The organism is Paenarthrobacter sp. PPS72 (assembly GCF_048537125.1).
Taxonomy (GTDB): Bacteria; Actinomycetota; Actinomycetes; order Actinomycetales; family Micrococcaceae; genus Arthrobacter; species Arthrobacter nitroguajacolicus_E.
Genome location: NZ_JBLYIE010000009.1, coordinates 1 through 56,474 on the forward strand (window position 1 = coordinate 1; position 56,474 = coordinate 56,474).

Below are 56,474 nucleotides of genomic sequence, written 5' to 3' on the forward strand. Positions count from 1 at the left end.
CAATAGGACTTACTCATCTAGAGGCCGTCGTCGTAATTCCAGTGCTCCTGCCAGCGCCAATCGATAGGTTCGCTGACGCGCTGGTAGCGGATGTCGGTGGACAAGCGCATGATGCCGTGGCGATCCGTGTTGTCCAAAGCGGCATGAACCGGGGAACAAAGCGGCCTGTTAGCTTCTTTCACCAACCGGACCCTGAGCAGTCACGGCATCGTGCTGGTAACCGAAGGTTCGGGCTATTTTTCTCTTGACGGTAAGAGTTTCGAGGTCCGCGCTCCCGCGATCATGTGGCTTTTTCCGGGGGTGAGCCATGGATACGGGCCTGGGCCTGCGGGGTGGAAGGAACACTGGCTGCTGTTCATAGGCCCCATGGCCAGGGCCATGGACGAACTTGGATGCTTCAGCCGCAACCGTCCTCTGGTTCAGCTCGATGATGACCAGGAGGTTGATTTGGAGGAAGCACTTGGACTTTTCCCAGCTCTGCGTGCGGCCCTTGGAAGCGGCGGCCCGCAAGGGGATTTGGAGGCCGCCGTGCTCTGCCAACGGGTGCTGGTGGCCGCAGGCAAGCACCGACCGAAGGGCTTCGATGAATCAGAGGGAGGAGCCGAACATCTTCTCTCGGAGCTTCGCGAAACGGCCCACTTGCCTCTCACCATGTCTCAGCTGGCGGCTTCTCTAGAGGTCTCCATCCCCGAACTCCGGGATGCCGTTCAGGCCGCTACCGGAGAGGGCCAAAAGAGCTGGTGATCCAGCATCGGATGTCACGCGCCCAATCACTGTTGTCGGACACTAACCTGCCTGTCCAGCGCATCGCTAAACTCAGCGGCTACGACGACCCCGCATACTTCAGCCGATTGTTCACCAAGAAGACCGGCTTCTCTCCGAGCCAATTCCGGCGGGAGCACCACCGCCCTGAGCTGCCGCGATGATATGACCTGCGCCTGGCTGGCGAAACCAATGCCGGCTTGGAATGTCTGAAAATGTTCGAATCATGGATTTCGCAGTTCTTGGCTGAAACCCTGAGGAAGTGCACGGGACGGATCCGGAACGTCCTCAAAAAGCACCAAAGCCACCCCCACGGGACACTCAATGAGGAGATCTTCCATGTCCACCTTTGCCATCAATCGCCGTCAATTGCTGCAAACCGGGGGCGTTGGCGGGCTCGCCGTAGCGCTGTCAGCAATGACCTCCGGGCCAGCCCACGCCGCCCGCCCGCTCAACACTTCGGCGCCGGTGATTACCGACCTGGGACCCGCCGTCGTCCAGTTTTCCCTGATGAGTTCCTTGCTGGTGGGCGACACCGTGTACATAGGTTCGCGCAATCTGAATCCTGTGCGGGTCATAGGGTTCCATCTGCCTACCGGCAAAGTTTCCTCCCGCACCGATCTCGGTTCCGGTTACAGCATCCAGGCGCTGGCCGCTGACGCCACCGGCCGCTACCTCTATGCGGGAGTGCTGCGCGATGGCGTGGACGGGAAACCGAACCTTTACCGCTGGGATCTGAGCACACCCAACGCCCCGGCAGTGGGAGTGGGCGAAACCGGGGACCGCGATATCAGGGCGTTGGCAGTTGCTCCCGATGGCAAGATCTACGCAGCCGGTGGGGGCCAAACCACCAACGCCCCTTCGCTGTGGGAATACGATCCCGCCACTAACGCCATGACCAGCTGGGGCGTGCCGGATCCCGGAGCAACCATCGCCCAGGCCGTGGCAGCCACTGCCAGCCACGTGTACTTCGGCACCGGCAGCACCTTGGGCGGCGGCAACGGCTCCAGTCCGGCACGCTTGTTTGCTTTCGATCGCACAACCAAAACGTCCACCAGCATCCTTCCCGCCGAGGTAGCCACCGGCGTCTCGGTGACATCGCTCAGCGTCCTGAACGGCCAGCTCGGAGTGGGCGTCAAAGGCCCCGGGAAGTCCGCGCTGATCACCTTGGCAGATCACAGCAAGTACGCGATCATCGCCAAGACCGGCGTGATGTTCCGGCAGTTGGGCAACGAGGTGTTCTTCGTCAAGGAGCCGGGCGTCTGGTCCTACAACATGGTCACCAAGAGGATCACCCAGATCCTCACGGAAGATGTTGGTGCCATGTGGGGGTTGGACGTCTACGGAGGCAAGGCAATCACTGTGTCTTCCTACGACGTCATTGAGGTTGACCCCGTGGCGAAGACCGCTGTCAAGCATGATCTGACAGAAGCTGGAGCGCCGGGCGGACCACAGTCGTGCATGGGCCTGGCAGCAGGGGCGGGGGATGTTTATGTGGGCGGCACCGGGACCATAGCGCGTCACCAGTTGGCCACGAATCAGGTTTCCTACCTCCGGGCTACCGGAGAGGCCAAGGATGCCGTAATCGTGGGCGGAATTCTCTACACGGGCCAGTACAACTCACGGGGAATCTACGCCTACGACCCCAACGCCGGGCAGCTCCCCTATCAAGTGGCTGCGCTCCCGGCCGGACAGAACCGTCCCTTGGATGTCTGCTGGGAAGCCGTCAACGGGCTCGTCATTGCCGGTGCCCAGAACGATACAGGCGGCGGTGGCTGCTTCGCCGCGTACAACCCGGTGACCATGCAGGTGATCTCCAAGGTCAATCCCATCGATAATTTGCAGATGGTCCGGGCTGTGGCCACTAAGGACGGTGTCGCCTACCTCGGCGGTGACAACATCTATGCCACCGGACCGCGAAGCACGGTTGTTGCCTGGGATCCCGTAGCCAACCAGGAGTTGTGGCGCCTGGATCCGGGACAGCCGCAAGGCATCGCCGCGATGGCCATCCACGGCAAGTTCCTCTACGGCATGTCCCGCAAAGCTGCCGGCCTGTTCGTCATCGATCTGGACAACCGCCAGGTGGTTCACCGCGGCGACCTCAGCAACGTGTGCACCGACTTCGGCGCCCTGCAAGTGAGCCGCGGGATCGTGTACGGCGCCTCCGACACCACCGTCTTCCGCATTGACCCCATCACCTTCGCGGTGTCCGTTGTTGTGGCAAACATCAACGGCGGCTGGTACAGCGGACCCCACATCACCGCAGACGAGGACGGCCTCCTCTACACACTGCGGGGACCGAACCTCGTGCGGATTGACGATCAGCAGGCGATGCAGACCATGCGGCGATAAGCCCCCTCTAACCCAAGCAAAGGAAACCCATGGCAGAAGTCATGATCGTCCGCGCTCAAGCCGAGGATGGCAGGAACTCAATGAAGTAGTTTTCCAAGCTGCCACGGGTCCGCAGAGCCCGCTCTTGCAGTTGGCCGGCCCGGCCAACATGATCTACATGCTCATTGCCGTCGTCGCTCTCATCGTGGTGCGGGGTCACGCACAGCGCACCCCTCTCGCGGTGCCCGCGGGTCTCTGGACCAGGCAAAGCAGAAGCGTTCGACGGCGGGTGCGGACCGCCGTCGAACGCTTCTCTTTGTAGCCGCGCAGGTCGTCCCTTAGCAGGGGTTAGTCAAATGCTCCCCCGGTCCGCCTTCCCCATCATTGATGTCAAGTGCCAGGAGTTGACGCAGCAGTCTATGGGATTCCTCAGTTTCCTTGCGAGGTAAGGAGTCGGGAATCCAGCAACCCTGCCGCCAATGCCGGAGCGAGGCCGGGCGCCAACGGAAGCCGCGGAACTACAAGGCAGTGCCACAGGTGATAAATATCAGCCTTGCCGGACCAGACAGTGGACGCGAGGTTGCCGTGTTCATCAAGCTCCTGCTTCCAAGAACCGTGCTCGTAATCAATGAACCAATCCCGGGCGTGGTCCCAAATGCGCTCGTACCACTGCGCATATTGTTCGTCTCCCGTGGCCATGTACAGAGCGGCCGCGCCACCGATTGCTTCCACCGGCACCCAGCGAATGCGCGAGGTCACAACAGGCTTGCCATCCCAATCCACGGAGTACACGAATCCACGGTGGCCATCGGGCTCCCATGCGTCGCGGATAGCGGCGTCGAAAAGGCCCTTCGCGTCTTCCAACAGCCAGTCAGGAACGTCCATGCTCCGAGCCTCCAAGCCAGCGCGGAGGTGCAAAAGGAGCCGGGCCCACTCCACCCAGTGGCCGGGCGTTCCCCCGTAGGCGCGGAACTGGCTGGCACGGTCATCGGTGTTGTACTCCGGGATCGGGTTCCAGTCAGGGTCGAAGTGCTCAAAGACCCGGTAATTGTTGTTGCGTGCAAATTTGTGGATCAGCACTTCTGCAATGTGGAGGGCCCGCTCAATCCAACGGTTTTCGCCGGTCACGTCGGCAACGATGAGGTAGGCCTCAACGGAATGCATGCTGGCATTGCCGCCGCGGTATGCCTCAGTTTCCGTGAATTCCCGGTTCCACGAGTCGAAGCACATGTTGGCTTCGTGGTCCCAAAACTTCGAGTCGGCTACGTGCAATGCCTCGCGCAGCAACTCGTGGGCGCCAGGCCGCTTGGCCGCTACAGCACTTGCGGCCGCCAGGAGCACGAACGAATGCTGGTACCCGGACTTTGTGTCATTCACGGGCCCGTTGTCGTCAACTTCCGCGTACCAGCCACCGAACTCGTCGTCACGGAAGACTCCGTTCAGTGCGGCAATGCCATGGTCCACCATGGACGCAGCCCCCGGGCGCCCCATCAAAGCCGCAACAGCAAAACTATGGACCATGCGGGCCGTGATCCAGAGATGGGTCGGCTTGTCGGCCATGACCTTCCCGTAGTTGTCCAGCCAGCCAAAGCCCGTGGGCACCTTGGAACCGGAGGCGAAATTGATGAGCCGGTCTGTTTCTGTTTCGAGCCAACGTGCGTGAGCGGCGCTGTTCAACCACGTCATGTGCATCTCCTCATTAAGTTTGCGGCCACCAGAGGTAGGGCCTGTTCCTATGCTAATCCTTGGTGAGTGAATTCCACCAGATAAAGTTTGTTTTCAAACACTTGTTTGGTAAAGCGATGCCCCAACCAACGTTTAATGGCATGCAGAGACCGCGGGTGCTGTCAGTGATCAGCGAGCGTCCGGAAGACCGCTCCGCTGCAAACGGGACAGGGTGTCAGTCAGCGACGATCAGACGGACATTGGAAGCCGATAATGCGGCAGCTACTTCACGCGGCGGCGGCGCGTCGGTGACAAGAATGTCCACAGCATCAAAGGACGCCAACCGAGCGAGCGCATACCGGAGCATTTTCTGATGGGTGGCAACCACCACAACTTGCTCCGCCGAGCCCATCAGGGCCAACTTGGTTGCCCTTTCCACATCACGTTCAATGTAGAAGCCTTCGTCATGGATCCCGCTTACCCCAATGAAAGCCGTCTTTGCTCGAAGGCCTTGAACGGCGTTGACAGTCATTGGCCCGTTGAACGCCTGGCTATCCAACAGCAGTTCACCGCCAAGGCAAATGGTCCGCGCAGACGTCAGCTGCAGGCACCGTTGTATGGCAGGAGCGGAATGGGTAATGATGGTGCCCATGAAACCGGCTGGAAGCTCCTGGGCAATCTGGTAGGTAGTGGTTCCGGCATCCAGAATAATGGCATCCCGCTCGGAAACCAGGTCAACGCAAGCCTTCGCAACCCGCTGTTTCGCGTCGGCGTCTTCCCGGACGCGTGCCGCGAAATCAGCATTTTGGCCGTGGCCTTCAATGGCGCTGACCCCGCCATGAACCACCTTTACCAGCCCCAGCTTGGATAATGCACGCGTATCGCGGCGGACCGTCATGTCCGACACGTCAAAAGTGCCTGCAAGGTCTGCGGTGGAAAGGAACCCCCGCCTGCCGAGCTCATCCAGAATGGTCTGCTGACGCGGTGTCAGCGCTGCCTCTTCCCGTGCGATACTCATGGCTTCCCCTTTCCTGACACCCCCTGGCCCATTATCGGCATGGAAAGTGTTGTAATTCCAACACAATCTTACTTACTTCTGCGCAAACACTTGCGTAGCCGCCAACTCAATGGGCCGGCCTTCCACGATGGAGCGCTCCGCAGCCAGACCCATGCGCACTGACTGGAGGCCATCGGCGACAGTTACGTCCACGGGCCCCTCGCCCAGAATGGCCTTCCGGTAGCCCAGGTGCTCGTAGTAGGTGGAACCGTGATGCGCCCCGGCAGCCAAGACGGCCTCATCCACGGGAACCTCGTGCTTCTCTGGACCAAGCGGCGAACGAGAGCTGAACTCCACCGTCGCCTCGGTCTCGTCTCCCTCAATCCAGTGATTAGCTGCCACGGGGATCAGCGTTTCAATCTTTGCCGCGTCTCCCACAATGGAGATTCGTTCCTGGAACTTGGACCCTTCGGCGAACATGGACAGCTCCAGCATGGCGCGTCGGCCACCCGCGAAGTCAACGATCACGTAGGCGTTGTCCACCATGTCCGATACCCGGCCGTCATAGACCTCATCCAAGTGGTTGACATCGTGACCCCCACTGGCGAAGACGCGCGTGGGTTCGTCCTGCAGAATAAGGCGCATCAAATCAAAGAAGTGGCAGCACTTTTCCACCAAGGTCCCGCCTGTGCGCTCAGCAAACCGGTTCCAAGCATCCACCTTGTGAAGGAACGGAAAGCGGTGCTCAACAATGGAAAGCATGCGGATATTGCCCAGCTTGCCGCTATGTGCGGCTTGGATGACTTCCTGAACCGGCGGCATATAGCGGTACTCCATCGCCACCCATACGGGCGCCGGGTAGCCGGCGGCCAGGCGCTCAAGCTCATCGGCCTGCTCTGCGCTGGTACACACCGGCTTTTCCACCAGGACGGGCAAGTTGGTGCCGCTGGCAAAGATGTCCTTAAGGATGCCCAAATGTGTGTCGTTGGGGCTGGCGATCACCAAGGCGTCAACAAGCCCCGAATTCAGCAGATCCTGATGCGAGGAGTAGGTCTGGACTTCGTATCCGATTTCACGTGAGGTCTCTTCAAGAGAGGAAGGAGCGGGGTCAGAGACCGCAGTGATCCGGCTTCCCGGAATGAGCGCGAGGTTCCGGACATGTTCGCGGGCCATGTGGCCGGCACCGATGAGGCCATAGCGAATGGTTTGAACCGTTTCTCCAGAAGGCAATGACATGAACTGCTCCGTTTCTCAGCGTTGAGTGAAGGGGATCGACGTTGCATCCCGAACATCACTATACCGAATGTGTTGTTTTTCACACATAGCGTGTGTATATTTTTTCACTACCAGCCCAACTACAACGAGGTGGAACGTGCTCCAACCGTCATCCGGAACCCTGCTCTTCGTCGGGTGTGCCACTTTGGACTCCATCGCCCTGGTCCAGGATTACCCTGCCGCCGATAGCCGGACCGTAGCAGAGGACTTTGCTACGGCGGGCGGCGGACCTGCAGCCACGGCGGCTGTCGCGGCAGCACGAGCCGGCGCCAAAGTCGCCTTTGCCGGCGTCCTCGGCGTGGACGAGGAGGGCGACCGGATCATCACGGGACTCGAATCCGAAGGCGTGGACACCTCTGCTGTCATCCGTGACCCCCAAGTCAACACAGGTGCGAGCGTCATTGTTGTCAGCAAGGCTACCGAGAGCCGGGCGATTCTTACCCGGCCTGTACCGCCGGTCCACTTTCCTGCAGGCGCCCGCTTCCATGAACTCCTGCGCACTGCCGCCTGGGTCCACGTAGATCACTTGGGTTGGAACGCCATAGCAAATTCAACCGGGCTAAGGATCAGCGTGGACGCCGGAAATCCGATCCCTTCTTTCAGCCCACAAGGCGTTGAGCTGTACGTGCCCACCATCGAACGCCTGCAGGCCGAGTATGGCAATGAACTTACTCCTGAAGACCTCGTGCAAAAAGCGATAGACGACGGCGCTTCCGCCGTGGTTGCCACCGCAGGCTCAGAAGGCGCCTGGGGACTTGAAAAGGGCGGCATCCCCTTCCACATCCCCGCAACGCCTGCCCACATCGTCTCCACGCTCGGCGCCGGTGACGTCTACCACGGCGCCATCCTTGCAGCCGTGGCAGCAGGACTTCCCCTTGCAGAAGCTGCATCGTTCGCCGGCCGCACAGCCTCGGCGTCCTGCGCAGGTTTGGATGGGCGTTCCATGATCCCCCGCAAAACCATTTCCTCTGTACTTACCGCTAATCCCACTCTCTAGCTGAAAGAAGCAGCCAATGAGCACCACCGATCTTTCCTCCCTCCAGCGCCCCTCCGGTGCGTTCGCCATGCTCGCCGTTGACCAACGCGAAGCCATGAGAAACATGTTCGCCGAACACACAGACCAACCCGTCACGGACGAGGACCTCCGAGACTTCAAACTCGCAGCTACCCGCATCCTTACTCCTTATGCATCCGGGGTCCTCATTGATCGCCAGTTCGCTCTGGATGCGGCGATCGAGGCCAAGGTAGTGGCTGACGGCTGCGGACTCATCGCTTCAGCCGACCATTTCGAGTCTGCCCACGGCGAGCTCGTGGGCGAAGTGACCATAGACAAACTAGTTGATCCCAAGAAGTACGCAGCCTTGGGCGTCACGGCCCTCAAGCTGCTGGTTCTGTACCGTCCGGACGAGGCAGCCGAAGGGCGCGTAGCGATGGTCCGCGAATTCGTGGAAAGCTGCAAATCCGCCGGACTCATCAGCATCATCGAGCCTGTTTCCCGCAAGCCGCTGGCAGGAGGGGACTTCGACTGGAACGCCGGAATTCTGGCCGCTGCCAAGGAACTGGGCGATCTTGGAGCTGACCTCTACAAGGCAGAGGTCCCCTTCAAGGGCCAGGCCTCCGAAACAGAGGTCCGCTCTGCTTGCGCCGAACTCACCAAGGCCATCAACGGTCCATGGGTAGTGCTTTCTTCAGGCGTGCCGGAGGAGATCTTCCCGGACGCCGTCCGGTGGGCTTGTTTGGAGGGCGCCAGCGGGTTCCTGTCCGGACGCGCAGTTTGGGCGTCCTGCATCGGCTCCGATGATGTCACTGAATCCCTGTCCACAGACGCCGTCCGCCGTCTGCAGCGGCTCTGCGAAGTGGTGGACGAAGTGGTCGCTGCACAGCGAACCACCGCCTGATCCCTCGGGGCATCATGGGTGCCCCTCCCCGATTACCCCAATAACTAGGCACAGCAACACTCAACGAGGAGATTATTGTGAGTCAGATTTCACGCAGGCAGGCCATGGCTGTTCTCGGAGCTCTGGGTTTTGGCGCAACCGCCGCAGCATGCGCAGGACCGGGTGGTTCCACCGCTCCGGGCGGCGCCACGGGTCCGGCCGCTCCTGCCACCGGCGCTGTCACCGGGAGGGTTTCCTTTGCCCACTGGCGCGGCGAAGACAAGGCAGTGTTCGACGAACTCATCAAACGCTTCGCTGCAATTAACAACGGGGTGGACGTGGTTCAGGACATCTCCACGTCCAACGACTACAACGCCCAGGGCTTGCAAAAGGTCCGAGGCGCCGCCATCGGTGACGCATTTGCCACCTTCCGTGGGGCTCAGTTCAACAATTTCAGTGAAGCCGGGATTTACACGGAGCTGAAGAACAGCAAAGCAGTCGGGCATTACCAGAAGGGTCTGCTGACAGCAGGGCAGTCGGGCGACAGTCAACTGGGACTGCCGTATCAGGTGGTCTTCCCCATGCCCATGGCCAATACGGACCTCTTTGACAAAGCCGGTGCGGAACTGGCTCCAAAGGACTGGGACGCTTTCCTGGGCATGTGCGAGAAACTTGCCTCGTCCGGCGTCGTCCCCATCTCTTGGCCCGGCGGCGACGTGGGAAATGGCGGTCAGCTCTTTAACTGCATGATTGCCAACAATGCTCCCGTAGATGACATGTGCTCGCAGATCGAGCAGGGGAAGCTCAAGTGCACCGATGACTGGTTCATCAAGATGTTGAACCAGTACAAGGACTTGGTCCCCTACCTTCAGCCCAATGCCACCGGCACTGCGGTGGAGCCTGCACAGAACCTGTTCTCACAAGGCAAAGCCGCAATGCTGGCCACAGGGTCCTACCACATCGCGGCCGTCCGCAACCTGGGTGCGGCCTTCCCCATCGAACTGGTATTTCCCAACACCTCCACGGACGGCAACGCCAAGTTTGAGGGCGTCTACAATGCCACGTTCATCCTGGGCGTCAATTCCGCCAGCAAGAACCAGGCAGCCTCGGCAGCATGGATCGATTTCCTGTCCGAACCGGAGAACGCCGGATACTACGCCAATGAGACGGCACAGCATGTGTCCGTCAAGGACGTTGAGTACACCAATGCGGACCTCAAGCGTTTGAGTCCTTGGCTGGACAAGAAAACGGCACTGGCCGCCCGCTTCCAGTTCCAAAACCTGGACGTACGCAACGCCGTCGAAGCCAGCGCGACGGCGGTTATCTCTGGCTCCAGCCCCGAACAAGCAGCTGAAGCAGCCCAGAAGATTGTTGACGAACGGCTATGAGTACCCATACCGGAACGGCAGCCAAGCGAAAGGCGCAGAACAGCACGACTCCGGCCTCCGCGAAAAAGAGGCGTTCCCCTACCCGCGTGAACCCTGCGTTGTACCTGTTCCCGCTGCCGGCCGTTGCCATCATCGCCTTTTTCCTGGTGATGCCCACGCTGCAGGCTTTCCAGTACGCCGTGACGGACTGGAATGGATTCTCCGCAGCTTTCAACTACGTTGGCGTGGACAATTTTGTCCGGGCATTCACCAAGGATTCGTTGTTCACCAATGCCCTGACCAACAACTTGAAGTTCGTCTTGTTGGTAGTTATTGCACAAACCGTATTTTCGCTGCTGCTTGCGCTTCTACTGACAAAGAACTCCCGGGGAAACGTGGTGCTCCGTGCCTTGTTCTTCTTCCCCACCATTCTGTCCTCGGTATCCGTGGCTTTCATCTGGAAGTTCATCTACGATCCCAATTTCGGACTGGCAAACTCCGCACTGGGCGCCGTCGGTTTGGAGGGCCTTCAAGGCTCATACCTCGGCAACAATTCCCAAGCACTGTACTGGGTTGCAGTAACGCAAGTATGGTTCCACGCAGGCCAAATGATGGTGGTTTACATCGCCGGGCTGCAATCCATTCCGCGCGAACTGTATGAAGCTGCCGAGATGGACGGTGCCAACAAATGGCAGCAGTTCAAGTCCATCACCTGGCCGTTCGTTGCCCCTGCCACGTCAATTGTGGTGGCTTACACCACGGTCCAGTCTTTCAAGGCCTTTGACCTGATCCTGGGTATTGCGGGCAACCCGCCAAAGGGGTCACTGGACATTCTCTCCACCCGCATCTACAGCACCTTCGCCAACTCGGAGTTCGGATATGCCGCCGCTCAGTCAATCATCTTCATGGGGATGATCGCCTTGGTCACCTGGCTGCAGCGCCGGTTGCTCCGTCTGACCCCGAAGGGGGAATGACAGCATGCTCGCATCAATCAGCCACCGCGGAATCCTTGCCATCTACGCGGTCATCATCATCGTCCCCATCACCGTTGTCCTGTTCGGCAGCTTCAAGTCAACGCAGGAACTCTTCGAGGGTCCGTTCAGCCTTCCCCAGTCCCTGGCTCCGGATAACTTCGCGGAAGTCATTGGCGGCCAGGACCTTGGCTCGTCCTTCCTGAACAGCGTCATTGTTACCGGGATTTCCGTTCCCATAACTCTCTTCATTGCCAGCTTGGCTGGTTATGCCGTGGCCCGCCTGAGGGGCTTCGCGTCTTGGGCCATTTTCGGTTTCCTTGTCCTGGGAATGGCCATCCCGGCCCAGGCCAACATGGTGCCGCTGTATGTTCTGTTCGGCCGCATTGGCCTGCTGGACAACCTCACCGGACTCATCGTGGCCAACATCGTCTCCACGCTGCCCATTGCCGTGTTCATCCTTGGTGGCTTCATGCGTACGCTTCCCAGAGAACTCTACGAAGCATGTTCCATTGACGGCACCGGGCCATGGCGGACCTACGTTTCCATTGCACTCCCGCTCTCGGCGCCCTCAATTGCTGCTGCTGCCATCTTCCTGTTCGTCATCCACTGGAACGAGCTGCTGTACCCGCTCTTGTTCATCCAGTCCCCCGGAAACCGAACCCTTCCCTTGGCACTGCTGAGCTTCCAGGGTGAGTTCCAAACCAATTACCCGCTCTTGTTCGCCGGCGTCATCCTGGCATCACTGCCGGTTGTGGTGGCGTATGTCTTCCTGCAGCGCTACTTCGTCGCGGGCATTACTGCTGGCGCCAGCAAGGGGTAAGGAACCCTTCCGGCCGCACTGCACCTCTCTTCCAACGAAAGGCAACATAAAGTGAACCTGAAATCAGCGCAACACCTGATTAACGGAACCTGGCACTCTTCAGGAACATTCAAGGATGTGACGGACCCCGGAAACGGAAACACCGTTGGTGAGGTGGCGTGGGGTACCGCGGATGACGCGGGCAAGGCCGCTGATGCTGCGGCCGAAGCGTTCGGCAGTTGGTCCCGGACCACAGCCCGTGCCCGCGCCGACCTCCTCCATAACGCCGCAGAGCTCTTGTCCGCGCGCCGGGACGAACTGGCGCATACCCTGGCGTTGGAAGCCGGCAAAAGGCTGCCAGAAGCACAGGGTGAAGTGGACTTCTCCGTGGAATACTTCCGTTGGTTCGCCGAGGAAGTGCGCCGCGCCACCGGCACCGTCAGCCCTCCCGAATTAAGGGGCCGCAGGCACCTGAGCAGCCGCAAGCCAATCGGAGTTGCACTCAGCCTGACTCCATGGAACTTTCCGGTCTCCATCCAGGCCCGCAAACTCGCCGCCATGCTCGCCGCAGGCTGCACGGTAGTGGGTCGCGTTTCGGAAAAGGCGCCACTAGCGGCGACGGGCCTGTTCGAGGTCCTGCACGATGCCGGGTTCCCCGCCGGCGTCGTAAATCTAGTGCATGGTCCTTCACGGGAAATCACCGGCGCCCTGCTCAAGCACCCCGCAGTCCGCGCCGTGAGCTTCACGGGATCCACTGGAGTGGGTCGCCAGATCATGGCCTCCGCGTCCGAACGTGTAGTGCGGCCGTTGCTGGAACTTGGCGGTAACGCACCGTTCATCGTCTTTGAGGATGCCGATCTTGACGCCGCCGTTGAGGGGGCAGTACTCGGAAGGCTCCGCAACACAGGCCAGTCCTGCGTCGCTGCCAACCGATTCCTGGTCCAAGACAGCATCGCAGAGGAATTCGGCCGGAAACTTGCTGCAAAATTTGATGCCCTGACCATTGGACATGGTGTTCCTGACGGCGACGCCCACGTGCCTGATCTTGGTCCGGTGATTGACGCCGAGCGCGTAGCTGCCGTTCAGGCCCTCATAGACGATGCTCTTGGCCGCGGAGCCCGCCGCCTCACTGAACGCACTCAAGTTCCTGAAAAAGGCTCCTTCATGGCGCCGACGCTTCTTACAGATGTTCCCGACGACGCACCCTTGGTGAGTGAGGAAGTCTTCGGTCCCGCGGCAGGCATAGTGACGTTTTCCACTGAAGAAGAAGCAATCAAGAAAGCAAATGCCACCGAGATGGGACTCGCCGCATACCTCTGGAGCAGCAGCCCCAAGCGTGGCTGGGACATCCCGGAGCAGCTGGAAGCAGGCATCGTTGGGGTCAACGATCCCCTCCCATCCGTGGCCTTCGCGCCCATGGGCGGCGCCAAGCAGTCCGGCCTGGGCCGGGAAGGATCGAGCCTCGGCCTCGAGGAGTTCGAGGAGGTCCAGTACGTGGCTTGGAAGCCCTAAATGCTGACTACCGGGCTCGTTCTGGGCGCAGTGGTCATGGGCGCCGGGATGCAACGCGTTACCGGCATGGGATTCGCGTTGGTGGCAGCCCCGTTCCTGGTGCTTCTCCTTGGCCCCGTAGAAGGGGTGGTGCTGGTCAACGTCTGTGGAGCCGTGACAGCCGGCGCCATCATCTTCCGTGTCAGGCGGGACATTGACTGGAAGAGATACATGGCGCTAGCTGCCTCTGCGCTTTTGGGGATTGTCCCCGCGGCATTCCTTGTCAGGTACCTTCCGCCGTCGGTCCTGGAGATTTCGATCGGCGTGACCCTTGCCGTGGGGCTGACCGTCCTGCTGGTGATGAAGTCAGCCGTCCTGCCCCAGCGTCGTCGCTATCTTTTCACCGCCGGGGGCCTCAGCGGCTTGATGAACACTGCCGCGGGAGTAGGGGGTCCGGCCGTGAGCATTTACTCCATGGCCACCCGCTGGCAGCACAAGTCGTTCGCGGCCACAATGCAGCCTTACTTTTTCACCATCGGCGCTTTCTCCCTTATTTCCAAAGCAATAACCGCGCCAACTTCGTTTCCGGTCCTGCCGATGACGATGTGGCTGGCCGTCGCCGCTGCCTGTTTGGTCGGGCTCGTCCTGGGTGACCTCGCTTCCAAGCGGGTTTCCACCAGGGCCGCGCAGATTCTCCTGATTATCCTGGCCTATCTCGGAGCAGCAGCCACCATCGTTCGCGGTGTGCTGGACGCCGTTGGCTGACCGCCCCTCCAACGCATCTTTAGATCCCACCACCATTGAAAGGACTGCCATGTCCCCCACTTCATCAAAGATCGATTCAGCTGAAGCACGTACCCTGCGGGTTTCTGCAACGAAGGGTGAACCAGTCGCTGTGACGATTGATGCCTCCGATCCAGTGGCCGTTCGGCTTGAAATTGACAACAACTGTGGCTGCGCCGAAAACCCTGTCAGAGTCGGCTCATATACCGATACGGACTTCGGCGGACGCTGAGAGGATTAGCATTCATCCACATGATAGTGTTGCATTTCCAACACAAGCCGTTCGCTTCCAACCATTGAGGCGTGCCCGCAAGGAGAACAATGGATCTTTCCTCATCATTCAAGGCCTATGACGTCCGCGGCTTGGTAGGTGTTTCCCTCACCGATGACGCTGCAGAAGCCATCGGGGCGGCATTCGTGGATGTTCTGGGCCTTGCGGGGAAGACGGTGTTCTGCGGCGGAGACATGCGCCCGTCGTCGAAGGGGTTCGTTTCCGCGTTTTCGCAGGGTGCTGCCGCCCGGGGTGCCAACGTCCATGACCTCGGGCTCATAGCCACCGACGAGCTCTATTTTGCTTGCGGCGCCATGAACGCGGCTGGTGCCATCTTCACAGCCAGCCATAACCCGGCCCAGTACAACGGAATCAAGATGGCCAAGGCCGGCGCCGTCCCCATCTCTTCAGACTCAGGACTTTTCGATATCCGGGACCTTGCCCAGCGGTATCTGGACCACGGGTATCCCAAGGCTGAATCGGCGGGGACCATTGCATCGCTCGACGTCCTTGGCGACTACGCACTCAAGCTGCGTTCGCTTGTGGACCTGTCCGGCGTGCGGCCACTGAAGGTCGTCGTCGATGCTGGAAACGGCATGGCCGGCCTGACAGTTCCCGCAGTGTTGGGCAGCCAGATCCTGGCGGCTTTGCCCCTGACTATCGTCCCGTTGTATTTCGAGCTGGACGGCACCTTCCCCAACCACCCGGCCAACCCCTTGGAGCCGGAGAATCTTCGGGACCTGCAAGCAGCAGTGGTTGCCCACGGCGCTGACCTTGGGTTGGCATTCGACGGCGACGCTGACCGCTGCTTTGTTGTGGACGAAACCGGGCAACCAGTCACACCGTCGGCCATTACCTCCTTGATCGCCGTGCGCGAGATTTCACGGGTCCAAGAAGTCGGCCAGAGCAATCCAGTGGTGATCCACAATTTGATCACGTCCCGGTCAGTGCCCGAGTTCGTTGAAGCTGCAGGCGGCCGGCCAGTCCGTACGCGTGTAGGCCACTCGTTCATCAAGGCCCGAATGGCTGAAGAGGACGCCGTCTTTGGCGGGGAGCATTCGGCCCACTACTACTTCCGCGACTTCTACAACGCGGACACCGGGATGCTGGCGGCCATGCACGTACTTGCTGCCCTGGGCGAGCAATCAGAGAGCCTCTCCACGCTTGTGCGGCAATACGAGCCGTACTCGGCCAGCGGCGAAATCAACTCAACCGTGGCGGATGTTTCCCAAGCCATTTCGGACGTGCGCGGAACCTACCAACAAACGCAGGGTGTCCGCATTGAAGACCTTGACGGGCTGAGCGTGATCGACGAGTCAGGCGAATGGTGGTTCAACCTCAGGGCCTCAAATACGGAGGAACTGCTCAGGCTCAACGTCGAAGCCAAGGATGAGCAACTCATGGGCCGCATGCGGGATGCCGTTCTGGACCTGATCCGGAACTAACTCAAAACAGAAGCGTCCGACGGCGGGTGCGTACCCGCCGTCGAACGCTTCTGTTCTCTACTGGTCCTGCCAGCCGGCTGGCGGCGGGGCGTCCAGGAATGTGGTCACAACATCCAGCACAAGATTGGTCCTTGCCAGGCCGAAGAAGTGTGTGGTGCCAGGGAATACAGCGAGCTGCGAGGCGGGTACGCCCTCAAAATCGCCGTTAACGTCACCGCCGCGCAGCTGGAGGAACCGCACCGCGTGCTCCAGTTTGACCATGTCGGAATCCCCCACCGTGATCAAGGTAGGGGCCTGGATACCGCGGATCTCGTCATCCGACCACCCCTTTGACCCGGTGTCGTAGCCGCCGAGCTTGGTCAGGAGTCCTTGCAGGTGCTCGTAATCCGGGTGCGGCGAGACGGCCATGTACCGCTGCTCCATGGGAGTGCCCACGATCATCTCCACTGTCATTTCGGTGACAGCTTCAGCGTTTCCACCGCGATCGCCGTCGGGGTTGAACGACACCGACGACACGATGAGCTTCCGGATGAGCTGGGGGTGCTTGATCGCCAGATACAGTGCAACGGCCCCGCCGACGCTGAAACCAAAGACATCAACCTCGCCGACGTCCAGGTGCTCCAGAAGGCCAACGACATCCGATGCAAAGTCAGCGGTGTTCAATGGGCGGTCGATGTCGTTGGTTCTGCCGTGGCCCTGGAAGTCCGTGGCGATCACCCGACGCTCCGCTGACAAGGCCGGGATGAGCGCGCCGAACTGCTGCTCAATGTCGAACAGCCCGCCGTGCAGGAGCAGCAAGGGCGTACCACCGGAGCCGTGCACTTCGTAGTACATCTGTAGTCCGTTGACCTCTGCATAACCGGCTTCCGGGTCCGGGGTCTGATAGTTCATTCGTTGCCCTTCCACGTTGTAAGGATCGCTGGCCGTTGCGCGTCATCCTAGTCCCGCGGCGGTGATGGTGGCAGGGTCGCGCGGTGAAGGCAATGCGACTAATTTACAAGCGTCTCCTGGGAGGCGCTCGGCTGTTCCTCGTCAGGATCTGCCCATTCGAGGGCAGCCACAAGGTGGCTTTCGTTGGGTAGGGCTTGCTGTTCGGAGGCCGGGAGCTTGTCGTATGTATAGGCGGCGACTGCCATGGGTGAGGTTGACCGCCCGAGGCTGTACCTGACGCTGCGGTCGTTCTTGGTACCGCAGATCAGGATGCCAATCGTTTCATTGTGATGTTCGCGGCGAAGCATGTCATCCACAAGGGCAACGTAGAAGTTCAGTTTGCCGGCATACTCGGGCTGGAACTTTCCCGTCTTCAGCTCGATAACCACATACCGGTTCTGGTCCATATGGAAGAACAGCATGTCGATGTAGAAGTCGTCGCCGTCGACATCGAAGTGGACCTGACGGCCAACGAACGAGAATCCCGGCCCAAGTTCCCTCAGAGTTTCGGCGATCCGGCTGGTAAGGGCCAGCTCCAGGTCTCGTTCGGCGACTTCCCCCGACAAGCCAAGAAATTCGAAATTGTAAGGGTCCTTGGCGACCTGCTGGGTCAGCTCGGAATCTTGTCCAACAAGCCGTTGGACAAAGTTCGATGGTGCCGCACCTGTCCTTTCCAGCGTCCGGTTCATGATCATGTTCAGGAGGACGTTGCGAGACCAGCCGTGTTCAGCTGCGGCAGCCGCGTACCAATCCCGATCCAACTGGTTGTCCAGTTTGTCTAAGAGCACTGTGATGTGACCCCACGGCAATTGTCCAACAGCTTGTTGGACAATTGGATCCGTCCAGGCCGTTGCGAATCCCCGCATATAAAAGAGGTTCCCTCAGCCAGCCGCCCCGTACATCTGCCTCAGAGCAAACCCCTACTCCTCGTCCTCCCCCGTCACCGTGGACTCGCGGATGATCAGCTTCGGGGCCAGGCTTACGCGCCGCAGTGCTGGAGACACCGTCGAGCCGGTCTTCCCTCCCAGCCGTTCCATACACATGGCGACGGCGGCATGCCCCACATCGCGCTTGGGCGGGGCGATGGAGGTCAGGGGCACCGGGGCGAGGTCCGCAACTTCGTCGTCATAAGCCACGATCGCCAAATCCTCCGGTACGTCCAGGCCCGCTTCCTCGGCGAGGTTGATCAGGGTGATGGCTTCTTCGTCAGGTAGAACCAGGGCCGCGTGCGTTTCTGTGCGCCGGCAGTCTTTCAGGAATTTCGCGAACTCTTTTTGGTTGTTGCCGGCTCCCACCACTGACCGGACGTATTCCATGATGGGCGCGTCTGTTTCGAGGCCGAGCTTGGCCACCATGCGCTCATGGCTTTCACGGAGCCAGGGTGCTGTGGGGCTGGTGGCGATGGCCAGTCCTATCCTGCGGTGGCCCAGGGATGCGAGGTGCTCAATGGCAAGCTCGGCTCCATAGCTGTGATCGGACATCACGGATTCGAACACCCGGCTTGACCGTTCCACCAGCACCACCGGGATCCTCAGCCCGGACAGCAATTCGAAAGTGGGCGAACCAGGTTCAAGGGACCCCGCGGTTGCCAACAGTATTCCGTCCACGGAGTTGGCCACCATGCGTTGGAGCTGCCGGTGCTCATCCTCGGTGGAGTAGTTGCTGACGCCCAGGATCAGCCGCGCGTTCAGTTCCCTGGCAGCTGCTTCCGCGCCCCGGATTACCTCCGGAAAGTAGTAACCCGTGGTGGGGACAATGAGCCCCAGGGTGGCCAGCGGTTGGCGGGATCTTCTGTGGACGGTGTCCCCGGAGCGTTCGGACGGCACTGGGACAGCCCCGCCATGCACGCGGCGCAAAAGCCCTTGGGCAGCAAGCTGTGTCAGGTCCCGCCGGATGGTCATGGTGGACAGACCGGTCTTCTCCGCGAACCCATTGACCGTAAGGGTTCCCCGCATGTCAAGCTCGCGCAGAATCTTCTCGTGGCGTTCGCTGCTAAGCATGCCCACCCCCTCCGCAAGTCCTGATGTTCAAATAAGCATAGGTGACCGTATGCACGTGCGTTGCGAGGCCTGCTTTGCGCGTTAAATACTCGCCAGAGAGCGCAAAGCGGGCCCCGCAACGCCGGGCACCTACCGCCGTGGGTGGTCGTTGATCCGCACTACATTGCGGCCGCGCATGGTGTACAGGTAGCCGTTTTCATCATTGGTGATGTGCGAGCCGCTGTACCAGCCACCGTTGATGTCTGCCACCACCGTGGCAAGCTCGAACGTCTTGGGATCAAAGCGGAAGACGTCCGTGTCCGAGACACCGTATACGGCACCACGGTTGGTGACCAAGGCCGCGAAACCCGTGCAGACAGAGCTGATGTCTGCTTGGTGCACCATCACACGCCGAGACAGGTCAATGACAAACAAGCGCCCGGTCCGGACGATCCCGTAAAGGTACTTTCCTTGCACCGCGAGGGCGGAGATACCTGCGCCCAGACCCGGATCGAGGCGCCACAGTTCCTTGCCCGTCACAGGGTTCATCGCCACAACTGTGCCGGGTCCCTCAGTACCCGGCCGTCCACCGCCAAGGTAAGCGACGCCGTCGTGCGCTGTTACTGCCCGCACCAACTGCACCTTATCCATGGGGTTGAGGAAGAATCCGGACTTGCCCGTGGCGGGGTCATAGGTCCAGAGTGAACCGCCGCCCTCAGTGTCGGCCTGCGCGCACACCAGGACGAGCTTGTTGACCTCGTCCCAGTGGACGTCCAGGGGCCGGTTCTGTTCGGAGGGGAACTTTGCCACCTGGCTGATGGGCTGTCCGCTGCGGGAATCGTAGCTCCAGATGCCCTGGGAGCTGTACTGGCCCGTGTACAAAACCTGGTCCACCACCACAGCGTCCTTCGCTTCGCCCGGGACTGTCATGTTGGTGACCTGCCCATCCTTCAGCGACCGCCGCGAGATGACACCGTTGCCGCCCACGTAAACCAGGCCGCCTCCGGCTGCCAACCCCATGGCTTCCTGCGCGTCCGACGGCGCCCCGGCCTCGCCCAGGTCCGTGGTTTTGCACGTCCCGGAGACGGGATCGATTTCGGCCACGAATCCGAACGCGGAGGTGACCAACAGCTTGCCGTTCAACGCATCAACGCCCCAGATTTCACCAAGGAACGGCCCTTGGTACGGCACTGATGAGACTTTGTTGCCGGTCAGCGAGTACGCCAGGAGCCCGGCCTCGTTGGCGAAATAGACCTTGTCCCCGATCGCCGCAAAGTTCTTGGCGGTCTTCCCAACAGATGCAGCCACGGCATAGGAGGAAGGATTGGCAACGCTCACGGCGGCAATCTTTGAGGTGGAGGTGGAAGCGGCAGAGCTCACTAGGACCTTGTCCCCAACGATCGCCAGATCCCTGATACTCGGGTCCGCAACCATCTCCGCCGGTGTGACGTTGGTGAAGGTCTTGGCTGCATGGTTGTAGGCGTACAGGCACGCCCGGCTGGCACTGCCTCCGCCGCCCAGCGTGCTGCCGGCGCCGAAGAAGATGGTGGAGTCCGTGGCAGCGACGGCGCGGGCCAGGGTGGCCCCGGCGTCCGGAACGCCCAAATTGGAAACCGCCCCCGTGGCGGGGTCGTATTCCCACAATGCCGGCGCTGTCCCGCTGCCGCCGCCCACGGCGTAGAGGCGGCCGTTGGGAGCCACGCTCATGTCGCGAACGTCGCGGTCACCGATCCGGCCCGCCGGTGTGGCCTTGGCGCTCAGGTTGGACAGGTCCCAGCGGAATAGGTTTGGTTTGGGGCCGGTGGCGTTCTGCAGCACGCCCGCGTACAGGTAATGGCCAGAGGCGTCGGCAGCCAACGTCTGAATGGCGTAGCCGTTTTCCAGCTCGGTCACGCCGGTCACTTTGCCGCTGGGAACGTGGAACGCCACCACACGGACGGGATCCAGGTTCCGCGAACCGATGTAAAGCGTCTCACCCACCAGCAGCCCGCTCATGAGGGAGAACTGTACGACGCCGGGGCCCAGATCCAGGACTTCGGTGGCCTTGGGTTTGGTGCCCGGCACAGTAGACGCCGACGCCGGGTGGCCGGCTGCGAGACCGAAGGCGGCTGCCAGTGATGCCGCTCCACCGACCTGAAGGACTGCGCGCCTGCTGATGTTCGATATTCCCATGGGAAGGCCTGCTTTTCAGTAGTGGGGATCGCTTGGTGTCCAAAATTCATAGCAGCGAAGATCCGGAGAGGTCCAGCATTTCTGTTCGTTCAAACACAATTCCTCCTGAATGAAAGCCCTAAAGACGGACGGTGCGGCCGATGAGCCTCGGTTTGATGTTTGAAAATGTTTGAAATCTTGTAGATGTTCGAAGCATCGCGGTTACATGGACCCATCACATGTGGCCCCAACCACACCAACCTTCTTCGCATCGCAAGTCTTCAAAGGAGAACACCATGAAGCGTCGTCACCTCTTCGCCGGAGTAGCTGGCCTGGCCGCCAGCACTCTGTTGCTGGCCGCCTGCGGCACCGGCCCCAACCCCGCAGCAGCACCCACACCCACGGAAGACCCGTCAGGTTCCATCACGTTTTGGTCCTCGCTGGCCGGAATGGACAAGGTGGCTGAAGCGTTCAACGCCAGCCAGGACAAGATCAAGGTCAGCTTCGAAACCATCCCCAACGGCGCCAACGGTGGTTACGCCAAGCTCTCTACCGCCATCACAGCAGGCAACGGCCCGGATGTCGCCACGATCGAATACCCGCAGTTGCCCCAGTTCGTCAGCAACAGCCAGGTCATTCCGCTCGATGGCCTGATCAACAAGGCCGAAACTGTGGACAAGCTGACGGACGAGACCAAGGCATTGGTTCAGTTCGGTGAGAAGACCTACGCACTCCCCTACGACGCAGCCCCCATGCTCATGTGGTACCGCAAAGACATGCTGGCCAAGGCCGGCGTCGAGGTCCCCAAAACCTGGGACGAGTTCGAAGAGGCGGGCAAGAAACTGAAGGCCGCAGCGCCTGACTCCTACCTGGCCAGCTTCAACCCCAATGAGGTAGCGGCGAGCGCCGGGCTGGCCTGGCAGGCGGGTGCCAAGTGGTTCGGCACCGAGGGTGACAGTTGGAAGGTGGGCGTCAATGACGAAGCTACCCAAAAGGTTGCCTCTTACTGGCAGAAGCTGATTGACCAGAAGATCGTCAAGGTCAGCCAGGCCTACAGCGATGAGTGGAGCCTGGACCTGGCCAACAGCAACGTTGTTGGTGTGCTGGGCGCTAACTGGAGTGCCACCGGCATCCAGAAGCGGACGGAAGCCAGCGGCCAGAAGGGCCAGTGGATTGCAGCCGAACTGCCCACGTGGGGTGATGAGTCCGGTGCCTTCTATGGCGGATCCAGCTTCAACGTGACCAAGAGCAGCAAGAACCCGGCCGCTGCGGCCAAGTTCGTAGAGTTCCTGACCACCAGCCAGGAAGCCATCAAGGCCCGCGGCAATACCGGGTCCGCTTTCCTTGCCTTCCCGGGACTGACACCGGTTGCCCAGCAGGCTTATGACGCCAGCTACTTCGGCAACGACATTTACGAGGTCTTCAACAAGGCTTACGGCACCATCACCCCGGGCTGGCAGTGGGGACCCAACTGGGACATCACCAACACAGCTTTGAAGGATGCCTACGGCAAGCTGACCACCGGCGGAACCATCCATGACGCCGTCGATACCGCCCAGGACGCCACGGTGGCCAGCCTGAAGCAGGCCGGCCTGTCCGTCAAAGAGTAGTAGGAGAATCCCATGGCCACCCAGGCCCTCACCACCACAGTGCGCCGCCGAGGCCGCGCCCTGGCGGGAACCGGCGGACGGACTGCCGCGCTGTTCCTGGTCCCCTTCTTCGCGGTGTTCGCGATCGCCATGATCGCACCGGTGATCTACTCCCTGGTGCTGAGTTTCCACTCCCAGCAGAAGTCGGGTCTGGGCTTCGGGGAAGCCAAAACCGTATTCGTTGGGCTTGAGAACTATGTGCAGGTGTTCCAGTCCGAAACGTTCATGGAAGGCATCGCCCGCTTGGGGTTGTACTGCCTGATCTATATTCCCTGCATGGTGGGTGGCGCTGTGGTCTTTGCGCTTCTCTTGGATGCATCGGTGGCCAAGGCACGCAAACTGTTCCAACTCCTGGTGTTCCTGCCGCACGCAGTTCCCGGCGTCATTGCGGCGCTTATCTGGGCCTACTTGTACACACCCGGCATCAGCCCGCTGGTCCAGGCCCTCCAAGGTGGCGGCATCCAGATCAACTTTCTGGATGCCCACATGGTCCTTCCGTCCATTGTGAACATCGGCGTGTGGGAGTGGACCGGCTACAACGTCATTATCCTGTTCACCGCGTTGCAGGCTGTTCCCCGGGAAATCCTGGAAGCCGCCAGAGTGGACGGTGCGGGCGAAATCCGGGCCGCGGTGAGCATCAAGTTCCCCCTGATCCTCCCGGCGCTGAGCGTCATCATGCTCTTCACCATCATCGGGACGCTGCAGCTGTTTACAGAGCCGTCCATTATTTCCAAGGCCACAGCCTCAGTGACCAGTACCTGGGTTCCTAATTTGTGGGCCTATGACGCGGCCTTTATCCGCCACAATCTCAATCAGGCGGCGGCCGCCTCCGTGATCATCGCCGGGCTGGCAGCAGTTCTGTCCCTGACCGTCACCCGCCTCAGCTCCAGGATGAACAAATCATGAGCACCCGCACTCTTTCGAGCTCCCGCAGCAAAGACCCTTCGGAGCAGGCTCCCCGCCGCACCGGATCCCGTCCCAACCGCGGCAACTCCGGCAGCAGTTCAAAACGCAGCAGTTCCAAGCGCAGCGGTTCCAAACGCAGCGGCGGACTGGCCAGCAAGTTCACCGTCAACGGCCTGCTCATCATCGGCTCCGCCTACATGGTGGTCCCGGTCCTGTGGCTGGTCTTCGCTTCCACCAAGAACGCAGCTGACCTTTACGGCACCAGCGCCTACGCGTTGGGCAACTTCTCCTTGTTTGAGAACATCGCAGCGGTGGCCAACCAGGACGGCGGCCTTTTCTTCCGCTGGTTGGGCAACTCCGTGATGTACGCCGGAGTAGGCGCCGTCCTGGGCAGCCTGATTTCGGTAATGGCAGGCTATGCGTTTGATAAGTTCCAGTTCCGCTGGAAGGACTCGCTCTTCGGCTTCGTTTTGGTGGGCGTCCTGATCCCCAACACAGCCACGGTTCTGCCCATGTACCTTTTGGCCTCCCTGGTGGGCATGACCAACACCATTTGGGCCGTCCTCATCCCCGTGCTGTGCAATCCGTTCGGCGTGTACTTGGCCCGTGTCTACTCCGCGAGCTACGTCCCGGCAGAAACACTCGAGGCCGCACGCATGGACGGCGCCGGCCCCATCCGATCCTTCTTCTCCTTGGGCCTGCCCATGATGATGCCCGGCTACATCACCATCGCCCTGTTCCAATTTGTAGGTGTGTGGAACAACTTCATGCTCCCGCTGGTCATGCTGCAGGACCAGCAGCTGCTTCCCGTCAGCGTCGGTATCTCCATCTGGCAGGGGTACTCGGTACCGCAACCCGAGTTCACACCCATGGTCATCACAGGCTCATTGCTCTCCATCCTTCCGCTGCTGGTGGCGTTCATCATGCTGCAGCGCTTCTGGAAGTCCGGCCTCACCGCAGGGAGCGTCAAGTGACCACCACTGAACTGAACGTCGCACTGGCCATGGGTCCCGGCGTCGTGTCCCGGGTCTTTCCCGGTGGCCGCCTGAAAACTCTGTCCCCTGGATTGCGGCTGCTCAGCCCGGAGCCCATGGAAGATTTCACCTCGCCTCGTTCGCTGGAACTTCTCGCCCGGACGGACATCCTCATTACAGGCTGGAGCTGCCCAAGGCTCGACGCCGCCGCACTGGCAGCAGCACCTCGGCTGACCCACGTCCTCCACGCCGGCGGCACGGTGAAGCACCACGTCAGCGAAGAATGCTGGGAAAGGGGCATCGAAATCAGCACGGCCGCGGATGCCAACTCCATCCCCGTGGCCGAATACACGGTGGCCATGATCCTGCTGGCCAACAAACGAGTCCTCCAGATCGCCAGGAAGCTGCATTCGGAGAAAAGCGAAATCGAGCCGGATCAGGTGTTCCCGGACATGGGTAACTTCGGCAAACGCGTGGGGATCATCGGAGCGTCCAGGATCGGAAAGCATGTCATCCGGCTCTTGAAGCCTTACGACGTTCAGGTAGTGGTGGCCGACCCCTTCCTGGACGATGCCGCGGCAGCAGACCTCGGCGTCGAACGTGTTTCCTTGGAGGAGCTCGTCAGCAGTTCCGACGTGGTCAGCCTCCACGCGCCGTCGCTGCCCTCCACCCGCAACCTGATCCACCAAGGACTGGTGGGAGCGTTCAAACCGGGAGCCACGTTCATCAACACCGCACGCGGCGAGCTGGTGGACCAGGACGCGCTGCTCCGGCGGATTGAGCAAGGCGACCTTTACGCTGTCCTGGACGTCACTACCCCCTGGGTACTTCCGCCGGATTCGGGCTTCTACACCCACCCCCACGTGCTGCTCACGCCGCACTTGGCGGGGTCGCTTGGGAGGGAACTGGAGCGCATGGCCGTCAGCACCATCGAGGAAGCACACCGCCTGTCCCGCGGCGAACCGCTCCGCCACAGGCTTCACGCGAAGGACCTCGCCTTTACGGCCTAACTGGCACGCCCCAAGACACCGACGACGGCGACATTACGGCCCGCGGCTGGCATACTCAGTCCCATCCACCCATCCTTGGACGGACCAACAACGGGGGCATGAGTGCCAAACGACAAAGACCATTCCGTGGCAACCGTCCGTTTAGCGGGGTCTTGGGCCCAGGGACTCAGCACAGCCGAGGTAGCCGAGCGAGTGGCTGCCGGGCAAACCAACGCTTTCGTCCAGGACACCAGCCGCAGTGTGTGGAGCATCGTCCGTGCCAATGTGCTCACACTGTTTAACGGCATCATCCTGGCCTGCTTCATTGTTCTGTTCGCGATCGGCCGCTGGCAGGATGCGCTGTTCGGCTTCAGTGCTGTTGCCAATGCGGTGATCGGCAGCGTCCAGGAGTACCGGGCAAAGCGGGCGTTGGATCGCTTGGCCCTTCTGAACGCGCCGCACGCCCGGGTGATGAGGGACGGTTCCGAGGCAGAAATCGCACTGGATGACGTTGTTTTGGACGACACCCTGATCCTGAGGGCCGGCGACCAGGTGCCCGCAGACGGGGTAGTGACCAGCTCGCGGGGACTCCAAGTGGATGAGTCCATGCTGACCGGCGAATCGGATGCCGTGGAAAAGGAAGACGGGGACCGGGTGTTGTCCGGCTCTGTTGTCGTGGCAGGTGAAGGCTCCGCGGTAGTGGACCGGGTGGGTGCGGATTCCTTCGCCAACTCCCTCGCTGCCGAAGCCAAACGATTCTCGCTGGTGGCCTCTAACTCCGCTCCTCGATTGACCGCGTCCTGAAATGGGTGACTTGGTTCGTTGGTCCTGTGGCACTGCTGGTTTTGAACGCACAGATGATTGCCCAGGGCGGGTGGGCCGAAGCCTCGGCGAGTGGAGCGTGGCGTGACGCAGCGACCGCGACCATTGCCGCCGTCGTCGCCATGGTTCCCCTGGGCCTGGTCTTGATGACCAGCATTACGTTCGCCGTCGGTGCAGTGAAGCTGGCCCGGCAACAAGTCCTGGTGCAGGAGCTTCCGGCAGTTGAAGGGCTGGCTCGCGTGGACATCATCTGCTTGGACAAGACCGGAACGCTCACCCAGGGCGACATTGTTTTCGACGCCGCGCACCCCCTCACCTCACGTCCCGGTTGGGAGTCCGTGCTTTCCTGGTACGGGGTGCAGAAGGATGCCAACGCAACAGCCCGCAGCCTCGCCGGGCACTTCAACGAGCCGGCTGGCCTCCCCATTGACCGGGTGCCCTTCTCCTCCGCCCGCAAATGGAGCGCGGTGGTTTTCGACGACGGAATGTGGATCCTGGGCGGACCCGAAATGGTGTTCCCAGCCCGCGAATCCACCGATCCCGTGCAGAAGCAGCTTGCCACCCGGGCCGTCGAGCTTGCAGCCACCGGAAAACGCACGCTGGTCCTTGCCCATGGCACACCCACCCAAGATGAAACTGTTCCAGCGGATGCTGTCCCCGTGGTCCTCCTGACGTTCAAGGAGAACATCCGTCCTGACGCTGCCGAGACACTGACCTATTTCGCAGCACAGGATGTGGATGTTCGGATTATTTCCGGCGACAACCCTCAAACGGTCGCCGCAATAGCCCGCGAAGTTGGGCTGGATGCGCCTCACGGCTTTGATGCCCGCGAATTGCCCACGGATGACCACGAACTCATGGAAGTCATCAACAACAACGTGGTTTTCGGCCGCGTGACACCTGACCAGAAGAAGCGGATCGTCGTGGCGTTGAAGGCTGCGGGCCGCACAGTGGCCATGACCGGCGACGGCGTGAACGATGCCTTGGCCATCAAGGAAGCGGACATCGGCGTGGCCATGAATTCAGGTGCTGCCGCTACCAAAGCCGTAGCCCGCCTGGTGCTCCTGGACGGCAAGTTCTCCCACTTGCCCAGCGTGGTTGCCGAGGGGCGTCAGGTCATAGCCAACATCGAGCGCGTGTCCATGTTGTTCCTCACCAAGACGGCCTACGCCACCTTCCTTGCCATAGCGTTCGGCATCCTCCTGCTGCCTTTCCCGTTCCTTCCCCGGCAGCTCTCGGTGACTGACGGTTTGACCATCGGCATTCCCGCGTTCTTCCTGGCCTTGCTGCCGAACGCCCAACGCTACGTCCCCGGTTTCCTGCGACGTTCACTAACGTTTGCCGTGCCGGCCGGTGTCTCCGTGACGTTGGGGCTGGCCACTTACGCCCGCCTTGCCGCAAACCTGCAGATCCCGGAAGCCGAAATCCGGACCGGATCCACCCTCATCCTGACGATCATCGGCATCTGGATCCTGGTGGTGCTTTCGCGTCCGGTCACCCGGTTCAAGGGCCTTGTCATCGGGGCGATGATGATCGGGCTCATCCTTGTCTATTCAGTACCGATTGCCCGTGACTTCCTCCAGTTCACCGACCCTACGCTGCCCACGGCACTACTGGTCCTGGGGACCTCCGCGGCCTGCATTGCCCTGATCGAGATCGTCCGCTTCGTTCACCGCCGCGTGGCCTACAGGGACGCCCAAGAGGCGCTGCGTCACCGCGTCTCGAAATAGCGGCGGCCACGTCCAATCCACAACGGGACCAGCACCGCCACCGTTGCGACGGACTGGGAAATCACAGCCGACCAATCATTGTCTCCGGCAATGATGAGGTCCAGCACGGCAAAGGCCAAGCCCAGCAGCATCACCGCCGTTGCACCGCGACGGGCCGCCTCACTTCCCCGTGCCACGCCGGAGGCCAGTCCAATGACCAGCAGGCCGAACAGAATCATGCCCGCGCCGAGCAACGTGATGGGCAGGGCAATGCCACCGGACTGGGCCTCCGGTGTGTACCGAAGGAAAATCGTCAGGATCCCGAGAAGGATCTGGGCGATGCCGCCGATGTACATCAGCACCACCGAAAATGTCACCACTCCGGGCCGCTTACGGCTCTCCCCCGTCGTCATGAACTGAGCATAGACGAGCCCTCATCGGGGCAGGCACCGCCCCGGGAAGAAGTAACACCACTTGTCACACAATTAACCACTCATTCACACCACCCTTGAATGCAGTCAACCCGTGTTCCCTAATGTCAGGTGAATGGAAAACATCTCCCGCAGGACCCTCATCTCAGCCGGCCTCGGGGCCGGTCTCGTCGCCGCCGTGGCCGCTCCCGGCGCCGGTCCCGCGGCCGCGGTTTCAACAGCGGACGACGCCGGTCTCCGCACCGATCCGTTCACCCTCGGCATCGCGTCCGGCGAACCTTGGCCGGACGGCTTCGTTATCTGGACCAGGCTGGCTGTAAATCCCGTGGCCGAGGACGGCTTGGGCAGCATGCCCTCACGCAACGTCGCCGTCGCTTGGGAAGTCGCAGAAGACCCTGCAATGCGCCGGGTGGTAGCCCGCGGCGTCGAACATGCACGGATCGAAACCGCCCACTCGGTGCACGTCGAACTCAAGGGTCTCCGGCCGGGCCGGGAGTACTTCTACCGTTTCCGTACCGGGAAGCACCTGAGCGAAGTGGGACGAACACTGACCAGCCCGGCGCCCGGTGAAATCCCCGCTGCGCTGGCCATGGCCTTCGCCAGCTGCGCCCAGTACGAGCACGGCTACTTCACTGCCTACAAGCGCCTCGCCGAGGACCACCCGGACCTGGTGCTCCACTTGGGCGACTACCTCTACGAATACAAAAAGGACAGCTACGTGATCGGCGGCGGCAACCCGCGCGATCACGAGGGTCCCGAGACCGTGAGCCTCGCGGGCTACCGCCAACGGCACGCCCAGTACAAGTCCGACGCCGATCTCCAGGCCGCGCACGCAATCGCACCTTGGCTGGTGGTGTGGGATGACCACGAGGTGGACAACAACTGGGCGGACGAAATCCCCGAGAACAGCGATGCAGCCCAGTTCAATGACACCACCGGGCGTTTCCGCCAGCGCCGCTCGGCAGCGTTCCAGGCTTACTACGAGAACATGCCGCTGCGGGCGTCCTCGGTCCCTGCCGGTTTCGACATGAAGATCTACCGCACCATCCAGTGGGGCCAGCTGGCCAACTTCCACATGATGGACACGCGCCAATACAGGGACGATCAGCTCGCGGGTGACGGCTGGCGGAAGAACGTGGCCGGGCGCCTGGACGAAAACCGCACCATCACCGGCGCCGAGCAGGAGAAATGGCTGCTGGACGGCTTCAGGAACTCCACCCAGCGGTGGGACATTCTGGGCCAGCAGGTCTTCTTCGCCGAACGGGACCGGGACAAGGCACCGGACATCGACGACGTCTCCATGGATGGCTGGGATGGCTACGCCGCCTCCCGCCGTCGCATCACCCAAGGCTGGGTGGACGCCAAGGTGCGCAACGCCGTCGTACTTACCGGCGACGTTCACCGCCACTGGGCCACCGAGCTCAAGGTGGACTACAAGGATCCGGCGGCAGCGGTGGTCGGCTCGGAACTGGTGTGCTCGTCCATTACGTCCACGGGCAACGGCACCGGATCCACTACCGATCCCACCATGGCCTGGAACCCGCACCTGAAGTTCTACAACGACAGCCGCGGCTACGTGAACACCCGCATCACGAAGGATGCCATGACCGCGGACTTCCGCGTGTTGGACTACGTCACTACGCCCGGTGCTCCGGTCAGTACCAAGAAGTCCTTCACCATCACCGACGGCGTCCCCGGCCTCGCCTGAGTTTTTGTACAGATAATGCCCTTCTGAGGCCGCCTTACGGGCATTATCTGTACAAAAACCCGATCGTGCGCCGTGCGCTACAGGCATCTGCGGGAGTAGCCTAGTTCCAGTTGATGTAGTGGATCTCTGTCCGGCTGGGGTTCTGCCGTGGGCCAAGTGCGTTCGTCGCTGTCCGACCTTCTGGGGGTACTTTCCGCCGCCGTCGCCCCTCAGCATGTCAGGTTCGACGACGGGTCCCCCACTGCCGTCGTCCCTCCACCCGACGCTCCGGTCACTGTCCGGGCCGTCACGCTCAACCGCATGGGAAGGTCACGCGGAGACGGACCAGTCCTGGACCTCGAACTGAGGGTCGCGGTGGAATGCCACGGCCCCGAGCAACTGGACAACATGGAGCAACTGCTGTTGGCCGTGGAACTGCACAGCCAGTATTCAGTAGTGTCCAAAGGCGAATTCCGGCCGGAGGAATACTCCGGGGCCATCCAGCAAGGATTGGGTTTCCTGGTCCGCATCCCCGTGTCCCTCCGCTTCGAGGAACCCTCCGATCTTCCATCCCAACCTGTCGCCGGCAATCCAGGTGCCGGGCGCCGGGTCCGGGGACGTGTGGTGGATGCACACAACAAAGGCATTCCTGACGCGTATATCCATGCCCATTCATCGGCTACGGCTGCCGTGAGTGACGCGACCGGACACTTCGAGGTCCTGGCATCGGCTGACGAACTTCAACACTTCGCCGTTGCGGTGGACGGCACTGAGCGGGAAGTGTCCGCCAGCACCAAGAGGCTTCCCTTGGTCATTCGCTGGGTCTGATTGCGGAACCATTTGCCCGCCGGGGCCGGTGCCATGAAAAGATCAACCATGCGTCCGATGCAGCACTCCAGCAAACTTCAGAATGTCCGCTACGAACTCCGTGGGCCAATCCTCCAGGCGGCCAAGGCCATGGAGGCCGAGGGGCACCGCATCCTCAAGATGAACCTTGGGGACACGGCACCGTTTGGGCTGGAGGCACCCGAGTCTGTTGTGGTGGACATGATCCATCACCTTCGCGGCGCGCAGGGCTACAGCGATTCCAAGGGCATCTTCTCCGCCCGCACTGCCATCTCGCAGTACTACCAAACGCGCGGGCTGATGAGCATCGGCGTCGAGGACGTCTTCATTGGCAACGGCGTCAGCGAGCTCATTTCCATGACCCTTCAGGCTTTCATGGAGAACGGCGACGAAATCCTGATCCCGGCACCGGACTACCCCTTGTGGACCGCAGCCGTGACGCTAACCGGCGGCAACCCCGTTCATTACCTCTGCGATGAGGACGAGAACTGGTGGCCGGACATGTCCGACGTCGAAGCCAAGATCACCCCACGCACCAAGGGCATCGTGATCATCAACCCGAACAACCCCACCGGTGCCGTCTACCCCCGGCACATCCTGGAACAGTTCGCAGCCCTTGCCAGGAAGCATGACCTCGTCCTGTTCTCGGATGAGATCTACGAGAAGATCCGCTATGTCGATGCCCCTCACATCCACACAGCCTCGGTGGCCGAGGACGTGTGTGTCCTGACATTCAGCGGCTTGTCCAAGGCTTACCGCATGCCCGGATACCGGGCGGGCTGGGTTGCCGTCACGGGACCCCGGACCGTAACCGCCGCCTACCGGGAGTCGTTGGAACTGCTGGCCTCCTTGCGGTTGTGCGCCAATGTGCCCGCGCAACATGCAATTCAGACCTGCCTGGGCGGGTACCAAAGTATCGAAGCCCTCATACGTCCAGGCGGCCGGCTCCGCGACCAGCGGGATCTGGCGTGGAAACTCCTCACCGCGATTCCGGGCGTAAGCTGCGTTCCCGCGGCCGGCGCCATGTACCTTTTCCCCAAGTTGGATCCGGAGATCTACCCGATTGAGAGCGACGAGAAGTTCGTCCTCCAACTCCTGCAGGAGCAGAAGATCCTGGTCTCCCACGGAACGGCATTCAATTGGCCCACGCCGGATCACTTCCGGTTCGTAATCCTGCCGGCCGTGGAGGACATTGAGGAAGCAGTGCGCCGCATCGGCCATTTCCTGGCCGCGTACCGGAACCGCCCCGTGGACGCCCCCAACTAGGCGCAGTTTGGAGCTCTTACAGTGCCCTGAACCCGGACAAACTGACGCGGGTCTCGCTGGAGGATTAGCTCAGGCGGTCCTTCCAGCCCATCTTTGGCTGAGCTGGAAGGCCATTACCCTTGGCTTCCGGGCTTCCCTTGTTCAAAGTTGGGCCATTTCGATCCCCGGCCGACGCCGAAGACGAGCCACCAGCGTCGCAGCGAGTAACGCCGTCGTGATTTCCAGTCCGATCACCAGCAAGAGCCCGGCGGACGAAGCAACAGCGTTCGACGCCGGTCCCCCGCCATGCGCGTGTCCGGAACCGCCCGCTCCCAACAGCAAGACGGCGTGAAGCCCCACCATGGCCAGGGCAGAAAACATTACTTGGTGGAGTGCACCCACGCGGCTGTGGCGCCAGATATGGACTGTGCAAGGGACGCACACTGCTGCCAAGCCAATCATGAGGACACCTAGCCAAAGCTGGTGGTGTCCGAAGGCTGCAAGCCACAGCTGGACCAGGCAGGAGACAGCCGTGAGAGCCGCGCAAATCCGGGGGTGCAGGACAGGCCCTGAGGCCCGGACCTGTCCTGCCGTTGTTGTCATGGTGAGTATCCCGGACGGGGCTAGTGGCAGTGCCCGGCAGGCTCGCCGTGTTCGTCGCCTTGGACGGACGAGGCAGGGCTGTGGCAGCTGGAACCCGACGCACTGGCCGGGACGTCCAACACCGGGCTCCGGTCGAAGAAGCCCTCCGGGCGGAGCTTGAAGCCAACGGTGTCCACCGGCATGATGGGCCAGTCCTCAACACGCGGGAAGTGCGTGAGGCCGAAGGTGTGCCACACCACGATGTCCTGCCCATCGATGTCGCGGTCCTGGGCGATGTATGCCGGCAACCCGGCGCCGCCGGAGTGCTGGTTTACGAAGTCGCCCGTGGGGTAGCGTTCCTCCTCCGAGTACCGGGTGACCCAGACATCCTTGGTGGCGAAGGCCGCGCGTTTGGCGATGGACGAGCCGGGGTCGGCCAGCAACGTGGGCTGGTTTTCGGCGTGAAGTTTATAGCCGACCGGCTCACCCAGACGGTTGAGTGACTCAGGGTTGGAAATGATCCACGTCCTGCCGGCGCGGGCGTCGGCCTCCCGAACGGCCTCGGACTCTTTCCCCAGGACAGTGCGCTTGCGGGAGAACGCGTTGCCACGTTCATTGCCCTCGCCCATGGCCTGGCGGACCACGTCTTCTTCCTCCATGCGGTTGGTGAAACCGTCGATCGCCATGTCCAGCCGGGCGCTGAAGAGGTGCTGGTGGAAGGGGGCGCCAAGCCCGGGAGCGAGCTGGGAGATGTTGTCCGAGCCGCCCTCAGGGAAGGCACTGGTGAACACGATGCCGGTGGCTTTGGCCTCGAACTCGATGGTGCCGTCAAGGTAGAGGTACCAGTAGAAGCCGTAGTCGTAGTTGCCGATGGTGGTGAAGAAGGAGATCACCAGGCGGCGGTTGCGGCGGGTGTAGTTGATACCGGTCCAGAGGTCGGAGTGCTTGGAGAGGATGCCCCAGTCTTCCTCGTGCATGCAGATGCCGTTGCGGATCTCCCGGGGGTTGCCAAAGGCATCGCTGATGACGGGGCTGAGGTAGGTGATGTCGCCCAGGCAGTCGCAGCCAAGTTCAAGGGAATTGGCGTACTGGCCTACGAGGTATTCGCCAGTGTCGAAGTAGTTCTGCCAGGACCGGATGGGCGAGGGGTCGCCGTAGGGAACCACCATTTCGGCGATGGAGGCGCGGTTGATGATGGGGCGCTTCTTGTCGCCGTCGTTGAAGGACAGGTTGTGGAGGACAACTCCTTCGCGGACATCGAAGCCCACGTCCACGCTCCATTTTTCCCACTCCACGTGGTTGCCACCTGTGACGGTGAAGCTTGGTCCTTCAGGCTGGGTGATGCTGATGGGCTTTTGGGTTTCGCGGAGCGGACCGGTGAGTTCAGGGTCCGTGTAGTTTCCGTGCTCTGCCGGGATGGGCATCACGCCGAGGTCGATCACCTGGGTAACTTCCTTGTTGACCACATCCACGTAGGCCACCAAACCGTCCACGGGGTGCGCCCACGCGCTGTCTTCCGGGAAGTCCTGGACGAACGCAAGGCCGCGCAGGATGCGGCGACCCTTCTCGTCGTCGTATTCGAAGACCCCGGCGGACAGTGGGGCTACGCGGACCTTTTCCACGTCCAGATCCCTGGCTGCGAGCGCCGCGAGCCAACGTTCATCGGTTGCAAGGAGCGTCTCGACTACCTCAAATTCTTCTTCCAGCACAGGGAGTTCGCCGGAGACCTTGGTATCCAGCTCGATGGCTGTGAGGATCTCGCCGCTGGTCACGGAGACGAGGACATCGCGGGGAGCTCCGCCGGAGATGTCGTGGATGAAGACGCGGAATCGGCGGTCCTGCTGTGATTGGCCGCGGGAGGGATCCACCAACCCCAGGTAAGCGATGCGCTTCTGGGCGCCAAGGTGGCCGGCGGCCTGCAGGATCTCCTGCACCTGGGAGATCTCGCCACTTGTTGCCAAGGCGTACTGTGCTTCCTTGGTTGATGTCTCAGTTGCTGTGGGCGTCATGGCTGCCTCTTGTCCGGGACCTGTGATCGGTCGCGATTTATTTTCTATAGGTGTAGAGAATAACCAAAACGTAAGATGGGTCACAAGACCTGTCCGCCATTTATTTTTTCGGGAGCCCCTTCAGTGCCAAAGATTGTTGACCACGATCAACGACGCCTCGAACTGGTGGACGCAACCTGGCGCATCATCGCGCGTTTAGGCATGGAAGGCGCCACCATGCGGGAAATCGCTGAGGAAGCAGGCTTCGCCAACGGCGCCCTGAAACCTTACTTCCCCACGAAGGACCTGCTTTTGACGTCAGCGTTCGGGCACGTCTTCAACCGGACGAACCAGCGCATCGCCACGATGACGGAGGGGCTATCCGGCGTCGCGGCCCTCCGCGCATTCTGCGCCGAAGTCCTGCCACTGGATGAGGAGCGCGTCAACGAAGCCCGGATTGTCATCCCGTTCTGGCAAAAGGCCCTGAACGACGCCCACATGGCGGCCCTCCACAGTGAGTCCATGAACCAGTGGCACACCACCATCACGGCGCACACGGCAGCAGCCCGGGCGGCAGGCGAGATCAAAGCGCCCATTGGGGACGCCGCCGTCGCCGACCACCTGCTCAACATGATGCTCGGTGCGCAGGTCGTTGTGGCGTTGTCCCCCGCCGAGCATTTCTCGCAGGACCTCGCCGGGCAGTTGGATAACTACCTGACACTGCTGGTGCCCTAGATGTGATTTCACATTAGTAGCGTTTTCGATATGATTATGAAATTCCAACGCCGATTACATATTCCTAGTGGCTTCGATATGATTATGTAATGTCAATGAGTATCCCCGAGCTGGCGAAGCGACTCAGCGTCAACGAGAGTCGAGTACGGCAGCTCGTCCATTCCGGACGTATTCGCGGCCAACGGATCGGTGGACGCTGGATCGTTGAGGAAGCTGACGCCGCCCAGTACCAGCCTGGTAGGCCCGCTGGCAGGCCGCTGTCCGAACGCAGCGCCTGGCAGCTAATGTCCTGCTTCTGGGAAGACGGCAGGGGTCATTCGCTCCTCGAGGACTTCGAACCCTCTCCGGTCGAGAAACATCGCCTGAACGAGCGCATCAGTTTGCTGCAAAAGTCCCAGGACCTGCTAAAACTCCTCGCATGGCTGCCCAATCGCGCCGAAAAATTCGAGTTCTCGTGCAGCCCGGCCGACATCGCCGAGCTTCGGGAGGACAAACGAATCCACCTCTCCGGAGTCTCTCACCCGCGCTCCGGGCTTTTAGCCAATTCAGAGATCGAAGCTTACGTGCGACGCGCTGAACTCCGGAATGTTGTCAAAGACTGGTTCCTGGTTGATCCGCTGCCCGGCAGGAGGCCGAATGTAATCCTCCGTGCCGCGGAGAAAGTGCCCGACATACTTCCCCCTCTAGCGGTGGCGGCCGACTTGGCCGAACGGCCCGGTGTCCGTGAACAACAAGCCGCACGCGACATCCTCAGGAGCGTCCATGCCCATTGAACTCCCCGCAATGCTCACTGAACAGCAGGAAGCATGGGAGGCTGTCTTCGAAATCCACAGAGCAATGCCTCAGGGGTGGGTCCTGGTCGGCGGCCAAGCAGTCTTCCTGCACGCCGTAGAACGTGGTGCCCCACACGTGCGGCCCACCAAAGACGCCGACGTGGCGCTGGACATCCGAGCAAACCCAACCAGGCTTCACGATTTCACTGAACTCCTCGTGAAGCTGGGTTTTAATTCCGCTGGAGAATCCCCGGAGGGTTACCAGCATCGATGGCGGCGCGGCGAGGCTCTGATAGACGTCCTCATTCCGCGCCATCTGGGAGAACGCGCCGAAAAGCGACGCGGCGTTACCGGCGGGACAACAATTGCGGCCCCCGCCAGCCAACAAGCTCTCGACCGGTATGAGGCCGTCCAAGTTCAAGCAGGATCAGCGTCCGGCAGCGTCAACCGCCCCACGATCCTCGGCAGTCTTATTGGCAAAGCGGGAGCGCTGACCATCATCAACGACCCCCTTCGGCAGCGACACATTGATGATTTCCTCACCTTGGCCTCCGTCGTCCGCGCCTCCGACCTTCGTAACGTCACCTACAAGCGCGCTGAACGGGATCACTTGGCAAACATGCTTGGTCGCCTCGCCAATGAACCGAAACTCATGGAACAAGTGCCCGAAGGGGCCGAGGGTGTCGAACGCCTTCGAATCTCGTTGAACTAACGCGCTAGCTGGTGGCGCCGGACGCCACCACGCCAACACCCAGCCCGGCGATCACACCGCTGCTGACACGCTCGACGACGGTGCTCACCTTGGGTCGCTTGAGCCACCGCATCGCCTTGAATGCGACGACGGCGATCATCGAGAGATACGCGAAAGCGATGACAGCCACAACCACGCCCAGGATCAGGGACGTACCCATGGTGTCACCGCCGTGGGGGATGAACTGGGGGACCACGGCAAGGTAGAACAAGCCGACCTTGGGGTTAAGCAGCGTGGACAGCGCACCGGCCCCCAGCGCAGAGAGTCGGCTGTACGGGAGTGGCGCGTTCTCTGCCGCTCCGGCTCCGGCTGCTGCGGCGGCCTTGGCCGCTTTCCGGGACTTGATAAACGAGGAGACCCCCAAGTAAAGCAAGTACAGGCCGCCCGCGATCTTGACCCACCGGAACAGCTCCGCGGACTGCTCCAAAATGGCAGCCAAACCCACGCCCACCAGCGCCGCCCACAAGATCGCACCTGCCGCTGAGCCAGCCGCCGCAGCGATACCCGCACTGGGACGGTTCAGGGCGATGCGCAGGACCAGGAAAGTATCCGGGCCGGGCGTTACGGAGAGGACCAGGCAGAGGCCGGCGAAGGCTGCGAGGGAAGCAAGAGTCACAAGCTCGATTATCAGGCACGGGCCCCTGAACTGAAAGCGTTCGCTTCCCGTCAAGGGCTGTTCGTGCATAGACAAGGCCCTTCTGCGTGACGCCGACCACACTGGAAACATCGCCGCGCGCCTTACCGGCCGCCAAGACTTACAACCCGAGCGGAGTACCAATGGAGACTTACGACGCCCTGCTGGCCTCAATCACCCCGGCCCCCGGCCAGGACAGCCGCACCATCTCTGACCCGGCAACGGCCCAAGCTGTAGGCGAAGCCCCTGTGCACACTGTGGAGGACCTCGAGGCCGCCATTGCTGGTGCCACTGCAGCCCAGCCGTCATGGGCTGCCTTGGGTCACGACGCCAGGTCCGCTGCGCTCATGAAAGCCGCCGACGCCGTCGAACGCTCCGCTGAAGAGCTGGCCCAACTCCTCTCCCGCGAGCAGGGCAAACCGTTGAACGGCCCGAACGCGCGCTTCGAAGTTGGCGCGTGCGCCGCCTGGCTCCGGGCCACGGCTGCCACGGCGCTAGATCCGGAAACCGTTGTGGACGACGGCGAAACCCGCGCCGAACTCCACTACCGGCCCATCGGCGTCGTGGGTGCCATTGGACCTTGGAACTGGCCCATGATGATCACCGTGTGGCAGATCGCACCGGCCCTGCGCATGGGTAACGCCGTAGTGGTCAAGCCCTCCGAATTCACGCCGCTTTCCGTGCTGGCGCTGGTTTCGATCATCAACCAGGAACTGCCCGAAGGCCTGCTTTCCGTAGTCTCGGGCGGCCGCGACGTGGGCGCCCGGCTTGCTGAGCACCCTGCCATTGGCAAGGTCATGTTCACCGGCTCCACCGCTACGGGCAAAGCGATCATCCGCTCGTCGGCCGATACCGTCAAACGGCTCACCCTTGAACTCGGCGGCAACGACGCCGGCATTGTCCTGCCCGACTCCGATCCCAAGGCGATTGCTGAGGGATTGTTCTGGGGCGCGTTCATCAACACCGGCCAGACCTGCGCCGCCCTGAAGCGCCTGTACGTGCACGAGTCGCAGTACGAGGCTGTTTGTGCTGAGCTCACTGCTGTTGCTGCGGCCATGCCGATGGGAAACGGCCTTGATGAAAACAACGTGCTGGGTCCGCTGCAGAACCGGCAGCAATACGACATCGTTGCCGGACTTGTGGAGGCTGCGAAGGCTTCGGGTGGCCGCGTGCTGCTCGGCGGCAACCCCGATGCCTCCGCGCCCGGCAACTTCTACCCCACCACTTTGGTTGCCGACGTCGATAACGAGAACCCCTTGGTCGCAGAGGAACAGTTCGGACCAGCCCTGCCGATCATCAAGTACAGCACCGTTGACGAGGCCGTCGCCAAGGCGAACGCGCTCGACGTCGGCTTGGGCGCCTCAGTCTGGTCCTCCGACCTGGGTGCCGCACGCGAAGTCGCATCCCGCATCCAGGCAGGCACCGTGTGGATCAACAAGCACGGCGCCGTAGACCCCCGTGTTCCGTTCGGTGGTGCCAAGCAGTCGGGCTACGGCTTGGAGTTCGGCGCCGAGGGCCTCAAAGCCCTGGGCGTCCCGCAGGTCATCAACGGCTAACCCTCCCGGGGCCGTGCTTACCCAACTAAGTCGCAGCAAAGCGCGTTTTGAGCCTTCATAACGGCATGCGCTGCGACTCAGTTGGGTTTCCTGGGCGTACCGCTAGTGCTGTCGCGAGGATGATCACGCCGGACACGGCAATGACGACGACGGCCAGGGAGTGCTCATATCTGGCGACGACGGCTGCACCTACGGCCAATACTCCCGTCCCGGCAAGGAAGGGACGCCGGGCGCTGGCCGCCCAAGCGATGAGGGCGATCCCGAAGAACGGGCTGTACTGGAAGCCCATGGCGACGTCTGCGAAGAAGAAGCCGACCGCCGCGAAACAGAGCAGCCCGGCCGCGCTGGTCCGGTGAGCCATACGCCGGCAATGGAAGTAGACAGCGAGCGCGGACAATAGGCTTAATCCCTGTGATGCAACCGGCAAGGGCGCGGCGTCATACTTGCCGAAAGCACCTCCCAGCAGAACGGCCCATACGAGGGTGAACAGTCCAATGACTGTCCCTGCGAGCCTTACAACCCGCTGCTCGTTGACCTGCTGTGCGTTGTTCCGTTGGAACGCTGTTGCAGTCGCCATCGGCTGCCCCCAATCCTTACTGCGAACCTAGGGCCGGGGACATCTCTTTGTCCAGTAACAAGGTGGACGCGGTTGGGAGGCCGGCCGCTCTGCGTGTAACCATGAGCATCATGGCCCAGAAGATTGCGTACCAAGGTGAGCCCGGAGCCAATTCGGATCTCGCGTGCAAGGAAATGTTCCCCGAACTCGAAAGCGTTCCGTGTGCGAGCTTCGAGGATGCTTTTGAGCGGGTGTCCACCGGGGAAGTCGAGCTGGCCATGATCCCGATTGAGAACTCCATTGCCGGACGCGTAGCCGACATCCACGTGCTTCTCCCCCAGTCCAAACTCCAGATCGTCGGTGAGTTCTTCCTCCCGATTCACTTTGACCTCTTGGGCATTCCGGGCAGCACAATTGAAGGCGCTACCGAGGTCCACAGCCACATCCACGCTCTGGGACAGTGCCGCAGGATCATTCGTGAAGCCGGCCTCAAGCCCGTGGTTGCCGGTGACACTGCCGGGTCGGCGCGGGAGGTCCGGGACTGGAATGATCCCCGCAAGCTATCCCTTGCCCCGCCGCTCGCAGCCGGGCTGTACGGCCTCGACGTCCTGGCCTCGGGTGTCGAGGATGACCCCACCAACACGACTCGTTTTGTGGTCCTTGCCCGGGAGAGGGAACTTCCCACGAAGGAAGAGCTGCCCGGCTCCGCGATTACCAGTTTCGTGTTCCGTGTCCGCAACGTTCCCTCGGCGCTTTACAAGGCACTGGGCGGGTTTGCGACCAACGGCCTCAACATGACGCGGCTGGAGAGCTACATGGTGGGTGACGAGTTCGCGGCCACCATGTTCCTTTCCGACGTCGAAGGGCATCCTGAGGATGCCCGTCTCCGCCGGGCCTTGGAGGAACTGGAGTTCTTCACTACTGAGGTACGGGTCCTCGGAGTTTACGCCGCGGACGGTTACCGCGAACGGAATACGGTCAGAGCCTAAGCACGCTGTCGCCACCGCCACAGAGGTACCGCGGATGGCCCGGAAGATCCTCGGGCTGGGCTAGGCGGCAAGGCCATCGATGCTGGTGCGGTTCTTGGTGACCACGCGCCCTGTCCCGTGGAGCCGGACGATATTCGGGCGCCCGTCAAAAGCGCAGAACATCACCGTAATGCCGCCGTTCTCCCGCAAATGGGCTATCGTTTCGCTCCCGCTGCCGGTGACACTAAGCCAGGCAAAGGTATACGGTGAGCCAAGCGAAGGTGGCAAGCCGGCTTACATTGATGACCGTCAATATGAGGGCATAATAGGAACATGACCGCACCATCCACACTCGAGCCTGCCACGGGGCAGGACTGCTGTGCCCCTACAGGCCCGACAACCCTCGGTGCCGAGGACGCCAAGCGGAAGGCCGTGGTCTTCAAGGCCCTGGGCGACCCCAACCGGCTGCGGCTTCTTTCCATGGTCAAGGCCGAAGCTTCGGGCGAAGCCTGCGTCTGCGACCTCACTGAGCCACTGGGCCTCGGCCAGCCGACGGTTTCGCACCATTTGAAGATCCTGGTGGATGCAGGCTTGCTTCATCGGCAGAAGCGCGGCACGTGGGCTTACTACTCCCTCGTTCCGGGCGCGTTGGATGACGTTTCCGGCATCCTGGCCACGCTGTGACGGCCACGCTGTGACGGCAACCCTGAGGGCAATGGAGCCTGGCGACTGGCCCTCCGTCAGGGAGATTTTTCAGGAAGGCATCGACACCGGCTTCGCCACGTTCGAGTCGTCCGCGCCCGACTGGGACTCTTTCAATAACTCCAAATTGGCTGAGCACCGATTCGTGGCAGTCGACAGCCGGGGCGTAATCCTCGGCTGGACCGCAGTATCACCTGTCTCCAGTCGCGCCGCCTATGCGGGTGTAGTCGAGCATTCCATTTATGTGGCGGGCCCCGCCCGCGGCCAAGGCGTTGGGAAACTGCTTCTGCAGGCACTCGCAACTTCCACGGAGGCGCAGGGTATCTGGACTATCCAGTCCAGCATCTTCCCCGAGAACGAGGCCAGTCTTCGCCTCCATCAGGCTCATGGATTCGCCATTGTCGGGCGACGGGAACGTATCGCTCGCGTGAGCACCGGACCCGCCGCCGGACAATGGCGCGACACCCTGCTGCTGGAGCGCCGCTCGCCGGTCATTGACTGACGATTATCTGCCCACCGACGCCTCTTCGCGGCGCCCTGCCGAGGTTGTGGAAGGCTCATGCGCCAGCTTCCCCGGCCACCAGATCTTGCTGCCGATGTCGTAGGCCAGCGCGGGAACCAACAGCGAGCGGACCAGCACCGTATCCAGCAGCACACCAAAAGCCACGATGAACGCCAACTGGACCAGGAACATGATGGGGATGACCCCAAGGGCCGCGAAGGTAGCCGCCAGCACAACACCTGCAGAGGTGATGACGCCGCCGGTAACAGCCAATCCCCGGAGGATTCCCGGACGCGTCCCGTGCTTCAAGGACTCTTCCCTTACTCGACTCATCAGGAAGATGTTGTAATCCACGCCGAGGGCCACCAGGAACACGAAACCGAACAAAGGCACGGTGGCGTCAGCCCCGGAGAATCCGAAGACTCCATTGAAGACCCACGCCGAGACACCCATCGCGGCACCGTAGGAAAGCACCACGGACAGCACCAGCAACACCGGGGCCACCACGGATCGCAGCAGCAGCATCAGGATAAACAGGATCACCACCAGCACGATCGGAATGATGACTACCAAGTCGCGCTGGGCCGTGGTGTTTGTATCCAGCGCGGTGGCTGTAACGCCACCCACCAACGCCGCGGCATCGACCTCCTTGACGGCAACCCGCAAAGACTTCACCGCTTCTTCAGCTTCGATCGAATCGGCCGCAGAGTTCAGCGTGGCGTTGATCAGGACCCTGCCCTCGCGGACAGCCGGGTCAGCGGGAGAGCCGGGAGCACCGGTAATAGGTACGTTTCCATCAGCCAACAGGTAGGCGTCGCCCACACCGTCGGCTGTTTTGACCTTCTCCAGGACCTGCTGCGCGGCACCTTCTGAAGCGACCACGACGGCGGGGCTGCCGCTGCCTGCGTCGAAATGGCGCGCCAGCGCTTCCTGACCGTCCACGGCGTCGGAGGCAGAAAGAATGACGTCCGTTTGCGGCACGCCGTTGGCCTTCAACTGCATCAAACCAGTTGAAGCCGCAAGGAGCAGGAGCCCGGAAGCAACCCACACAACCCGCGGCCGCTTGGACACCAGTCGGCCTGTAGCGCGCCACAGACCCTTTTGCCCCTCAAGTCCGGTGACGATCTCAGGTTCGCGTTCGTCGTCGGGCAGCAGCTTGGGACGGAAGGGCCAGAAGGCAGCGCGGCCGAGCAACGCCATCAGCGCGGGCAGGAGCGTCAGTGCGGCGAACAGGGAGCAGAGGATGCCTGCTGCTGCCACAGGTCCCAGCGCCTTGTTGGAGTTCAGATCGGAGAACAGAAGGCAGAGAAGGGCGATGATGACGGTGGCACCGGAAGCGATGATCGGTTCGAAGGACGCCTTCCATGCCGTAATGACTGCCTGCGTGCGGTTGGTGGTGTGAGTCAGGGCTTCACGGAACCTCGCCACGTACAGCAGTGCGTAGTCGGTGGCCGCGCCGATCACCAAAATAGAGAGGATGCCTTGGCTCTGGCCGTTCAACTGGATCCAGCCGAGCTTGGCCATGCCGAACACCAGCAGGATCGCGGCGCACAAGGCGAAGACCGAAGTGAACAGCACCGCCAGCGGCAGCACCACCGAGCGGTAGACCAGTAGCAGGATCACGAAAACTGCACCGAGGGCAACCAACAGCAGAATGCCGTCGATCCCGCCGAACGCGTTGACGAGGTCGGCAGTCAAGCCGGCGGGACCCGTAACGAAGGCCTGCATCCCGTCCGGAGCGCCGGGCTGCACCACGTCCCGCAGCTCCTGAACTTTCTCGCGCAGCTCATCTGAGGACGCCATGGGAACAATGAACTGGACTGCCTTGCCGTCTTCGGACGGGATGGGTCCAACGACGGCGCTCCCCAGCTTGAGTGCCTCAATTTCGGCTTTCAACTGAGCTGCTTCGCCTAGCTGAGCAGGGGTAAACGCGGCGTCGTTCTCCACGACCACCACGGCAGGAATCTCTTCGGAGTCCCTGAACTTGGCTTGCCAGTCGCCGGCTTCCGTCGCTTCGGCGCCCGCCGGAAGGAATGAGGCCTGGTCATTGGAGGAGACCTCCTCCAACCGCCCGAAGGTGGGGCCGCCGATTCCTGCAATGCCCAGCCAAGTGATGACCAGCACCACGGGCACCAGCCAGCGCAGCCAGAACGGTACTTTCTGCGAGTTCATGAGTCCTTCTTTTCCATGGGTGCTTTCAAGGTCTTTATTCCACCATAGATTATCTCTATGATGGAACTATTCCAAGACCGCGGTACAGAAAATGCCAAAATCCCGGACCGCTCGGAGTAATATCCGGAGGGCAGTAATTACCAGACAACGCTGGCAGGAGGGCGGACATGTCGGACACAGCAGCCACGCGCCCCGAGGCGAGCCGCCCCGAAAGCGCAGCCCCCCAAGAACTCGTCAGGCTCCTCCAGGACTTCACCCTTGAAGCCAACCACTACGTGGATGCAGCGGGTGGCCGGAACGACATGCACCGCACGGACCTGAACGCGCTCGCCGTCATCATGCGCCACACCGCTGCGGGCAAAGTGGTCACCCCGGGCGTCCTCCGCTCCGAGTTGCGCCTCAGCTCCCCCGCCACCACCGCGCTGGTGGATCGCCTGTACGCGAGCGGACACGTGGTGCGCGAGCGCCTTGGCACGGACCGCCGGCAGGTCCAGTTGCAGATGACGCCCAAGGCGTACCGGGATGGGAGTGCCATGTTCATGCCGCTCGCCATACGCATGGGCAAGGCCATGGCCGCTTACAGCCCAGCGGAATTGGAGCTTGTCACCCGCTTCATGACGGACATGGTGGAAGCCACCTTGGCTGCCCGCGAAGAAGCTGCCCAACCCGACGCCACGCGTTCCGGCTAAATTCACCTTCCAAGTTGTAGCGTTTCCCTATGAACGCGCAGCAGCCTGAAGATGTCTATACCCACGGGCACCACGAATCGGTTGTCCGGGCCCACGCCTCACGGACGGTCGAGAATTCGGCCGCGTTTGTCATCCCCCATCTCACCCCCGGAACGTCAGTGCTCGACGTCGGATGCGGACCAGGCAGTATCACCTGCGACTTCGCGGGGCTGGTGGCGCCCGCTCAAGTAATCGGCTTGGACAGGTCAGCGGACATCGTTGCGCAAGCCACTGAACTGGCTACCGAGCGTGGCGTGGACAACGTGACGTTCCAGACGGGCAACATCTACGACCTGGACTTTGAGGACGAATCTTTCGACCTCGTCCATGCGCACCAGGTCCTCCAACACCTGACCGACCCCGTCGCCGCCCTTCGCGAGATGCGCCGGGTGGCCAAACCAGGCGCAATCGTTGCAGTGCGCGACGCCGACTTCCACGGCATGAGCTGGTACCCCGAAGTCCCTGAACTGGACGACTGGATGGAGCTCTATCAAAAGATCGCGCGCCGCAACGGAGCAGAGCCCGACGCCGGCCGCCGCCTGGTTTCCTGGGCCCAACAAGCAGGTTTTACCCAGGTGGCACCCACCAGCAGCAACTGGCTCTATGCCACAGCCCAGCAGCGCGCCTGGCAATCACGGGTCTGGAGCGAACGCGTGCTGCACTCCGCCTTCGCCGAACAAGCCCTGGAGTACGGTTTCGCCAACGAGGCCGACCTCGCCAGGATCGCTGCCGGCTGGCATCGCTGGGGAGCTACCGAGGACGGGTTCTTCCTCATCCCCAACGGAGAAGTGATCGCCCGGGCGTAGTCTTCAAAAAAAAGTTTGCCCAACCATGTAGAAATACCCGCCGCAGTTCCGACCCATCAGTGAAAGCATCCACAAAGGGTGCTCCTCACAAGGAGTTTGAGATGAAATACATGATCATGATGTTCGGATCGGCCGAGGGCATGATGGAGACCGCCGACCCCGCCTGGATCCAGGAAATGATCGGGTTCATGATCCAGATCGATAAGGATCTGGCTGAGTCCGGTGAGATGGTGTTCAACGCCGGGCTTGCCGACGGCAGCACCGCCAAGCTCGTCAAGCAGACCCCGGACGGCGTCATCACGACCGACGGCCCGTACGCCGAGTCGAAGGAGTCGCTGGTGGGCTATTGGGTTGTTGATGTGGCCAGCGAGGAACGTGCCGTGGAAATTTGTTCAAGCATCGTAAAGTACGCCCAGGTGGTTGAGCTTCGCGAAGTTCAACAAGCTCCGCCACAGGAAGCCCTGCCGGAGGTCTAACTGGGTTCCCCACGGGATACGCGAATAGAGGACCTGCTGCGCATCTTGGCGCCGCAGGTACTCGGCGTGCTGGCACGGACGCATGGGCAATTCGATGCCTGCGAGGATGCCGTCCAGGAAGCACTCCTTGAGGCGTCACTTCAGTGGCCCTCCGGGATTCCCGACAACCCACGGGCGTGGCTGATGGCCGTTGCATCGCGTCGGCTCGTGGATATGTGGCGCAGCGAAAGCGCCCGGCGTGGCCGCGAGGAACGAGTCGCTGCCATGGATTTCCAGGCAGGTTCGGTCCCGGAAGCGGACGACGCCCTCACCTTGATGTTCCTCTGCTGCCACCCGGCGCTCTCGGCCCCATCACAACTGGCCTTGACGCTCCGGGCCGTCGGAGGACTCACGACGGCGGAAATCGCCTCGGCTTTCCTGGTCCCCGAAGCCACTATGGGACAGCGCATCAGCCGTGCAAAACAGGGGATCCAGAAGGCGGGAGCCACGTTCAGCATGCCGCCGGCTTCCGAGCGCAAGGCAAGGCTCGGCGTCGTACTTCACGTCCTGTACCTGATCTTCAACGAAGGCTACGCGGCAAGCTCGGGTGCGTCGCTGCAGCGCGAGGAGCTCACCACCGAAGCCATCCGGGTGACTCGCCTGCTGGTGGCAGTTGCACCGCGGGAACTGGAGGCCGCAGGCCTGCTGGCGTTGATGCTGCTGACCGATTCCAGACGCGCGGCACGCACATTGCCGGACGGAACACCGGTGCCGCTGGCAGAGCAGGACCGAAGTATTTGGAATCGGGACCAGATAAAAGAGGGCATCGCACTGCTGTCCTCGGTGCTCGGGCGCGGAGCCCCTGGGCCGTATCAACTTCAGGCGGCCATTGCTGCCGTTCACGCCGAAGCGGCCTCTGACGAAGAGACCGATTGGCCGCAGATTCTTGCCCTCTACACAGTCCTTGAAGCCGTGGCACCCAGTCCCGTGGTCACGCTTAATCGCGCGGTAGCTGTGGCCATGGTTCACGGGCCGGCCGCTGGACTTGAGCTGCTGGTCGGACTTGAGGCGGCGCTTGGCCGGACCCACCGATTGGACGCCGTTCGGGGCCATTTATTGGAGATGTCAGGCTCCTACGCAGAGGCCCGCGCAGCGTACCTCTCGGCCGCAAAAAAGACCGGAAGCCTGCCCGAACGAAAGTACTTAATGGGAAAAGTAGCGAGGATGGACGAGCATTAAGCCCATATAGTCGAATCCATGGAACAACGCATACTTGGCAAGACCGGCCGGTCCGTCTCCACCATCGGACTGGGAACCTGGCAACTCGGAGCCGACTGGGGTTCAGTCACTGAAGAGGACGCCTTTGCCGTCCTGGAAGCCTCGGTGGAAGGCGGCGTCAATTTCTTCGATACCGCAGATGTCTACGGAGATGGCCGCAGCGAGCAGTTCATAGGACGCTTCCTCCGCTCCCGTCCCGACCTGGACATCACGGTGGCCACCAAAATGGGTCGCCGAGTGGATCAAGTCCACGAAAATTACACGCTGGAGAACTTCCGGGCCTGGACCGACCGTTCACGGCGCAACCTGCAGCAGGACACACTGGACCTCGTCCAACTGCACTGCCCTCCCACGTCCGTTTACAGCAGCGACGAAGTCTATGACGCCTTGGACACTCTGGTCAGCGAGGGCGCCATCCGCAACTATGGCGTCAGCGTCGAGCGCACGGATGAAGCCCTTGAAGCCATCAAACGCGGGAACACCGCCTCCGTGCAGATCATCCTCAACGCCTTCCGCTTGAAGCCCCTCGACGACGTGCTGCCCGCAGCCAAGGAAGCCGGCGTTGGCATCATTGCCAGGGTGCCGCTGGCCTCCGGTCTGCTGTCCGGTAAGTACACGCCGGACACCGAGTTCCCTGAAAACGACCACCGGAACTACAACCGCGACGGGTCCTCCTTCGATGTCGGCGAGACCTTCTCCGGCGTCGACTTCGCAACCGGCATCAAAGCCGCGCAGGAGTTCAGCGGATTAGTGCCCGACGGCGTTAGCACCGCCCAAGCGGCCCTCGCCTGGGTCATCGCTCAGGACGGTGTCAGCTCGGTCATTCCCGGTGCACGCTCGGCAGCCCAGGCAGCGGCCAATGCCGAGGCCGGAGGGATGCAGGATCTTGGTACCGGCCTCGCTGAAGGTGTCCGGGACATCTACGACCGCTACTTCCGCGAAGCGATCCACCCGCGCTGGTAGCCGGCAGGGCGCCGTCGGGCTTAAGGGCCCGACGGCGTTACCAACCGCTGCGCGTGGGCGTATGTCCCTTGCGGGCTTCCTCGGGCATGGACATCTCAGCCCGCAAGCCGAGGAGCCGAATGGGCCGCTCCGGCTCCATTTTCGCTGTCAGGTCCAAAGCCTGTTCGAGGACGGCTTCCCGATCGAAAGTCTCCGGAATCTTCCTCGCGTAGGTCTTGGTGAAGAACGGGGCGTAGCGGACTTTGAGGGTCAGCCCGATCACTGGACGTCCTTCTGCGGCGACGTCTTCCAGCACCCTGGCGGTCAACTCCTTGATGGCGTCGCTGACCTGATCGGGCTCGGTCAGGTCCTGCTGGAACGTCGTTTCACGGCCATGGGCGCGGGCCACCCACGGTGTGTCATCCACTTCGCTGGAACCCTCCCCACGCCCTAGCTGTGCGTACCACGGTCCCATCTTGGGGCCGAATTCCGGGACCAGCACCTGCGGCTCTGTTGCGGCGAGCTCTGCCACCGTGGTGATCTGGTGCTTCGCCAACCGTTGCGACACTTTAGGTCCAATGCCCCATAGTTCCTTGGTGGGCTTGGCTCCCATGACGTCGAGCCAGTTCTCCTTGGTCAGCGTGAAGATACCGGCCGGTTTGCCGAAATCCGTGGCGTTCTTGGCCCGGACCAAGGTGTCTCCGATGCCCACACTGCAATGCAGACTGGTGCTCTCGAGTACCGCAGCTTGGATCTGTTGAGCGTATGCTTCCGGGTCCTGCGTTTCTACGCCGACGAACGCCTCATCCCAGCCCAGCACCTGGACGGTGGCACCGGGCTGTGCGCGGAGAGTGGCCATCACTACCTCTGAGGCCGCCAGGTAGGCCTCCTGATCCACCGGCAGAATAATGGCGTACGGTGCCTTCCGGGCCGCAATCCTCAGGGGCATCCCGGAGCCGACTCCGAACGCCCTCGCTTCGTAGGACGCCGTGGAGACAACAGCCCGTTCCGTGGGGTCTCCCCTGCCTCCCACAATGATCGCTTTGCCCGCCAATTCAGGCCGGCGGAGGACCTCGACCGCCGCAATGAACTGGTCGAGGTCAACGTGCAGCACCCACGGGATTCTGCTCACGGCACCAGTTTGCCCTAAGCGGTGGCTGTGGCTGTACCTTCGCCACCTTCTTTGATCTGTTGGGCGGCCATAATCAACCCATTCCGGGTGCATTCCGCCTCGTCAGCCGCCAAAGAAGGTCAGGAAGCAACGCGTCCAAACCACCAACTCTGCGGGCCTAAGCTGAGATGTGCAGTTTTCACTTTGGCTGGCCCTGGTTGGTGCCGGCACCCTGATCAGTTTCACTCCCGGCGCCGGAGCCATCTTCACTATGAGCAATTCGCTCAACTCCGGCTTCCGACGCTCCATCTGGGGCATCCTGGGGCAGCAGGTGGCTCTGGTCATCCACATTGTCATCGTTGCCTTGGGTGTGGGTGTGCTGGTTTCCAATTCGCCAGTGATCTTCAACGTCATTCGCTACGCCGGAGCCGCGTACTTGGTATATCTCGGCATCAGGCAGTTCCTGCACAAACCGGACCTGGACCAGGAGAAGGCGGACAGTAAGAAGGACGAGTCCGCCCTATCCATGTTCCAACGCGGAATCTGGGTGAACCTGCTCAACCCGAAGGCCATTGTCTTCTTCCTTGCCTTCATGCCCCAGTTCATCCGCCCGGACCAGCCGCTGCTGCAGCAATACGCGGTACTGACCACCACCGTCATCATGATCGACATCCTGGTGATGTGGTTCTTCTTCGCTTTCGCGGCGCGGTCCTTCCAGAGGTTCACCCACGATGAGCGCGGCCAGAAGGTCCTCAACCGGGTCTTCGGCTGCCTGTTCGTCCTGGTGGGCATCCTGCTCGCCGTCATTCACTAGGCAGGCTGCACTAAGCAACCCGCTTGCGGGTGCGGAAGGCCGAAAGTTCTAACTCAGAGCCGTAGATCCCCGCACCACCAGCGAGCTCTCGAGCGTCACATGGGGCTCGTCCAGGGGCAGGCCTTCCATGAGCCCCCGCAGTTGCTCCCCCGCTCTACGTCCCAAGGGCGTCGCCGGCAGGTGCACGCTGGTGAGGCTGGGGTTGCTGGTGGCCGAGTAGGGCAAATCATCGAAGCCCGCCACCGCCAGCTCACCAGGGATCCGGACACCCTCAACGCGGGCTTCCTGAAGCACGCCATAGGCATGGGTATCGGTACCGCAGACGACGGCGGTCACCCCCTCGCGGTGCCACTCCGGCCAGGCTTCGGCGAACGCGGCAGCGGCAGCACCGACGTCGATCGGGGTGCTGATGACATGCCCGTCAGCCACCGAAAGCCCACATGAAGCGGCCTCCGCCAGGAAGGCTTCACGCCGCAATTGGAAAGTGGCTGTACCAGTTACACCGTCTACGTAAGCGGCCCGCGTATGACCGGAGGCGGCCAGATGTCGGGCCAGCTCGCGGGCACCTTGGGCGACGTCGAGGTTGACGGAGGGCGCGTAGGACTCAAGACCGGGGGCGTCCAACAGCACCAACGGACCGGCTGCGGACAGGTCCTCCAGGAATTCAGCGCTCGGGGCACCCACGAGCAAGCCGGCAGGGCGGAGGGCCAGGAGTTTACGGACGTCGTCGGCCTGTGGTGATTCTCCGGCGTCGGTCACGGATAGCAGCAGCTGATATTGGGAGCCCAGGGACTCCCGCACCCCCGCGATGACGTTGGCAAAGAAGGGGTTGGACACGTCCGGAGTCACCAGGATGACAATCGAGCTGACACCGCGGGCAAGGGAACTGCCGATGCTGTCCACCACGTAGCCGAGCTCGGCGATCGCTGAGCGCACCCGCGAGATGTTGTCCTCGGACACCCGTCCTTGGGTTTTGCCGTTCGCCACCAAGGAGACGGTGGCGGTCGAAACGCCTGCCCGGGCAGCCACCATCGCGGCCGTCACGCGAGGCGAACGGGGCGCGCGGCCTTGGCGCTGATCCAGGGATTCCATGCATCGATCGTAACGGTCTGAAACCGTCTTGACCTGCGAGAAGACATCAAGCGCTTGACGAACAGAACCCGAGACAAGCGTTAAGCGTTTGACGTAGCCCACAAACGAGTGCCAGAATTCCCCTGAATGCTTAGCGCCCTGCCCCGGGCAAGTTCCAGGCAGGCCCCAATGACGTGGAGAGAAACGTGGATCCCAACACCATGACACCGGCACGCAAGAAGATCATTCTTGACTGCGACCCTGGCCATGACGACGCCGTGGCGTTGCTGCTGGCGCACGGCAATCCGGACATCGAACTGCTGGCCGTGACCACCGTGGTAGGCAACCAGACGTTGGAAAAGGTCACCCGCAACGCCCTATCAGTGGCAACCATCGCCGGTATTACCGGGGTCCCCTTCGCAGCCGGTTGCGACCGCCCCTTGGTCCGCACCATCGAAACGGCCCCCAGCATCCACGGCGATTCCGGCATGGACGGCCCGGAGCAGCCCGAGTCCGCTATCGAGCTGGACCCGCGCCACGCCGTCGACCTCATCATTGAAACCGTCATGGCGCATGAGCCGGGCACGGTCACCCTGGTCCCCACCGCGGGCCTCACCAACATCGCAATGGCCGCCCGCAAGGAGCCGCGCATTGTGGAGCGCGTCAAGGAAGTTGTCCTCATGGGCGGCGGCTACCACGTGGGCAACTGGAGCGCGGTGGCAGAGTTCAACATCATCATCGACCCCGAAGCCGCACACATCGTATTCAACGAAAAGTGGCCCGTGGTGATGGTAGGCCTGGACCTCACACACCAAGCTCTGGCCACGGACGAGGTAGTGGACCGCATCGCGAAGATCGGCACCAAGCCCGCCAAATTCGTCATGGAACTCATGGACTTCTTCCAGAAGACCTACAAGGACGCCCAAGGCTTCGACTTCCCGCCGGTCCACGACCCCTGCGCGGTGGCCTACGTCATCGACCCCACCGTCATGACCACCCGCAAGGTCCCCGTGGACATCGAGCTCCAAGGCAAACTCACTCTCGGCATGACTGTGGCCGATTTCCGCGCACCCGCCCCGGACGACTGCCACACCTCCGTCGCCGTGGACCTGGACCACAAGAAGTTCTGGAACCTGGTTACCGACGCGATAGAACGGATTGGCGAACCAACGCACGACGCCGGCGGTGCCGCCACTCCCGCGACGGCTGACCTCACGGAAACGGAAGTCACCGCCACCGCCGAGGCAATCCTGGCAGGAGAGGCAAAGTAATGTCCTCCCTTGCAACCGAACCCAAGTCCACTCGCGGCAACGTCACCGCCCTCATGGTGGCCCTGCTGGCAGCCTGCGTAGCTTTCCAGCTCAACGCCTCCATGCTCAGCCCGGCCCTGGTCACCATGGGCAACGAACTCAACACGGACCAAGCCACCATCGGCCTGTCCCAGACCTGGTTCTTCACCGCCGCAGCACTCTTCTCCCTCTTCCTTCCGCGCCTGAGCGACATCGTGGGCCGTAAGAAGATCCTCGTCGGCATGATGCTCCTGATGGCTGTGGGTTCTGTCATCGCAGCGATGGCCCCGGACGTCACATGGCTCTTCGTCGGCCGCATCATCCAGGGCGTCAGCGGCCCCACGGTTCCGCTCTGCCTGATCATGCTCCGGTCCGCGGTCAGCAACCCGCGCAAGTACGGCACACTCATGGGCCTGATCACGGCAGTAAACGGCGGTGTGGCCGGCGTCGACTCCTTCGTGGGCGGATACTTCGCTGAGAACTTCGGGTTCCGCAGCATTTTCTGGCTCATGGTCGCCCTGGCCTTGATCGCCACCGTTCTGATCGCCGTCCTCGCCGGCGAAAGCAAGCCGGCCGCCGGCACCACCATGGACTGGCTGGGCGTGTTCTTCATTGTCATCGCCGTCGGCGCCCTGCTCACCGCGTTGAATGAGGGCGCCAAACTGGCCAGTGCGTTCGACGCCGGCACCCTGACCCTCGCGATCGTACTCACGGTGATCGCCGTCGTCGCGTTCTTTGCGTTCTGGACTGTGGAGAAGCGCGCCAAACAGCCCATGGTGGAAACCGTGCACCTGCGCCAACGCTCCACCTGGGCTCCGCTGCTGACCACCACCCTGACCATGACCGGTATTTTCGCAGTCATCAACGGCATCGTTCCCGCCTACGTGCAGGCAGCGGATCCCGGCTTCGGCGTTGGTCCCACGGAGATGTCGCTCATCATCCTGACTCCCTACGCACTGCTTGGCTGGCTGTTTGGCCCGATCAGTGGCCGTCTTGCTCCGGTCCTCGGATACACGAAGGTCCTGCGCATCGGCCTGATCGGCAGTCTCGTGGCTCTGGCCATCATTGCCTTCTTCGGCCTCAACAACCTGCCAATGATGATCGTGGGCACGGCGTTGCTGGGCATCATGTACGCCGGTACCGTCAACATCATGTTGAACGGGCTGGGCGTGGTCCTCTCGCCGCAGGGCAATCCGGGCTTCCTGCCGGGCATGAACGCCGGCGCCTTCAACCTCGGAGCCGGGCTTAGCTTCCTTGTCCTTCCGGCGGTCCTGGTGGCCACTGCTTCGCTCAATGATCCCAAGGCTTCTTACCTGACCGTCGTGGTGGTGGGCCTCGCCATTACCTTTGCTGCCTTCGCCGCTTCGCTGCTGATTCCAAAGCCTGTGGACGCAGAAGTGACCGAGAACCAGAAGGTGACCGCATGACCAGCGCGCCCAAGGCGGGAATCGTCGTCGTCGGCTCCCTCAACGCAGACCTCACCATCTATTGCGACCGCCTCCCTCAACCCGGTGAGACAGTCCACGGCGATGGTTTCGCAGTGAATCCCGGCGGAAAGAGCGCCAATCAGGCGGTGGCTGCCAGCAAGCTCGGCGGTCAAGTCAGCCTGATCGGGGCAGTGGGCCAGGACCCCAACGGCACCATGCTCCTGGAATCGACAGCCGGCGCGGGGGTGGACGTTTCGCGCGTCCTGCGTTCGGAAGTTGCCACCGGTGTCGCCGTCATTTCCGTGGACGCCAGCGGTGAGAACAGCATCATCATCTCGGCCGGAGCCAACGGGACGCTCAGGCCCGCGGACATCACGCCCGACGCGTTCCAGGAAGCCGCTGTGGTGTGCCTCTGCCTGGAGGTGGGGATCGATACTGTGATTGCCGCCGCCCAAGCAGGGCACGACGCCGGTGCAACCGTTCTGCTCAACCTCTCGCCTTACGCGGAGGTGCCGGAGCGTTTGGCCGGGTTGAGCGATGTGCTGCTGGTGAACGCTCACGAGGCGTCCCTATTCCTTGGCGCGGAAGCCGACATTCCTGACGCCGAAGCCGGCGTTGAAGCATGGGAGCCGGTCCGGAGCCAGTTCGCGGATCGAGGCCTGCAGCGGGTCCTGGTGACGCTCGGCGCACACGGTTCGGTGGTCCTGGATTCGTCGGCACGTGGCGCTGAAGACCAGATCACCCGCATCGCTCCCACACGCGTTTCTGCGGTTGACACCACGGGTGCCGGCGACGCCTTCACGGGTGCTTTGGCTGCGCGCCTGGCTGCCGGGGACACCTTGGCGGGTGCCGCGTCCTTCGCCTCGGTAGCCGCAGCGTTGGCTGCCACGAAGAAGGGCACGCAGGCTGCGTACCCCACCATCGCCGACGTCGAGCAGCTGCGGGCCGCTTAGTCCCGCCCTCCCCACCCAACTGGCTGGCATTAGTGGTCCTTCTCAGCCCTCAGAGCGACCACAAATGCCAGCCAGTTGGGGTTCAGGCAGGTTTGCGGCCCGCTCGCCGTGCTTGGCGCTCAACAGCCCTGCGGGTCAGGGCACCGTGTCCGGCCATGAGCCGCGGAACCACGAAGTAGACAGCCGCGGGAACAACAAGAGCGGTCAGCAGCAGTGCCCGAAGCACAGGGTGCCAAGGCTCCATGATCGGGCCCAGGAGCAGCATGCCAATGGACACGAGCGGGAAGATGGCGAGCCAGGTGATCACGGCGCGAACGTGCACGGACGGCAGCTGGGGCTTCGCCGCAGGGGCAGCGGGCTCAGGGGTGATCCGGGAGGTTGTTTGTGTGGTCATGACATTCTCCAACTAAACGGTTGCTTTTGGCTTGAGATCACAATAACCCCACCCTCCCCCAATTACAACCACTTAGTTGGAAACTGGTAATATGACCCCTATGGCGTGGGACACAGAGCGAACAAAAGGGCTGCTGCTCAAAGCAGCAACGTCGGAGTTTTGCGCGCGTGGACTGGCCGGCGCCCGTATTGACCGCATTGCGGCAGAGGCAGGCGTCAACAAGGAGCGGATCTACCAGTACTTCGGCAACAAGAATGCCCTTTTCGACGCCGTGATCGTCACCGCCCTGAGCTCCCTCATGGATGAAGTTCCCATCGAGGGCAGCGGTCCCGAAGCCATGGCAGACTACGCAGGCCGGCTCTTCGACCACCACCAGAAGGATGCGACCGCGCCACGCCTCCTGTTCTGGGAAGGACTGGAACGCGGCGCGGAGGTTGTGGGACTGCCCAGGCGGATGGCCAATTGTGCGTCGAAGGTCAACAGCACCGTTGCCGCCCTCCCCGGCGTCTCCCGGGAGGATGCCGGGGATCTCCTGATTACTATCGTGAGCTTGTGCGACGCCGCCCCCGTACTCCCGGCGCTCGACGGACTCATGGCCGGCGACGAGCCGGGCAGGGCTCAAAGGCGACGCGCCGCCGTCGTACGCACCGTTTACCTCGCCGCCGCAGCGCTCGCCGCGGAAGCACGGGAAGCCACTCCCGCCTAGCGCCAGCACCAGCCGGAAGTCCGCGCGTGACAGCTTTGACAGGAAAAGTGACTCGGTTGTGAAGTTGCCCCTAGCCAAGAGGGTGCGCCATGAATCATGCTTGCTGCATGTACTCAACGACGAGCCCATACCGCATCATCACGGTCTGCACTGGAAACATCTGCCGCTCGCCCATGGCAGCGGTCATGCTTTCCGAAGCCCTCCAGGCGGAAGGGCTCGGCGAGCT

General features: G+C 61.9%; 54 protein-coding genes and 2 pseudogenes (1 of these 56 running past the window's edge). 37 read left to right on the forward strand and 19 right to left on the reverse strand.

The features are described 5' to 3' along the window. Positions 1-17: 17 nt before the first annotated feature. A complete protein-coding gene (locus ACLRGI_RS05420) occupies positions 18-182 on the reverse strand; it encodes a hypothetical protein (RefSeq protein WP_419200634.1) in 165 nt (54 codons plus the stop codon). Positions 183-210: 28 nt separating this feature from the next. On the opposite strand from ACLRGI_RS05420, the gene ACLRGI_RS05425 reads away from it, so the two are divergent. The 3 genes from ACLRGI_RS05425 (at position 211) to ACLRGI_RS05435 (ending at position 3,114) form a co-directional block, all read left to right on the forward strand. Further along, complete coding sequence (locus ACLRGI_RS05425; protein WP_419200635.1) at positions 211-744, forward strand: AraC family ligand binding domain-containing protein; 534 nt, start codon at positions 211-213, stop codon at positions 742-744. Between the two features lie 11 nt (positions 745-755). After that, positions 756-926 (forward strand): helix-turn-helix domain-containing protein, encoded by a 171-nt coding sequence (locus ACLRGI_RS05430; RefSeq protein WP_419200636.1) that lies wholly within the window; start codon positions 756-758, stop codon positions 924-926. Positions 927-1,101: 175 nt separating this feature from the next. Continuing rightward, complete coding sequence (locus ACLRGI_RS05435; protein WP_419200637.1) at positions 1,102-3,114, forward strand: twin-arginine translocation signal domain-containing protein; 2,013 nt, start codon at positions 1,102-1,104, stop codon at positions 3,112-3,114. Between the two features lie 55 nt (positions 3,115-3,169). Here the strand turns inward: ACLRGI_RS05435 and ACLRGI_RS05440 are convergent, their stop codons facing one another. The 4 genes from ACLRGI_RS05440 to ACLRGI_RS05455 form a co-directional block, all read right to left on the reverse strand. After that, positions 3,170-3,313 (reverse strand): hypothetical protein, encoded by a 144-nt coding sequence (locus ACLRGI_RS05440; protein WP_419200638.1) that lies wholly within the window; start codon positions 3,311-3,313, stop codon positions 3,170-3,172. 209 nt (positions 3,314-3,522) lie between these two features. Beyond that, entirely contained in the window at positions 3,523-4,779 is a 1,257-nt protein-coding gene (locus tag ACLRGI_RS05445) for an AGE family epimerase/isomerase (RefSeq protein WP_419200639.1), read from the reverse strand. A 214-nt stretch (positions 4,780-4,993) separates the two neighbouring features. Continuing rightward, complete coding sequence (locus ACLRGI_RS05450) at positions 4,994-5,776, reverse strand: DeoR/GlpR family DNA-binding transcription regulator (protein ID WP_419200640.1); 783 nt, start codon at positions 5,774-5,776, stop codon at positions 4,994-4,996. A 72-nt stretch (positions 5,777-5,848) separates the two neighbouring features. After that, complete coding sequence (locus tag ACLRGI_RS05455; protein WP_419200641.1) at positions 5,849-6,991, reverse strand: Gfo/Idh/MocA family protein; 1,143 nt, start codon at positions 6,989-6,991, stop codon at positions 5,849-5,851. A gap of 136 nt (positions 6,992-7,127) precedes the next feature. Between ACLRGI_RS05455 and ACLRGI_RS05460 the strand changes: the two genes are divergently transcribed. The 8 genes from ACLRGI_RS05460 (at position 7,128) to ACLRGI_RS05495 (ending at position 16,037) form a co-directional block, all read left to right on the forward strand. Further along, on the forward strand, positions 7,128-8,027 hold the full coding sequence (locus ACLRGI_RS05460) for a carbohydrate kinase family protein (protein WP_419200642.1): 900 nt from the start codon (positions 7,128-7,130) through the stop codon (positions 8,025-8,027). Between the two features lie 16 nt (positions 8,028-8,043). Then, a complete protein-coding gene (locus ACLRGI_RS05465; protein WP_419200643.1) occupies positions 8,044-8,928 on the forward strand; it encodes an aldolase in 885 nt (294 codons plus the stop codon). 77 nt (positions 8,929-9,005) lie between these two features. Beyond that, the gene (locus ACLRGI_RS05470) at positions 9,006-10,295 is read left to right on the forward strand and encodes an ABC transporter substrate-binding protein (RefSeq protein WP_419200644.1); all 1,290 of its coding nucleotides are present in this window, start codon (positions 9,006-9,008) and stop codon (positions 10,293-10,295) included. Then, on the forward strand, positions 10,292-11,248 hold the full coding sequence (locus ACLRGI_RS05475; protein WP_419200645.1) for a carbohydrate ABC transporter permease: 957 nt from the start codon (positions 10,292-10,294) through the stop codon (positions 11,246-11,248). Before ACLRGI_RS05470 ends, ACLRGI_RS05475 begins: the two co-directional genes overlap by 4 nt. Positions 11,249-11,252: 4 nt before the next feature. Continuing rightward, positions 11,253-12,068: a carbohydrate ABC transporter permease gene (locus ACLRGI_RS05480; RefSeq protein WP_419200646.1), complete on the forward strand. Its 816-nt coding sequence runs from the start codon at positions 11,253-11,255 to the stop codon at positions 12,066-12,068. A 51-nt stretch (positions 12,069-12,119) separates the two neighbouring features. After that, the gene (locus ACLRGI_RS05485) at positions 12,120-13,559 is read left to right on the forward strand and encodes an NAD-dependent succinate-semialdehyde dehydrogenase (RefSeq protein ID WP_419200647.1); all 1,440 of its coding nucleotides are present in this window, start codon (positions 12,120-12,122) and stop codon (positions 13,557-13,559) included. Next, positions 13,560-14,303, forward strand: coding sequence for a TSUP family transporter (locus ACLRGI_RS05490; protein ID WP_419200648.1), 744 nt, complete (start codon positions 13,560-13,562; stop codon positions 14,301-14,303). Between the two features lie 339 nt (positions 14,304-14,642). Then, entirely contained in the window at positions 14,643-16,037 is a 1,395-nt protein-coding gene (locus tag ACLRGI_RS05495; protein WP_419200649.1) for a phosphomannomutase/phosphoglucomutase, read from the forward strand. 57 nt (positions 16,038-16,094) lie between these two features. On the opposite strand, the gene ACLRGI_RS05500 is transcribed toward ACLRGI_RS05495, so the two are convergent. From ACLRGI_RS05500 to ACLRGI_RS05515, 4 genes and pseudogenes are all read right to left on the reverse strand, one after another. After that, a complete protein-coding gene (locus tag ACLRGI_RS05500; RefSeq protein ID WP_419200650.1) occupies positions 16,095-16,928 on the reverse strand; it encodes an alpha/beta fold hydrolase in 834 nt (277 codons plus the stop codon). 98 nt (positions 16,929-17,026) lie between these two features. Then, positions 17,027-17,845: pseudogene (locus ACLRGI_RS05505) on the reverse strand (PDDEXK nuclease domain-containing protein); the annotation flags it as partial. Positions 17,846-17,887: 42 nt separating this feature from the next. Continuing rightward, the gene (locus ACLRGI_RS05510; RefSeq protein WP_419200651.1) at positions 17,888-18,967 is read right to left on the reverse strand and encodes a substrate-binding domain-containing protein; all 1,080 of its coding nucleotides are present in this window, start codon (positions 18,965-18,967) and stop codon (positions 17,888-17,890) included. A gap of 129 nt (positions 18,968-19,096) precedes the next feature. Then, positions 19,097-21,118, reverse strand: a complete 2,022-nt coding sequence (locus ACLRGI_RS05515; RefSeq protein ID WP_419200652.1) for an NHL repeat-containing protein — start codon at positions 21,116-21,118, stop codon at positions 19,097-19,099. Positions 21,119-21,393: 275 nt separating this feature from the next. Here ACLRGI_RS05515 and ACLRGI_RS05520 point away from each other — a divergent pair, with 275 nt between their 5' ends. The 5 genes and pseudogenes from ACLRGI_RS05520 (at position 21,394) to ACLRGI_RS05540 (ending at position 28,167) form a co-directional block, all read left to right on the forward strand. Next, on the forward strand, positions 21,394-22,707 hold the full coding sequence (locus tag ACLRGI_RS05520) for an ABC transporter substrate-binding protein (protein WP_419200653.1): 1,314 nt from the start codon (positions 21,394-21,396) through the stop codon (positions 22,705-22,707). Positions 22,708-22,719: 12 nt separating this feature from the next. Next, the gene (locus tag ACLRGI_RS05525; protein WP_419200654.1) at positions 22,720-23,652 is read left to right on the forward strand and encodes a carbohydrate ABC transporter permease; all 933 of its coding nucleotides are present in this window, start codon (positions 22,720-22,722) and stop codon (positions 23,650-23,652) included. Beyond that, positions 23,649-24,626: a carbohydrate ABC transporter permease gene (locus ACLRGI_RS05530; RefSeq protein WP_419200655.1), complete on the forward strand. Its 978-nt coding sequence runs from the start codon at positions 23,649-23,651 to the stop codon at positions 24,624-24,626. Before ACLRGI_RS05525 ends, ACLRGI_RS05530 begins: the two co-directional genes overlap by 4 nt. Next, a complete protein-coding gene (locus tag ACLRGI_RS05535) occupies positions 24,623-25,636 on the forward strand; it encodes a hydroxyacid dehydrogenase (RefSeq protein ID WP_419200656.1) in 1,014 nt (337 codons plus the stop codon). Before ACLRGI_RS05530 ends, ACLRGI_RS05535 begins: the two co-directional genes overlap by 4 nt. Before the next feature lie 102 nt (positions 25,637-25,738). Then, positions 25,739-28,167, forward strand: a pseudogene (locus ACLRGI_RS05540) (HAD-IC family P-type ATPase). Here the strand turns inward: ACLRGI_RS05540 and ACLRGI_RS05545 are convergent. Further along, positions 28,149-28,559 carry a hypothetical protein gene (locus ACLRGI_RS05545; protein ID WP_419200657.1) on the reverse strand — a complete coding sequence of 137 codons (411 nt, stop codon included), beginning with the start codon at positions 28,557-28,559 and terminating at the stop codon, positions 28,149-28,151. The pseudogene ACLRGI_RS05540 and the gene ACLRGI_RS05545 sit on opposite strands and share 19 nt — an antisense overlap. 133 nt (positions 28,560-28,692) lie before the next feature. Here ACLRGI_RS05545 and ACLRGI_RS05550 point away from each other — a divergent pair, with 133 nt between their 5' ends. The 3 genes from ACLRGI_RS05550 (at position 28,693) to ACLRGI_RS05560 (ending at position 32,376) form a co-directional block, all read left to right on the forward strand. Continuing rightward, positions 28,693-30,285: an alkaline phosphatase D family protein gene (locus ACLRGI_RS05550; RefSeq protein ID WP_419200658.1), complete on the forward strand. Its 1,593-nt coding sequence runs from the start codon at positions 28,693-28,695 to the stop codon at positions 30,283-30,285. A 147-nt stretch (positions 30,286-30,432) separates the two neighbouring features. Beyond that, a complete protein-coding gene (locus tag ACLRGI_RS05555; protein WP_419200659.1) occupies positions 30,433-31,092 on the forward strand; it encodes a hypothetical protein in 660 nt (219 codons plus the stop codon). A 48-nt stretch (positions 31,093-31,140) separates the two neighbouring features. Next, entirely contained in the window at positions 31,141-32,376 is a 1,236-nt protein-coding gene (locus tag ACLRGI_RS05560; protein ID WP_419200660.1) for a pyridoxal phosphate-dependent aminotransferase, read from the forward strand. 141 nt (positions 32,377-32,517) lie between these two features. Here the strand turns inward: ACLRGI_RS05560 and ACLRGI_RS05565 are convergent, their stop codons facing one another. Beyond that, positions 32,518-32,958 carry a hypothetical protein gene (locus ACLRGI_RS05565; RefSeq protein ID WP_419200661.1) on the reverse strand — a complete coding sequence of 147 codons (441 nt, stop codon included), beginning with the start codon at positions 32,956-32,958 and terminating at the stop codon, positions 32,518-32,520. Between the two features lie 20 nt (positions 32,959-32,978). Beyond that, positions 32,979-34,946 (reverse strand): primary-amine oxidase, encoded by a 1,968-nt coding sequence (locus ACLRGI_RS05570; RefSeq protein WP_419200662.1) that lies wholly within the window; start codon positions 34,944-34,946, stop codon positions 32,979-32,981. Positions 34,947-35,069: 123 nt separating this feature from the next. On the opposite strand from ACLRGI_RS05570, the gene ACLRGI_RS05575 reads away from it, so the two are divergent. The 3 genes from ACLRGI_RS05575 to ACLRGI_RS05585 all read left to right on the forward strand — a co-directional run bounded on the left by ACLRGI_RS05575 (position 35,070) and on the right by ACLRGI_RS05585 (position 37,145). Further along, on the forward strand, positions 35,070-35,660 hold the full coding sequence (locus ACLRGI_RS05575; protein ID WP_419200663.1) for a TetR/AcrR family transcriptional regulator: 591 nt from the start codon (positions 35,070-35,072) through the stop codon (positions 35,658-35,660). Between the two features lie 89 nt (positions 35,661-35,749). After that, positions 35,750-36,433 carry a helix-turn-helix domain-containing protein gene (locus ACLRGI_RS05580; RefSeq protein WP_419200664.1) on the forward strand — a complete coding sequence of 228 codons (684 nt, stop codon included), beginning with the start codon at positions 35,750-35,752 and terminating at the stop codon, positions 36,431-36,433. Continuing rightward, positions 36,423-37,145: a hypothetical protein gene (locus ACLRGI_RS05585; protein WP_419200665.1), complete on the forward strand. Its 723-nt coding sequence runs from the start codon at positions 36,423-36,425 to the stop codon at positions 37,143-37,145. Before ACLRGI_RS05580 ends, ACLRGI_RS05585 begins: the two co-directional genes overlap by 11 nt. A gap of 4 nt (positions 37,146-37,149) precedes the next feature. Here the strand turns inward: ACLRGI_RS05585 and ACLRGI_RS05590 are convergent, their stop codons facing one another. Then, positions 37,150-37,800: a LysE family translocator gene (locus tag ACLRGI_RS05590; RefSeq protein ID WP_419200666.1), complete on the reverse strand. Its 651-nt coding sequence runs from the start codon at positions 37,798-37,800 to the stop codon at positions 37,150-37,152. 161 nt (positions 37,801-37,961) lie between these two features. Between ACLRGI_RS05590 and ACLRGI_RS05595 the strand changes: the two genes are divergently transcribed. After that, a complete protein-coding gene (locus tag ACLRGI_RS05595; RefSeq protein ID WP_419200716.1) occupies positions 37,962-39,374 on the forward strand; it encodes an aldehyde dehydrogenase family protein in 1,413 nt (470 codons plus the stop codon). 55 nt (positions 39,375-39,429) lie between these two features. On the opposite strand, the gene ACLRGI_RS05600 is transcribed toward ACLRGI_RS05595, so the two are convergent. Next, the gene (locus tag ACLRGI_RS05600; RefSeq protein ID WP_419200667.1) at positions 39,430-39,951 is read right to left on the reverse strand and encodes a hypothetical protein; all 522 of its coding nucleotides are present in this window, start codon (positions 39,949-39,951) and stop codon (positions 39,430-39,432) included. A gap of 110 nt (positions 39,952-40,061) precedes the next feature. On the opposite strand from ACLRGI_RS05600, the gene ACLRGI_RS05605 reads away from it, so the two are divergent. Continuing rightward, the gene (locus ACLRGI_RS05605; RefSeq protein WP_419200668.1) at positions 40,062-40,919 is read left to right on the forward strand and encodes a prephenate dehydratase; all 858 of its coding nucleotides are present in this window, start codon (positions 40,062-40,064) and stop codon (positions 40,917-40,919) included. Positions 40,920-40,979: 60 nt separating this feature from the next. Here the strand turns inward: ACLRGI_RS05605 and ACLRGI_RS05610 are convergent, their stop codons facing one another. After that, positions 40,980-41,186, reverse strand: coding sequence for a pyridoxamine 5'-phosphate oxidase family protein (locus ACLRGI_RS05610; protein ID WP_419200669.1), 207 nt, complete (start codon positions 41,184-41,186; stop codon positions 40,980-40,982). 45 nt (positions 41,187-41,231) lie between these two features. Here ACLRGI_RS05610 and ACLRGI_RS05615 point away from each other — a divergent pair, with 45 nt between their 5' ends. Together ACLRGI_RS05615 and ACLRGI_RS05620 are read left to right on the forward strand one after the other, a co-directional pair. Then, positions 41,232-41,582, forward strand: a complete 351-nt coding sequence (locus ACLRGI_RS05615; protein WP_419200670.1) for an ArsR/SmtB family transcription factor — start codon at positions 41,232-41,234, stop codon at positions 41,580-41,582. 31 nt (positions 41,583-41,613) lie between these two features. After that, positions 41,614-42,102 carry a GNAT family N-acetyltransferase gene (locus ACLRGI_RS05620; RefSeq protein ID WP_419200671.1) on the forward strand — a complete coding sequence of 163 codons (489 nt, stop codon included), beginning with the start codon at positions 41,614-41,616 and terminating at the stop codon, positions 42,100-42,102. 3 nt (positions 42,103-42,105) lie between these two features. On the opposite strand, the gene ACLRGI_RS05625 is transcribed toward ACLRGI_RS05620, so the two are convergent. Then, the gene (locus tag ACLRGI_RS05625; protein WP_419200672.1) at positions 42,106-44,274 is read right to left on the reverse strand and encodes an MMPL family transporter; all 2,169 of its coding nucleotides are present in this window, start codon (positions 44,272-44,274) and stop codon (positions 42,106-42,108) included. 167 nt (positions 44,275-44,441) lie between these two features. On the opposite strand from ACLRGI_RS05625, the gene ACLRGI_RS05630 reads away from it, so the two are divergent. From ACLRGI_RS05630 to ACLRGI_RS05650, 5 genes are all read left to right on the forward strand, one after another. After that, positions 44,442-44,963, forward strand: coding sequence for a MarR family winged helix-turn-helix transcriptional regulator (locus tag ACLRGI_RS05630; RefSeq protein WP_419200673.1), 522 nt, complete (start codon positions 44,442-44,444; stop codon positions 44,961-44,963). Between the two features lie 29 nt (positions 44,964-44,992). Next, complete coding sequence (locus tag ACLRGI_RS05635; protein WP_419200674.1) at positions 44,993-45,808, forward strand: methyltransferase domain-containing protein; 816 nt, start codon at positions 44,993-44,995, stop codon at positions 45,806-45,808. A 101-nt stretch (positions 45,809-45,909) separates the two neighbouring features. Then, a complete protein-coding gene (locus ACLRGI_RS05640; protein WP_419200675.1) occupies positions 45,910-46,284 on the forward strand; it encodes a YciI family protein in 375 nt (124 codons plus the stop codon). A 45-nt stretch (positions 46,285-46,329) separates the two neighbouring features. After that, positions 46,330-47,502, forward strand: coding sequence for an RNA polymerase sigma factor (locus ACLRGI_RS05645; protein WP_419200676.1), 1,173 nt, complete (start codon positions 46,330-46,332; stop codon positions 47,500-47,502). Positions 47,503-47,520: 18 nt separating this feature from the next. Further along, positions 47,521-48,504 (forward strand): aldo/keto reductase, encoded by a 984-nt coding sequence (locus ACLRGI_RS05650; protein ID WP_419200677.1) that lies wholly within the window; start codon positions 47,521-47,523, stop codon positions 48,502-48,504. A 37-nt stretch (positions 48,505-48,541) separates the two neighbouring features. Here ACLRGI_RS05650 and ACLRGI_RS05655 read toward each other — a convergent pair whose 3' ends face one another. After that, positions 48,542-49,615 carry a DNA polymerase IV gene (locus ACLRGI_RS05655; protein WP_503409114.1) on the reverse strand — a complete coding sequence of 358 codons (1,074 nt, stop codon included), beginning with the start codon at positions 49,613-49,615 and terminating at the stop codon, positions 48,542-48,544. A 169-nt stretch (positions 49,616-49,784) separates the two neighbouring features. Here ACLRGI_RS05655 and ACLRGI_RS05660 point away from each other — a divergent pair, with 169 nt between their 5' ends. Then, on the forward strand, positions 49,785-50,408 hold the full coding sequence (locus ACLRGI_RS05660) for a LysE family transporter (protein ID WP_419200678.1): 624 nt from the start codon (positions 49,785-49,787) through the stop codon (positions 50,406-50,408). Positions 50,409-50,456: 48 nt separating this feature from the next. On the opposite strand, the gene ACLRGI_RS05665 is transcribed toward ACLRGI_RS05660, so the two are convergent. After that, entirely contained in the window at positions 50,457-51,500 is a 1,044-nt protein-coding gene (locus ACLRGI_RS05665) for a LacI family DNA-binding transcriptional regulator (protein ID WP_419200679.1), read from the reverse strand. Between the two features lie 200 nt (positions 51,501-51,700). On the opposite strand from ACLRGI_RS05665, the gene uriH reads away from it, so the two are divergent. From uriH to ACLRGI_RS05680, 3 genes are read left to right on the forward strand one after another with little or no spacing between them, the layout of a single operon-like run. Then, a complete protein-coding gene (uriH, locus tag ACLRGI_RS05670) occupies positions 51,701-52,750 on the forward strand; it encodes a uridine-preferring nucleoside hydrolase UriH (protein ID WP_419200718.1) in 1,050 nt (349 codons plus the stop codon). Next, positions 52,750-54,195, forward strand: coding sequence for a uridine transporter UriT (gene uriT, locus ACLRGI_RS05675; RefSeq protein WP_419200680.1), 1,446 nt, complete (start codon positions 52,750-52,752; stop codon positions 54,193-54,195). The genes uriH and uriT overlap by 1 nt, the downstream gene beginning before the upstream one ends. Beyond that, positions 54,192-55,148 (forward strand): ribokinase, encoded by a 957-nt coding sequence (locus ACLRGI_RS05680; protein ID WP_419200681.1) that lies wholly within the window; start codon positions 54,192-54,194, stop codon positions 55,146-55,148. Before uriT ends, ACLRGI_RS05680 begins: the two co-directional genes overlap by 4 nt. An 82-nt stretch (positions 55,149-55,230) precedes the next feature. Here the strand turns inward: ACLRGI_RS05680 and ACLRGI_RS05685 are convergent, their stop codons facing one another. Then, on the reverse strand, positions 55,231-55,542 hold the full coding sequence (locus ACLRGI_RS05685; protein ID WP_419200682.1) for a putative antibiotic biosynthesis monooxygenase: 312 nt from the start codon (positions 55,540-55,542) through the stop codon (positions 55,231-55,233). A gap of 100 nt (positions 55,543-55,642) precedes the next feature. On the opposite strand from ACLRGI_RS05685, the gene ACLRGI_RS05690 reads away from it, so the two are divergent. Both ACLRGI_RS05690 and ACLRGI_RS05695 read left to right on the forward strand, forming a co-directional pair. Beyond that, complete coding sequence (locus ACLRGI_RS05690) at positions 55,643-56,248, forward strand: TetR/AcrR family transcriptional regulator (protein ID WP_419200683.1); 606 nt, start codon at positions 55,643-55,645, stop codon at positions 56,246-56,248. 107 nt (positions 56,249-56,355) lie between these two features. After that, positions 56,356-56,474, forward strand: the 5' end (the start) of a protein-coding gene (locus ACLRGI_RS05695) for a low molecular weight protein-tyrosine-phosphatase (protein WP_419200684.1). 442 nt of this gene lie beyond the right edge of the window; the window shows 119 of its 561 coding nt (coding positions 1-119); the start codon lies at positions 56,356-56,358; its stop codon lies off the right edge, out of view.

Excerpts from the sequence above, each read along its gene's own strand:
- ACLRGI_RS05500 (WP_419200650.1), bottom strand. The coding sequence starts at position 16,928 with ATGAACTATCAGACCCCGGACCCGGAAGCCGGTTATGCAGAGGTCAAC.
- ACLRGI_RS05560 (WP_419200660.1), top strand. The coding sequence starts at position 31,141 with ATGCGTCCGATGCAGCACTCCAGCAAACTTCAGAATGTCCGCTACGAA.
- ACLRGI_RS05550 (WP_419200658.1), top strand. The coding sequence starts at position 28,693 with ATGGAAAACATCTCCCGCAGGACCCTCATCTCAGCCGGCCTCGGGGCC.
- ACLRGI_RS05545 (WP_419200657.1), bottom strand. The coding sequence starts at position 28,559 with ATGACGACGGGGGAGAGCCGTAAGCGGCCCGGAGTGGTGACATTTTCG.
- ACLRGI_RS05690 (WP_419200683.1), top strand. The coding sequence starts at position 55,643 with ATGGCGTGGGACACAGAGCGAACAAAAGGGCTGCTGCTCAAAGCAGCA.
- ACLRGI_RS05585 (WP_419200665.1), top strand. The coding sequence starts at position 36,423 with ATGCCCATTGAACTCCCCGCAATGCTCACTGAACAGCAGGAAGCATGG.
- ACLRGI_RS05620 (WP_419200671.1), top strand. The coding sequence starts at position 41,614 with ATGGAGCCTGGCGACTGGCCCTCCGTCAGGGAGATTTTTCAGGAAGGC.
- ACLRGI_RS05595 (WP_419200716.1), top strand. The coding sequence starts at position 37,962 with ATGGAGACTTACGACGCCCTGCTGGCCTCAATCACCCCGGCCCCCGGC.
- ACLRGI_RS05495 (WP_419200649.1), top strand. The coding sequence starts at position 14,643 with ATGGATCTTTCCTCATCATTCAAGGCCTATGACGTCCGCGGCTTGGTA.
- ACLRGI_RS05570 (WP_419200662.1), bottom strand. The coding sequence starts at position 34,946 with ATGACGCCCACAGCAACTGAGACATCAACCAAGGAAGCACAGTACGCC.
- ACLRGI_RS05600 (WP_419200667.1), bottom strand. The coding sequence starts at position 39,951 with ATGGCGACTGCAACAGCGTTCCAACGGAACAACGCACAGCAGGTCAAC.
- ACLRGI_RS05490 (WP_419200648.1), top strand. The coding sequence starts at position 13,560 with ATGCTGACTACCGGGCTCGTTCTGGGCGCAGTGGTCATGGGCGCCGGG.
- ACLRGI_RS05685 (WP_419200682.1), bottom strand. The coding sequence starts at position 55,542 with ATGACCACACAAACAACCTCCCGGATCACCCCTGAGCCCGCTGCCCCT.
- ACLRGI_RS05580 (WP_419200664.1), top strand. The coding sequence starts at position 35,750 with ATGTCAATGAGTATCCCCGAGCTGGCGAAGCGACTCAGCGTCAACGAG.
- ACLRGI_RS05615 (WP_419200670.1), top strand. The coding sequence starts at position 41,232 with ATGACCGCACCATCCACACTCGAGCCTGCCACGGGGCAGGACTGCTGT.
- ACLRGI_RS05665 (WP_419200679.1), bottom strand. The coding sequence starts at position 51,500 with ATGGAATCCCTGGATCAGCGCCAAGGCCGCGCGCCCCGTTCGCCTCGC.
- ACLRGI_RS05520 (WP_419200653.1), top strand. The coding sequence starts at position 21,394 with ATGAAGCGTCGTCACCTCTTCGCCGGAGTAGCTGGCCTGGCCGCCAGC.
- ACLRGI_RS05480 (WP_419200646.1), top strand. The coding sequence starts at position 11,253 with ATGCTCGCATCAATCAGCCACCGCGGAATCCTTGCCATCTACGCGGTC.
- ACLRGI_RS05525 (WP_419200654.1), top strand. The coding sequence starts at position 22,720 with ATGGCCACCCAGGCCCTCACCACCACAGTGCGCCGCCGAGGCCGCGCC.
- ACLRGI_RS05435 (WP_419200637.1), top strand. The coding sequence starts at position 1,102 with ATGTCCACCTTTGCCATCAATCGCCGTCAATTGCTGCAAACCGGGGGC.
- ACLRGI_RS05530 (WP_419200655.1), top strand. The coding sequence starts at position 23,649 with ATGAGCACCCGCACTCTTTCGAGCTCCCGCAGCAAAGACCCTTCGGAG.
- ACLRGI_RS05515 (WP_419200652.1), bottom strand. The coding sequence starts at position 21,118 with ATGGGAATATCGAACATCAGCAGGCGCGCAGTCCTTCAGGTCGGTGGA.
- ACLRGI_RS05635 (WP_419200674.1), top strand. The coding sequence starts at position 44,993 with ATGAACGCGCAGCAGCCTGAAGATGTCTATACCCACGGGCACCACGAA.
- ACLRGI_RS05430 (WP_419200636.1), top strand. The coding sequence starts at position 756 with ATGTCACGCGCCCAATCACTGTTGTCGGACACTAACCTGCCTGTCCAG.
- ACLRGI_RS05455 (WP_419200641.1), bottom strand. The coding sequence starts at position 6,991 with ATGTCATTGCCTTCTGGAGAAACGGTTCAAACCATTCGCTATGGCCTC.
- ACLRGI_RS05630 (WP_419200673.1), top strand. The coding sequence starts at position 44,442 with ATGTCGGACACAGCAGCCACGCGCCCCGAGGCGAGCCGCCCCGAAAGC.
- ACLRGI_RS05640 (WP_419200675.1), top strand. The coding sequence starts at position 45,910 with ATGAAATACATGATCATGATGTTCGGATCGGCCGAGGGCATGATGGAG.
- uriH (WP_419200718.1), top strand. The coding sequence starts at position 51,701 with ATGACACCGGCACGCAAGAAGATCATTCTTGACTGCGACCCTGGCCAT.
- ACLRGI_RS05465 (WP_419200643.1), top strand. The coding sequence starts at position 8,044 with ATGAGCACCACCGATCTTTCCTCCCTCCAGCGCCCCTCCGGTGCGTTC.
- ACLRGI_RS05510 (WP_419200651.1), bottom strand. The coding sequence starts at position 18,967 with ATGCTTAGCAGCGAACGCCACGAGAAGATTCTGCGCGAGCTTGACATG.
- ACLRGI_RS05650 (WP_419200677.1), top strand. The coding sequence starts at position 47,521 with ATGGAACAACGCATACTTGGCAAGACCGGCCGGTCCGTCTCCACCATC.
- ACLRGI_RS05565 (WP_419200661.1), bottom strand. The coding sequence starts at position 32,958 with ATGACAACAACGGCAGGACAGGTCCGGGCCTCAGGGCCTGTCCTGCAC.
- uriT (WP_419200680.1), top strand. The coding sequence starts at position 52,750 with ATGTCCTCCCTTGCAACCGAACCCAAGTCCACTCGCGGCAACGTCACC.
- ACLRGI_RS05475 (WP_419200645.1), top strand. The coding sequence starts at position 10,292 with ATGAGTACCCATACCGGAACGGCAGCCAAGCGAAAGGCGCAGAACAGC.
- ACLRGI_RS05625 (WP_419200672.1), bottom strand. The coding sequence starts at position 44,274 with ATGAACTCGCAGAAAGTACCGTTCTGGCTGCGCTGGCTGGTGCCCGTG.
- ACLRGI_RS05680 (WP_419200681.1), top strand. The coding sequence starts at position 54,192 with ATGACCAGCGCGCCCAAGGCGGGAATCGTCGTCGTCGGCTCCCTCAAC.
- ACLRGI_RS05605 (WP_419200668.1), top strand. The coding sequence starts at position 40,062 with ATGGCCCAGAAGATTGCGTACCAAGGTGAGCCCGGAGCCAATTCGGAT.
- ACLRGI_RS05450 (WP_419200640.1), bottom strand. The coding sequence starts at position 5,776 with ATGAGTATCGCACGGGAAGAGGCAGCGCTGACACCGCGTCAGCAGACC.
- ACLRGI_RS05445 (WP_419200639.1), bottom strand. The coding sequence starts at position 4,779 with ATGACGTGGTTGAACAGCGCCGCTCACGCACGTTGGCTCGAAACAGAA.